We start from the raw sequence: 57,671 nt of genomic DNA on the forward strand, positions 1-57,671 counted from the left end.
AATAATTAATCGAACCCACGTCCAGAAACATCGCCACTTAAGCATCTACGAGTGTAGTCAATATATTAGTATTTCGCTGACCCTTCCGCCTATTGACTGGCATCCTGGCAGCTAGTCTGGTTGTGCTCTTCCTTTGACCTCAGACGGCGATCTCCGGCGTAGCCCACTTAGAGTGAGTCCCTGATCCTACCACATGGGCGATGGAGGGAGGAACCGCTATAGTCTGTTATTAAGCAGCTAAAGCGAAGTTGTTGTTTTCTTTGCCAGTTATATTGGCGTTGACGTTGATGACGAGGACGATCCCCCCGACTCGCAACCCAAGCTCGAACTATCCCTGTCGAATCCGTAACGTCCCCTCGATTAGAATGTCTCTGTTGAAATTTAAATCAACAAAGAGAAACACAACACGAGGTTCTACGGGAAAGATAATCAAGCCAATTAGTTGGCTATTCAATTATCAAAGCGCCGCTGTTATCTTAGCGACATCCTTATTATAGCACACTCACATAACTTTGCAATTGTAAGTTACTGTAAAAAGAACTATACTATTCCTTTTGACGTTCACGGAACGCTCTCTCAATATCGCGTTTCGCTTCTTTCTTTTTCAAGTCATCACGCTTGTCGTATTTCTTTTTCCCTTTACCCAGACCGATTAACAGCTTTGCATAGCCATTTTTCAGATAGATTTTCAAAGGTACTAATGCATACCCTTCTTCTTTTGTAAGACCTATCAGCTGATTGATCTGTTTCTTATGAAGAAGCAGCTTGCGTGTACGAAGCGGATCATGATTGTATCGGTTTCCTTGCTCATACGGACTGATGTGCAGGTTGTGCAAAAACACTTCACCGTTTTGCACTCGTGCAAAGGAATCCTTCAAGTTGACGCGACCTGCTCGCATGGATTTGATTTCCGTACCTTGTAGCACCATACCCGTTTCATATGTCTGTTCGATAAAATAATCGTGGTTGGCTTTTTTGTTGGTACTGATAACCTTTCCTGTCCCCTTCGGCATGGCTGTGTCCCCCTCTCTCTAATATTTCATAGCGGTAGTGAATATTTTACCAAATACACCACCCCTCTACAAGAAAGAAGAGCCTTCTCTTGCAAAAAGGCTCTTCCCACCCCGAATCTTATCACTTCTTCTTTTTACGCTTCTGTTTCGGCGCATTTTCAAAGAACTTCTTGTTTTTCTTTTTCTTTTTACCAGTGCCAGTCTTACCTGTACCTGGCCCCTTAGTCGTCCAGCCAATTTCAAATGTGTAGTCATCGATATTGCTTTCGTCTTTACGCTTTTGACTGCGGCCTTTGGCAGGTTTCTTGCGTTCGCTCTGGATGACACGTGGTGCACTCTTCGTATCCGGACGGCGAGTACCTTTCATGCCAACTACTTCAAAGTCAATGGATCGCTCATCTTTATTTACGTTAATCACACGAACAGTGATTTCGTCTCCGATACGATACACTTTTCCTGTGCGCTCTCCGATCATCGCATAATGACGCTCATCGTAGCGATAATAGTCATCCGTTAGGTAGCTCACATGGACAAGACCTTCAATCGTATTCGGCAGCTCGACGAACATTCCGAAGTTTGTAACAGAGCTGATGATCCCATCGTATTCTTCGCCAATTTTATCAAGCATGTACTCGGATTTTTTCAGTTCATCCGTTTCACGCTCAGCATCCACTGCCCGGCGTTCCATGTTAGAAGAATGCTCAGCGATTTCAGGGAGCTTGTCGCTCCATTTTTCCTGTGTCTTCGCATCCAGTTTCTTTTGTATCAGGTAGGTGCGAATCAGACGATGAACAATCAAGTCAGGATAACGACGAATTGGTGATGTGAAATGGGTATAGAACTCTGTGGACAAACCAAAGTGTCCTAAGCTTTCCTCATCATATTTCGCCTGTTTCATAGAACGAAGCATGACAGTAGAAACTACCATTTCTTCCGGTTTCCCTTGAACAGCTTCAATGACTTCTTGAAGTGCACGCGGATGAATTTCGTTTCCTTTTCCTTTCACCACATATCCGAAGTTTGTGATGAACTCGAAGAAACGTTGCAGTTTCTCCTCTTTTGGATCCTCATGGACACGATAGATGAACGGCACATTCATCCAGTGGAAATGCTCCGCTACCGTTTCGTTCGCAACAAGCATGAACTCTTCAATCAAACGCTCGGCTACTGAACGTTCCCGAAGAACGACATCCTTAGGTGCACCTTCTTCATCCACAATCACCTTGGATTCTTTGAAGTCAAAATCAATGGCTCCACGCGTCATCCGTTTTTTGCGAAGGACAGCAGCCAACTCTTCCATTAACTGAAACATCGGAACCAAGGCTTCATAACGAGACGTTACTTCTTCGTCCTTATCCACAAGAATTTTTTTGACATCTGAATAAGTCATACGTTCCGTTGTCTTGATGACACTGTGGAAAATCTCATGTTTCACCACTTCACCGGCATTATTAATCTCCATCTCACAAGAAATCGTAAGGCGGTTCACTTTCGGGTTCAACGAGCAAATACCGTTGGAAAGGCGATGCGGAATCATCGGAATCACACGGTCCACAAGGTAAATACTTGTCCCACGCTCCTGCGCTTCCAAATCAATTGGTGAACCTTCCGTTACATAATGCGTGACGTCTGCGATATGAACGCCAAGCTTATAATTGCCGTTGTCCAGTTTCGTCACGGTTACCGCGTCATCCAGGTCTTTTGCGTCCGCTCCGTCAATCGTAACAATGACCTGGTCGCGAAGGTCACGACGATCACCAAGATCTTTTTCGTCAATTTCATCCGGCGTTGCATTCGCCTGGTCGAGTACCTCTCTTGGGAACTCCTGCGGCAGGCCATGCTTATGAATGACAGACAAAATATCTACACCCGGGTCATTTTTGTGACCGAGAATGCGGATGACTTCCCCCTCGGCACTAAGGCGACCTTCCGGATAAGTAACTAGTTTTACAACTACCTTATGTCCTTCCACTGCACCATTGCTGGCACTTTTCGGAATGAAGATATCATTGGCAATTTTTTTGTCGTCTGCAATAACAAAACCAAAACTCTTGCTTTCGGTATATGTACCAACAATCTCCTTGACTCCACGCTCAACTATACGGATAACCGTTCCTTCTTGTCTGGAATCACCCGCAGCTTTTCTGCTTACGCGTACAAGAACGATATCTCCGTGCATGGCATTGTTCAGCTCGTTCGGTGGAATGAACACATCGTCCATATCCGCTTCTTCCGGCATGACAAATGCAAAGCCTTTGGAGTGACCGATTACTTTTCCTTTGATCAGGTTCATTTTTTCAGGAAGTCCATAGCGGTTGCTGCGAGTTCTCACAACGAGTCCTTGATCTTCCATAAACACTAGAGCTTTGACGAAATCTTTGAATTCCTCTGAGTCTTTAATTCCAAAGGCTTGTTCTAACTCTTGTGTAGTTAGTGGTTTGTAGGCTTCTTCTTTCATATAGGAAAGTAATTTATCTACGTGTTGTTGAATTATTTCTTCCATTATATATCCCTCCCCTTTTCGGGTTTGTAAAATTACTTTAGTACACCGCTGGTGATTTCCGCTTTAGGCTTCGCTTTCCGAGGGGCGATGCTTGAGCCTCCTCACTGCGTTGCGGGGTCTCAACCTATCGCTACCTCCCTCCGGAGTCTACGCCTAACGCTCCAATCACCAGCTAGGTTACTTTATTAATTAATATTCTTATATTTAGTATTACCAATCCAACGACTCTAAAAACTCGTATACGTCTTCGTGGAGTTGCTCGCGTTCTTTATCGAGCGTGATGACGTGGCCGGATTCTTCATACCATTTAATTTTCTTTTCGTCCGATTCCACTTCATTGTAAATAATATTGGCACTGTCTGTGTTAATCATATTGTCGTGTCGGGCTTGTACAACAAATGTTGGAGAATAGATCATGTCTACATTATTCCTCACGTCTGCAATCAATTCCTGCAACGCCTTCAATGTACCCATTGGTGTTTTCTCAAATTCCTTCATTTCTTGTTCAATCTGCTCCGCATTTTTCCCTTCACGACGTTTAAACTCGCGCGCGTATTCCAAGACACCTTGATACATGATTTCTTCACTCTTGATATACATCGGCGCACACATAGGCACAATACCCTTCACCGGAACTGTATAACCTAACTTTAAAGAGAAAACTCCGCCCAATGACAGTCCGACGACCGCAATGCTTTCAAAACCTTTATCTTTCAAAAACTGGTAGGCTTCCATCACGTCCTCCCACCAATCCTCAGGTCCAGTATGAACCAATTCTTCCGGTGGCACCCCATGTCCTTTATACTGAGGCGCATGGCAAGTATACCCTCTCTTCTCCAAAAACCGGCCCATCATCCGCACATCCGCCGAATTCCCTGTAAACCCATGTAACATCAATACCGCACGATCTCCGCCTTCAAACGTAAAAGGCTTTGGCAGCTTCACTTTCATCACGTAAGAACATCCTTTCTTTCACATGTATTTATAGTATGCTACTTTTAATTAAATATCAGATATGATTAGTCCGAAAAGAACATTTTACCATAATGGAGAAGGAATAGCTTTATGGGCGCCTGTTTCGAAGGGAGGTTTTCGTTTTAGGGGGTACTTTATAAAGCATTACGAAAAATGAATGTTTAGTAGGAGAAAATCGACAAAAATAATGTTTTTCTTTTTATTTAAAAAGAGTCGTAATAGGCCAATTTACTATTCAAAAACCACTTTTCAAGTCCTGAAATTAACTCCTAAGAACCTTTTATTCCTCAAAGCATTTTTGTAAAATAATTTGACCCATTCGACATTAATCAGCAACATTCCATATTTAGTTAATTTATAATGAATTCAGGTTAAGATAAGGACAATCGTATTAATACTAAAGTTTTATGAAGTAACAAATTAATACAACAGTCAAGGGCAAACTTGTTGAAAGGCAAGGACGCAAAGTCAACAGATCTAAGGTTGTAAAAGAAAAATCCTTTTACTAATTAAGATGGCTGGGCTGCCTGAAATACCAAGTATTTTAGGAGGGAAAAGGATGGAGAAAGTAACGGTTAAAATGACAGAAAATTTAGATAAGGAGTGGGTAGAACTAATTGGTAGCGCGCTTGAATTAGGTATATCTTCTGCTGAAATCCGAGATTTTTTACATAATAAGGGGCATGTTACATCCAACTAACTCTCATTCATTGATTATTCATGCAATTTTTGTTCTAAATATCTAACAATCCTTTCGTTATATGCTATAATAAGCATGATAGGAAGGTGAAAGCCATGATAGGAGAACGAATTAAAAAATATAGAGAACAGCGTAAAATGTCTATGTCGGAACTGGCAGAACGTGCTGGCGTTGCAAAATCGTATTTAAGTTCCATTGAGCGGAACCTACAATCCAATCCTTCTGTACAATTCTTGGAAAAAGTCTCTTCTGTCTTAGGCGTTTCCGTAAATACTTTGTTGCACGATGAAGAAAACAGCGAAAACGTAGACCAAGAATGGACAATGCTCGTACGCGAAGCAATGGACTCAGGTGTTACAAAAGAACAGTTCAAAGAATTTCTGGAATTTAATAAATGGAAAATAAATCAGGATACAAAAAAGTAAGTGCCACATTGTGCGGCACTTACTTTTTTGTTGTAAAGGTAATTACGTTTAATTCAGGTGTATTAAACAGCCTAAACTTCATGAACGGAAGAGTATCGCTGCTCCCTAAACCTGTACTTACATACTGTTTGATCCCCTTGTATTCCCAAAGCCCCTTCACCCTGTCCTGCGGAGGAAAGAGCCCGCCCCTATCGTAATAGGCTTCAGGTACAAAAACCGCCCCGTAAAACGGAATCCTAAACTGCCCACCGTGGTAATGCCCTGCCATCAGCAAATCAAATTCTCTCATATTATAGTAAGGATCACTGTGAAGCAAATCGATCCTGCGATCTACTACAGGATAATGATTGAGCGCAATTAAAAGATCCTCCTCTTCATTGTCCAACACCAGATTTTCTTTAAAATTTTCTATTTGCTTTCTTATATAAGGTGTATAACTACCGTCAACTGTGGAATCCCTATATGCCTCTATTCTATTCTCACTTATAATGGAACTTTCGAAATCCACAATACGAACTAACGATTCACCAATAGGGAGGGCATAATTAGTCTCAAGAAATCTAACGCCCCTCTCTTCCATTCCTTTGATAAAATCGTGTTTTTCTATCTTGCCCTGTTTTATCTGATATGGAGCCGGATCCGCATTACCAGGCACGAAAAAGGCATGTTTCTTATTGTTAATTCCTTCAATTAGTTTGTAATAAGGGGCATAATTGTTACTTCTTTTGCTATTAAGCATATCTCCAGTAAAAACAACTATGTCATACTCAATGGAATTTATTTTCTTAATCAATCGCTTTTGATTCTTTCCAAACTCCTTCTCATGAATATCTGTCACCTGAAGAATTGTAAAATCGTCCAGCACTGGTATAAGATTCTCCATTTCAATTTCTTCATGGACAATTTTAATCCGGTTATTATCAATGATTATATACACAATCCAAAATAATAGAAATAATAAAAGTACAATACGCCAATTCACCCTTTTCATTTGAACCTCTCCAATTTTCTTACTTGTTACGCGATTTTCTCTCCAAACCCGAACCCATATAATTCATAACCTCCATTACACTATGTTTGGCAGTATCAAAACTAAAAAATTGATAATCGAGGAAATCCAAATATTTTTTAAATATATTGGGTTGAGTATCCTTAACAATGGGGTGAGCTTCCCACCACATATTCGTTCGTTTCTTCGGAAGCGTCATAAGAAAATCAAGATGAGGGAAATGATAAGCAACGATTGATAATGTACGGATTATTCTCTTTAGAGTTTGATGTTGCTTTGCAATAGCATATAGTTTCTGATAGTCTATTTTGTTGCCCAATACTTCTGCGACCATGATAATATCCAAAAAGTATTTTGGTGAATCCATATTGTGTCTCCAACCGTGGAGGCACATGAAATAAAATGTATGAAAGACCGTTAATTCTTTCACATACCTATTTCCTCCAAATGGTAGCGCCTCATTCCAGAAGTCAGCGACATTTAAATTTGATGTATTTCCACAAACAAGATCCCAGTGCAGCTCAACTGTCAAAGGAATGAAAGAACCCAGTATGTTCTTACCTAGACTGATGTGGAAGTGATTTTTTATTTGTTCTTGTTCTATAGTAAAGCCTAAAGACTTCACTATACGGACCGCTTCCGACAGGTCTTTTATATTTACCAGCAAATCGATATCAGACGTTGATCTTGCGCCTATGTCCCCATAATATTTCTCTGCAAAGTGAGTCCCTTTTAATGGCATTACTTCTATACGATTCTCTTCAAAACTCTCTAGTATTCTAGTTTGCTGATTCTTGATATATAAGTTCAAAAAAAAGCTTTCCTGATAAAGTTTACTTAATTTTTCCTGGAAGAATAATGGGGTGTTTCCCAGCATACCTTTTTCTTTCAATAAATAATATACTTGAGGCGAGAACCCATCTGCTTCTATTACACTTAGAATACTTTCGTACTTACCCTCTTCAGTCAATGGCAGAATAGTTTCTTCATATATATTCTTTACAAAAGAAATGCTCAAGGTTCTTCCCCCTTCCTAAGCGAAATGCAGATCTTTTGATTCCTCTTTAAATGTTTGGTTAAGCTTTTTATACAACCCCGGTTGCTGCAATAGCTCCTCATGACGTCCATATTGAACAATTTCTCCCTGATCCAGTACTAGTATTAAATCTGCTTGCTGGATGGTAGATAACCGGTGGGCAATTACAATTGTTGTCCTACACTCCATCAGCTTATCCAATGCTGCTTTTACCTGATATTCGGTTTCATTATCAAGTGCCGAAGTTGCTTCATCCAACAAAAGAATTGGTGCATCTTTCAATACAGCCCTGGCAATAGCAATCCTCTGCTTCTGTCCACCAGATAATTTAATTCCTCGTTCCCCAATTTCTGTATCATATTCTGCTGATAAGGATTGGATAAATGAGTCAATATTAGCAATCCTAGCCGCCTCTTTCATTTCCTCTTCTGTCACATCAGGCCTGGCAAGCATTAAGTTTTCCCTAATTGTACCTTGAAAAAGAAAGGTATCCTGGGAGACATGAGCAATGTGACTTCGTAGCTCGGCAATCGTAAACTCCTCGATGCTTCGTCCGCCTAGAGTGATTTCTCCAGTTTGTGGCCTATAAAAGCACTGTAGGAGATTAAACAAAGTGGATTTACCCGCTCCAGAAGGTCCTACAATAGCGGTCACTTGCCCTGCCGGTATATGCAAATGGAATCCTTCAAACACTTTTATATGTTCATCATAGCTGAAATGGATATCCTTAAATGTGATAGCTTGCAAGCCCCTTTCGTTCGGCCTCTTATAATAAGGCAGCTCTTCACAATCAGTCTTTTCCTCCAAAATTGTCACTACTCGTTCCACCGCAGATACAGATCGTTGAAAACCAGCCCATTGCCCTGCAAGCTCTGTCAGCGGATAAACGAGATGATTCACAAGCGTCACAAAAATCAACAACGCACCTACCGTCATGACACCTGTTGATACAAAATAGGCACCCACACAAAGCGTAGCTATATATGTAAAAGAACTGACGAACTGTGAGCCTGAATGAAACCAGCCCCTCAGCTTCGCATTCTTCATTTCCAATGAATACAATTCTTGATTTAGCTTCTGATAATTTTGATCCAACAGCCTTTCTAAAGTAAATGCCCTTACAGTTAAAAATCCCTGGAAGGATTCATTTAAAAAGCCATTCATGCTGGCAACCAAACGATGAATCTCTCTGCCATTATTCCTTAATAAAATTCCAAAAAAGGCACCAGAAATAATTGCCGCCGGGCCAACTAGTAAACTAATAACAGACAGCTGCCAATTAATTTGAAACAGAAAAATAAACACTGTCACATAGATTAGGGGAAGATAGATGAAATTGATTAAATTGCTCCCAATTACGCCATCAATACTATTAATATCATTTGTAAAGTGAGAAACTAGTTCACCAGAAGAACGGTTTGATGCTGTCGAAGCTGGAATCCTTAAAACATGACGAAAAACATGATTCTTTAAGTCCTTCTTTACTTCATAAGTAGCAATCGCTTCATAATAAATATAAATAAATCCTGTAACTATACTAATTATCGTAATAGAAATACCTAGTGGAACCAACCAACTAATCTCTTCAAAATTACTCTGAACTGCCGCATCTGCAATATTACCGAAAAACCATGCAAAACCGATGGTCAGCCCTATATCTACCAAAAGTAGACCAAGTAAAATCATGTATGCTTTCTTATTCTTTTTAATAAAAGGAGATAATAGCGAAAATGTTTTTTGTATATCTCTCATGGTGAAATATTGTCTTTTTAGTTCCATTAACTTTGTTTTATAATGTGAGAGCATCTTATCACTCCATATCAGGCAGATGTTTTACGTTTCAAATACATTCTGATAAAGGTGGACATTACAGGGACTGCCTGAACAAAATGTCCCCATACTCTGAAAGATAGATTGTTAGAATCTATCTTCTTATCGTTTCTTTTTATAGATATCAACTTTCCTAAAATATGGCTCTGATCAATAGGAGGATCAAATCCAAGATTACCATCACCTTTACAAAAATAACGAGTTTTATCTATTTGAATTAATCGGTGTGCAACGAAACGATTAGAGGGGGTATAAAAAAGAATGATGTCCATGTTCTTCAGCTTGGAGGAATTACATGAAGAGAACCTGCATATGTCCCCTTCTCTAATAAGCGGATACATACTCGTACCGTACGAGGGAAGATCAATCCATCCTCTTTTAAGCAAAACTTCCCTTACGATAGCGACAGGACTATTATCTTTTTCAGCTAACATTCTTGATTACTCCACAACTCTCAAGCTGCATGATAAAGTCCTCTATCTCTTCTTTTTGCACAATACCTGAATGTTGATAGTGCCTTTCTAAAGATTCCACAATACTCTCCACAGTGTGCGCTTCACGAAGAATAGACCAACAGAATCCTCCTACATGGTTAATTTTCGTTACCGTGAAATTATCCGTATTTAAAATGATCCACTCGTCATCTAATACAGTAGCTTCACAACCACTCTGTTGAATATACTTATTGCTCAAGAGATCACCTCCCAGAATTTATCGTTCTTTTGAAAATATAATTGGTGAACAGGAGTCAGATTAACCAAATTCTTTAACAGTGATACGATCTTTTTCGTATCTTCTGCTTCCTTGGACCAATAAAACACCTTATCCATCAGTAGGAGAAAGGCATCTGATTTTTTTATGGAATGTTTGTGAATGTCTAAAGATTGTCGGAGCAAATAAATCCCCTCAACAGGTGAATATTCCGTAAGATTGGTAGGTTTAATCTCACTTCGGAAGGGAGAATGATAAACGGTCGCTTTCCCCTTATCAATTTTTACGATGGCAGCTTCATCCGAAAGAATTGTCCTTGGCATAGAAAGCTTAGCGGACGTCGATTTCCCAGCCCCAGACTGTCCGGCAAAGATAAAAGCCTTACTTTCATTAACGACGGCGGATGAATGTATCAATAATCCCCAATTATGATAGACAATAAAAGAACTGTATAAATTCATCATGGCGTGCTTCAAGGCAAGGTCATCATGAAAGTAAAGTTTAGCTACCTTATAATCCCGATCCACAACTATTTGATAATCAGCTCGCCTGAAAATGATGTTTCCATCCTCCCGAAAATGAGCCACCTCATAGTTCAAAAATGATGTTCCATAACCACTTTCAAGATAGATCAATAAATCCGGTTTGACTCGTTTATTTCCCTTTGGAATCTCATACTCTTCTCTAAACTTAGATAGAAGATGCATATAGGGACTGAGAAGTTTAATGTGGTGCTCGCCAATTTTCACCTGCAATGTTTTCATGGATAAGCCGCCTTTTAAAAGTTGATGACAGAGCCAAAAGACAGTTTGGCTCTGATTGTTTTACTCAACAATTACCTTTCTTTCTGTGTCCAGGAGGACATCCTCCGCTGCCTGGGGGAGCACCTCCACCTCCTGGCGGACCTCCATTCCCATCTCCTGGCGGGCCTGGAATTCGGCCATTTCCAACTCTCGCACCTGGATTCCAGCTTTGGGCAGTTTCAAAGCTAATTGGCTGATGCAACAATACTTTCGGGGCAACATACACTTCCGTTTTCATCTCTTCACCTCCTCTTTTAATTCTTTATTAAGAACAACAAGACCTCACGGAGGTCATTATATTCAATCCTTTAGTAACTTGCCTGCATCTGACTCTTCAACAATTTACCGAACACACTTTTTCTCTCTTCGGCAAGCTGGCCAAATTCGCCCTTTTGGATGATGAAGCCATTCTCCAATACAATCACCTGATCAGCATTTCTGATAGTAGATAATCGATGGGCAATAACGATAATCGTCATTTTCCCTTTCAACATCTCCAATGCATGCTGGATCTTGGACTCATTTTCGGTATCAAGAGCACTTGTCGCTTCATCCAGAACAAGGATGGATGGCTTTCGTAAAATAGCCCTAGCCAACACAAGTCGCTGACGTTCCCCCCCGGATAGTTTTATCCCCCGGTCTCCGATCACAGAATCAAGTCCATCCGGCAACTTTCTTACAAACTCTGCAGCAGAGGAAAATTCAAGTGCTTCCCATACCTCATCCTCTGTCGCCCCCGGCTTTACCAACATCAAATTTTCCCTGACCGTTGTATTGAAGAGAAATGGATCCTGTGGTACATAACTTATTGCTCTCCTAAGGGATACCAGCTTGTCACTTGTAAGTGGAGTCCCGTCTATCAAAATCTCGCCATACTCCGGCTGATTCAAACCCATCAACAAATCTATTAGTGTACTTTTACCTGCTCCGGATTTCCCCACAACCGCCGTCATTTGATTAGCTGGAATATGCAAATTTATATTATTAAGGGCAAATTCAGGTTGGTCCTTCCGGTAGCGGAAAAACACCTCTTTACACTCCATGCTTGAATGAACTTCCACCGGTTTGATCTCATTAGCCGTTGCAGTAAATTCCCTCGCATTTCTCGACTCATTCTGGATGGCAATTACCGCTTTAAATGCAGGGATGGTCGTTGCCAATTGTTCCAGGGAGCCCTGAATCCCAGCCACCCTTGGCCATAGTCTGGAGAATATGACAATAATGAGCATCAACTGCGTGAACTGCGCATTAAAAAGCACCACACCGAGATAGATAAAAACGGCAATTAAGACAGCAGAAGCTATCTTATAATACAATTGAGACTTCGTTTTCAATCTCGTATATTCAATCTGTTCATTTTGCATTCGTTCCGTAATGTTCTGATACCAGTCCATTCTCGAGTCTTCCAATGTATTACTCTTAATATCTTTGATTCCATTAATCTGATCGGTGATTCCAGACAAATAACTCCGCCCCAAATCATAGTTACGCTTCCCTAGCTCCATGGACCATTTCAAGAATTTTCGGTTCAACAGAACGAGAAATACTCCACTAAGTAGAATAAAACCTGTAATAGTCGGTGATAACATCAAAGCCAACCCAATCTGAATGACTGTAAAAATCAAAGAGGATGCAAACTGCAAAAAGGAGCTTGTGCCTGCACTTGCTCTGGCAACCTCGGTCGTCATAAAATTGATAAGGTCCGATTTACGGTTTTTGATGAAAAAATTCCAATTCGCATGCAAGAAAGCGTCATAGGTCTGCACCCTTAAATGACGGAAAAAACCTTGCTGAATAATAGCATTGCGAATCGTAATCTGGCGATGGACAATATTATGAGCCACCACAATCAGCACATAGATTGCCAGTATTCCAGGCAACCCTAAAAACGCTGCAACACTTTCTAAATATTGCAGGATTCCACCTATTGGGGTCCCTGCAGCTTGAAAATTAATGATCCCAGTCATGTTAATCATCGGAATTAGAAGCAGAATCCCAATTCCATCCAACAATCCAATGATCACCATTGAAACCATATTAATATATAGGACTTTCCCTGCGTAATGATGGATCTTTGTTAGGAAATAGCGAAACTCCTTCATGTAATTCCTCCTAATCTTATAGGACCTGCCTATTACAATCAGCTTTAACAAAAAATATTTTGAGGCTCTGTTGAGAGAGGGGTTAGGCAATGTGTATAGGTTTTATGTACATTTAATACTTCCAAAATCGGTTTTTCCCACGTTTTCATCAGATGTTCCTCCTCAGGTCTTCGCGAGTTTTTTTAACGCGTCTACTTTTTTTCTATCATCCATTAATTTCTCCACATCAAAGATGACGGCTATCAATGAATTGTTATGACCACTGAACTCTTTCTTTCCCTCAATCGCCAATCCGAACATTATTCTCATCATCCGATAAAACTTTTTCTCCATCAAAGCAATATAAAACTTGGGTTGGTAAGTATTGATATGGTCGTCAAACACACGAAAAAAACTCTCAAAGTAACCTTTTCGCTGGTACTCGGAAGCTAAACAAAGTTTATCAATCTCCCAAACTCTACCTTGATTCTCCTGTATGGCAGGCAGAGTAGAAAATGAATACCTGTTGGGACCTTCTACGGAACTATAGTTGTTCCCTGGCGAGTATGGAATAAATTCAATGGTGCCGAATATTGTTTCCCTATTCTTAAAAGGAAATATACTGGAATGAGATTGCTTAAGATTATACTTTATTCCATCTGGTGAATAAGGGTCATTGTGCCATTTCTGCTTTCTGCAGACTTTTCCCCACGTCTTTTTAAAGGTTTTAAAGTCTTTCTTGCTTTCGACCTTTTGGAACATTTAACTTCCCCCTGTTCCTGTTCCAATCTCCTCGCAGTATTCCTCCCACCAATCCTTGATTTTATCCCATTTACCTGGATCCTTAACGAATTTATACGTATTCTTCACTTCTAGTATTTCCAAGGCCGGAGTACTCCATTCCTTCTTCACTTTCTTTCATCTCCTTCGCAATTAGGTTTTTACAACTGTTTGCCCTTTTGTCTTCCTCCACGCCCACAAAAATGGCCGTAATGGAACGTATAAAAAATGTAGAAATTTTGGCAATGGCAATGTTTCGGCATCTTCTGGGAACGGAAATAAACAGCTTAACAAATATAGTGCTTTTTGTTGATACGACATAAGTGAAAACAAATGCTTCCCATGGTAATCTGAAACATTCTGCGGAACTGGATCTGTATGTAAATTAACCATAGACTGCAAATAAAAGATGGCCTGTTGCGCGAGCTGGCGGGATTTTTTATCTAATAAAACCTTAACTTCCATAGGAGTTTCAGAGTTTACCAGATTTTCCGATAAAAGTAGGGCCTGGCCACCAATTCTTTGAAAGTGATACTTGTTAAACAGGTGGACAGCCTGATGCCAGTTTACTTCCTGTCCTAAAAGACGTTGGATATCTACCAGCCATCTCAGCCTTGACCAACCATGTCGGGCTCCATGTGTCGCAAGAAAGAAAAACAGATCCTCTTTTCCCAGCATATATACCGTTTCATTTAAAAGAGAGCTCTTCTTTTTACGGTTCCAAAGGTCGTCAAAACCAGGTTCAAAACTTGGACCAGGGTTCAAGCGCCAGTGCAGCTCACACTTCACCCCTTTTTCTCGATGAAAATAAGTGACGTGATGATGCCGCCATGTCCAGTCCCCGAGTATGGTCTCAATATAATCATCCTTCTCATACCCCAGTTGTATAAGCAGCGCTTCCGCATCACCTAAGTTTTCTAAAGGAATTAAAACATCCAAATCACACGATGTTCTTAAAGAAATATCGCCATATAGCTCTTGCGCAAGTACCGGGCCCTTTAAAAAAATCGTTCGAATATCTTTTGTTAGGAATTGCTGGTTAAGATGGTTCATTTCTGCAGTAAGGTGCATCATCTGAAAAGTATTTTGCTGATACATTGCCTTCAGATAACGTAAAACATAATCGGGCACAGAGGGATTATCTATTCGTTTCAGTTGTTGATATAGTAGAGGAAAGAGACGATGATGTTTGGCAAGTTTAAGGAATGCCTCCCAGTTTACCTTATCAAGGAATTGCTCATATTGAGCTAACCAAGCTGTTGTATTTTCTTCCTTTAATACATGAAGGATGAACAGCAGCTCATGAGGAACTTTCGCTAAATTTAGACTCGTTTTTTTCACTTCGCTGCTCCCTTCCCAATGTTTTGGCGAATTTACCCACCACTGTAAACTGATTCATCACCTCAGCACCGGTAATGTAAAACGGACCTGATCTCAACCACGCATGCGCAATGAGCTTACCGTTTTCGTCTTTGCCCGTACCGAGATACAAGGTACTTTCAATATTTCTCTTTTCAAGCATTTTCATGGCCGCCATCGCCTTTACCAGACACTGACTTTCCCAGAAAGTGTACTTACTCGTAATATGAACAGCCTGGGAAACAGCGGCAAGTACCTTCTGATCTCTTATTGAAGGTCGTTCAAAAGTCGTCTCCGTCATATTTGTCCCTAAAGATGGCGCAACGGTAGAAAAAGGAACGCTTTTTAAGTAACGGGCCCAGGCTAAATGGAAGTAGGATTCTACTAATAGTCTCCTAGTGTTCCAGTCCGCTTCCAGTAACAATTTCAATTTTCTCATGTTTTGGTCCCTTTCGCCTTGGAAGATTAATTTTGTTTAATAAGCCCTTCTTTATGGAGCATTCCAATGAACTCCATCACCTGCATTTCACAAGTCTTCTCATCCACCTCATATTCTTCTTGCAATTGACTAACCATGCCCTTAACGCTGTTAGGTTCCTGAAGCAGATCCCAAATTGCTCCTCCAACCTCCCCCAGATTGTAATACTTTCCGTTCGCAATACTAAACATCACCTTTTCTCCATCCATATCACTAATGATGTTTCCTTCCACCTGAGAATATGCACAATCATTTGTCAGAACTAACCCTTTAGCCATTAACCACTTCACCCTTTCTCTCCATACTAGTCAAAATAAAGTTCGTTATTTCATTTGCCGTAAAAATAGAGGTCGGCCGCTGTATTCTATAAAAACTCATCTTGTTCACCATCTTAGCGGATGTCTGGAAATGCCAATCCATTAACCCAGCTCTTGGTATAAAGAAATTTCGGTATGTATGCTGGAACAACAGATGGAACCTTTCTAATCCAGTAACAGAAGAAAATTGAAGGGCTTCATCCTCTGTTTTCATCAATTCAAAAACTCCAGCTAATGGGAGTGCCTTGTCGCAAAACTGGGAGTCTACTGGTATCGCAAACTTTGTTTCACGATCAATGATCGGACGGAAGTTACTAGACTCCATCCCAAACTCATCTATACTCTCCTGCCACAACTTCTGCTGCGGATAAGCCGGGGTCACCATCGGGATATTATGTTCGTTGAAAGAAACGGGAATAACATCATCGCTAATTAATTGATATCCCTGCCTTAATAAAGCAGAAGCTGTCGTAGATTTACCCGCTCCAGAATCCCCGACTATTGCGTAGGCTTTTCCGTTTATGGCAATGGCACTGCCGTGAAGTGGAAGGATTCTGCGCTGCATAAGAATGGCGCCCATGCATGTGCCAAGCAGGTAGAGCCTGATGTGGTCTTCGGCAGCTCCTTCATGGGGGCTGACGATGATTTCGTTGCCGTTTTGGATGAGGAAAATGGCTGTGTTATGAACATGGAACATACAGAGGTTTTCCTCAACGTGGAAGTATTGGTTAGGTTGTTTTGAGAGGGATTTCCATTTGGGTTGGAGGTTACCTAATTGGATGGAGATGTCCAATGATTTAGAACCTATATTAGCCCCACTTAGCTCGGGAAGCGCATATTCGCTTTTAATAGTAAATCCGAATGCTTTGTATAAAATATTTAAAGAAGTGGTCATTGAGATCTCTCCCGTAAAATAATTTCACCAGCTATTAGTTCATTATAAAGAACAAAGAATGTAAAAAAAAACACTAATGACTCAATTTCTTTATTAAGAACTAAAATATGTACTAAATTTAACATTATATATTATGATTGTCAATTATTTTTCTTGTTCAATGGCGAAGCAAAAATAATAAGATACCATTAAGAATGGTTATAAGAATAAATAATTACAACCTACTATTTTATAAATTATGTTAGACCATTATTTATTACGTAAAATAACCTCTATACATGAAAAAGTATAAAAGTTATTTTACGATGTTATGTTATTAAACAATATGAAGTTCACATCACACCTAAGAACAGAAGAGTTACTAACTAAATGTTAGCTCGCTCTTTGGTGTATCTTGTGGGAAATCGTTGTCTGTAAAATCTCCATCACCTTGTAGCATTGTGGACTTCACGTCAAGCACCTCCAAAAGAGGAATGCTCCAATTCTTTTTCATATAATCACCTCCCCTCAATAAAAATTTTTAAGATATCGATAAACAATCAGACTACGCATTAATACCTTATAATCTGGATTTATCGCATATTGCTCATTTGGACCATTATTCGCCACTGCTAATGCTGCCTTTAGGGTATCTATATTAAAGAATTCCATTACAGCCTTATTATTCAGCATTTCAACTACTTCACTAATGAATTCACCCCATATAGGCTTCATTCTATGGACCCAATCTACCCCTTGCACCCCTTTGATTCTATTATTTAATCTCACTTCGTTAGGTAAGTAGTTTTGAGTTGACCTTCTAATTAAGTATCTATCTATTCCATGTTTCACGTATTGTTCTTCAGGTATAGATAAACAAAATTGATAAACGCGCAAATCGTTAGTTGGATCCCTCTTCCACATTACGTGTTTTAATGAAAGTTTGGAAGTTAAAGTATTTCCGGCATTCCAAGGAAAAATCCTTTCAAATAATCTTTTTCGCTCTTCTTGTATGCTCGTTGTATCAAACCACCCTGTTTCTCCTATACCTACCGATTTCAATTTTTCATATATATTTGTCTGCTTTGCAAATTTCGGATTAATAATTTTCTGTAAGCTGGTTGATTGAGCTTTACTTCCTTGATTAAAAATTTGTTCTAATAAAGGAAAGCTTATTCTTGCGAGAATTGGTATATTTCTGAGCCTTTTCCCGCCGCTAACTTTACTGTACGAATTTAGTTCATTAACTAGTTTGAACCACTTTAACTTTTTAAGTAATTCAGCATAATAAACTAATGCATTACCCCAAGAAATAGTGTAGTTTCCTCTATCTCCATTCAGCAAAATTCCTATATCATGTTCTTGAGCACTTTCAAACATACCTTTCAACCAAAATGAATTCTCAAAAAATTTGTATGGCATTTCCATTATTTCTAACATAGTATCTATTTCTGAATAGGAATTCTTTTCATCAAAACTTAAAAAATTTGGTTTAATACCTCCAACGTGTTTGATAGTTAAATTAACATACTCACTTTCATTAGCCCGTAAGTAGTGTGGTGTAAAATCTACAAAATCCGTAGTCGGAACGTAACTAAACGTATGGAGTGCTTTTTTTTCTTCTTGCATATTCCTTACTGCAAAACTGACAACCGATCCTGAATCCAGTCCGCCACTCAATTGGGCTCCAACAGACCTGTGTGTTCTTAACCTTGATTGGACAGCTTTATTGAAAACATCCTGAAAGGCCTCTACATATTCGTTGTCATTTTTCAGTTTGATTTTTTTGTCAAATGATAACATGCAATACCTTTCAACTTTAACTGCTCTATTTGAAACAGTAATAAAATGACCAGGAGGTAACTGAACTATATTCTTTATAGGTGTACTAGAAGCTCCAATTGTATCAATCATTCCAGAGATCGCCAAATACTCTGCCAACCACTCTTCATCTAATCTTTTACTTACTTCATTTAATGTTAATAACGGTTCTATTACAGAACAAAAAGCGTATTGATGTTTATTGATAGTATAATAAAGGGACCTAGTACCAGTGAAATCTCTAGCAGCAAATAACATCTGCTTTCTTTCGTCCCAAATTACAAACGCAAAGTCACCTACCAAGTGCTTAACTGAGTCTTCTCCCCACTTATGATAAGCAGTTAATATTATTTGACTATCTGGAACTTTTTTTCTTAACTCATTTTTAATTTGCAACTTTTCAAACAGTTCTTCTCTATTATCTATTATTGCATCAGCAGTTATTGCCAGCTTTTTCTCTTGATCGTAAAATGGAAGTTTTTCGCCAACAGACTCTGGTGTAATCCACTGTGCATGAGAACCCATAAAAAGATTGTGTTCAAAAATAGTTCCCACGTCATCTGCATAGTATTTTTTAAGAACCCCCATCATTCTTTGGGCATGTTCAATAGGAATGGTCCCATTATTTAGGTCATAAATACCAGCAATTGCGCTCATACAAAATTCCCACTTTCGTAATTTATAACGCCTTTATGGTTCTTTATAAAGAACATCTTGTTTTTATAATACTTGTTATTATTCAGTTCGTCAATATGATCTGAACTATATTCTTTTTATAATATCCGTCTGCCAGTGTTGTTGGATGAACTGACAGTGGCTAAATTTAAAGCAGACGGCAGTTTTCGAAAGTTAATTCACAAATATCGAAGAATGGATATTAACCGAGCTACCAGAAAACCACGTGATACTTGTCTTAAAGATTATTGAATCAAGGCTCAAAAGAGCTTTTACCATTTTTTGTTCACAGTTTCCCCCGCGCTAAATTAGGCCAAGCTCAGGTAGCAGATACCATTTTTAATCGAATTATTCATGTTTCATATCACATTATGGTCGTTGGAGAGATTTCTATTCGGGATCCCTATGGATTGGTAGGATCACCATGATTCCTATAGAAGTAGAGATTCGTATTGCCAAGCATTTCTTTCATCATTTTCTTCCTAAAGAAGTGATGGAGCAAATCAAAGAACTCCTTCTGCCCCTATGTTTAGAAGTCAATGAAGATTGAAGATGAGGAGTTAGATTGGGATGAACTTGTCAGGCAAGCTGTTTTAATTATAGAATCGCGGTTAGAAGGAAAGAGTTTTAAATAACTAAGCGGCCATCAAAGCAAATTAAATCGATGGCTTTTTTTACATAATTGTAAGTACTGGCTCCCTTTCATACATTAAGTGGCCCTATCCTCCGTAATTGGTGGCTCCGAAATCCGCACTGCTGGCTTTTTCCTACCGCAATACTCATCCGTTACCCGTATGAATCAAAATAGCTCTTCTGATTATTCCTAGTAATGCTAAAAATATTTACCTGATTGTCCAATCATTCTTTTTATTTCTGCATTTAATATTTTAATGAAGCTATGGAGGGATATTCCTTGAGTTATAAAATTCAAATTAGAAGTAGTTTAAAGGGTGATTTACCTTTTTTGGATATTGGCGAATTTTGCTTATGTACAGACACAAAGGAATTATTTATTGGTATAGACAATGGGAATTTAAAGGTTGCGAATATAGAAGATATTGGTTCTTTAAATGATTTACCCACACTAGATAAGTCTAGTTTAGTCAGTGCTTTTCAGGAGATTTTTGAAAAAATCCATCTTATTGAGAATCTAGAGATAACATCTAGTAATATTAATGGAAATGTTAGAGTGAATGGAAAAGAAATACCTATTTATGATGATAGTTATTTATTACAAGCTCTAATTAAGAAAGCAACCAAAGAACACACCCATAATATACAGGAAATTACAGGAATTTCAATTTCTAACCCAATTGATGGTGAGGTTTTAATGTATGATTCTACTGAAAATAGTTTTAAGTCTAAAACTCTGCCGAATTTTCAAGCTGGTTCATTAGAAGACTTAACAAATGTAAACACTATAACTAGTAAACCCAAAACGGGTGATGTTCTATCTTTTAACGGGAATGAATGGTTCCCTACTGCAATAAAATCATATTATATCGATTTAGATTTATGGACTATTAATAACAAAGGAGATGATCCATTAAGAACCACAATTGGAATTAATAATGCGTTACAATGGGCAAATGCAAATGGATATAGTAGATGCAAACTCCCACCTGGTCTATATCTTATTGATAGAGATAGCACAATACAACTGGTTAATGATATGACTCTAGATTTGTATGGCTGCATATTGAAAAAGGAAACAAACTCTTATCAAAAGTACACGATAGTGAACATAGAGAACAAAAAAAATGTAACTATTGTTGGAGGTGTAATCGAAGGAGATAAAAATACTCACGACTATATTTCTATACCTGGAACACATGAATGGGGAACCGGTATTAATGTCAGTTATAGTAAAAATATTAAAATTGAAAATGTTGAGATTAAGGAAACTACAGGTTACGGAATATCAGTGGGCTCTAAGTATCTCCATAATTACTGGGTTTATTTATCTGAATTAGAATCTGGTACTTTTGATTTATTAGGAAACCCTGTTTCTAATGAATTTTGGGTGAGAAGCAATAAATACTATTCACTATCTCATGAAACAATACAAAAACAAGGATATTTTATGATCTGCGGAAATGGCTATGGTGCCTATGGAGAAGGTCAGGACTTAACAAAAGATATGGTGACAGTATTTCTATACGATAAAGAGAATAACTTTTTGGGTAAACAAACAAGAAGAACTTTTGAATGCTTTTATTTAAAAAACTTTCCATCTGGCGCAATCAAATTTAAGATATCCTACAGGAAAGTATTCACTAATATAATTGACAGTACAATAACAATACGTTCAGATGCATTTAGTCAGGGCGTAAACATCACAAATTGTTTTATTCACAACTGTAGGACTTTAGGGATTGTTGGTGGTGGTCAATTCATTAACATAGAACACTGTGAAATAGCAAATATTGGTGGGGCATCTCCAGGCTATGGTATTGATATAGAAGATGGTTATAATCTTAATCAAAATATCGTTATAAGAAGCAACTATTTTCATGACAATAAAAATGGGGATATTGTAGTAATAAGTGCAAGAAATGTGTTGGTAGAAATGAATAAATTCAATGGTACAGTTAGTTTTGGGGGGAGTAGAGGGGAAAGCTATGTTTCCCAATATAATTCATATAATGGAGCACAGGGTACTGGAAGCTCGTTAGCAGGCGGAGGTGGTTCTCACATAGTATTTAATTATGATCATTTTACAGAGACAACTATTTATATATTAGGCAACCCTTTATATACCCATTGTACATTTGATAATGTAAGTTTCATTTTACAATCGGATTTATATCTATTATCAACTTTCACTTATTGTAAGTTCAATTTTAACAAACGCGACGAGGGTTGGTCTTGGAACTTAAGAAAGGGTTCATTGGTATTTGATTCCTGTGAGTTCCATATTTATTGCAAGTGGTATTATTTTAGGAGTGAAGCACATTTAGGAGATTGGGTAAAAAACAAACTTATTTTTCGAAACAACTTTTTTTATACACGAGTAAATCTTGGGGAATCTGTATATGAAGTTAATGAATTAATATTAGAAAACAACACTTTTTTAGGGACACAAGATAAATTAAATTATTTTGGTTTTTGGGCAAAGGCAAACTTATTTAAGTTTGTTAATAATACTGTTAAAGACGTTTATTTTAAGATAGATGGAAAAGGAGATGACTCCAAAGCAATAATAAGTAATAATTCAGTTGTAATTGATAAAGATATTTCCGTTCAAGGACCTGACCGGTCAGAATTTCTTCGAATCAGTAATTTTAAACTGAGTTTGATTAAGGATAATGATATTAGTATTCTAAAAGCAAATGCTCAAATCAGATGTATATCTGTTTATGCTGAAAATGAACTAGTAATGTTAAGAAATAATTTTAATTGCAATTTAGGTTCTAATGCCAAAGTAGAATTATTTGGAACTTCAGACTCATCTTTATCAAATAACCTTCCAGAACTTATAGCTATAATAAAAGATAATATCTTAAAAAATGTATCTATAACTGCCTATAACTCTTTCAATACTCAATTAACACAGCCAATTATTGGTACAAACTTAACTGTAAATAATAACTTGTGACATATTTAAAACAAGTATACAAACTCATTAGACATTAAACGTCATTTTTTCGAGCGGGTGAAGAGAAATTCTTCACCCTAGACATTTGTAAATCTGCTTTTTTTAAACTATTGAAGAGATGGAAGGTCTATCTATTACACTAACTTTCATTTGGATAGCAGAATAGCTTGAGTTACTTTAGATAAGTTACCCACTTAAATACTGATCTAAGATTAAAAAATGACTTCGTGAATTTACAACCTGTTTTTTAATTTCCATAACTTCTTGGCTCTTTAGAGAAAAAAGTACTTCCTCAGGGTCAAGATTATCCATCTCAGTAATATTAAATGTGAGACCTTTAAATCCAACATCATCTATTATATTTTGCATTTTCTGACTATATACCAGTGGTAATACTGGTTTTTTATATAACCAGGCTAGAATCATAGCATGAAATCTCGTTGCTATTACGTACTTAGATCGAGACATTAACTCCAATATTTCATCAATATTCCCAGTATACTGATGAGCATTAACATGTCTTTGATATTCTTGAGGAATGATATCTATAATAGTTGAGATTCCTTCATTATCTCCTTCATTTTGGCAAAATCCAACTAAATTTACTTTAATGCTATTTTGTATGAATTTTATTATAAGTTTACTTAATGTTTCAAAATATTGTTTTTCAGTATGTTTTATTTGATTTCTATAGGATGGCTTAATTACAGAAATAAAAACCTCATTCTTAACATGTCCATTTAACTTGGTTTTTAAATTAAATACGATATCATCTGCTACTCTTACATTAGGTAATTGTTTAAAAAGGGCATATGATAAGGATTCTCTAAAGCATATATCAGTGTATTCCTTAAATACCCTTTGATGTAATCCATAATACTCTTCCTCATCATACGGTCCAAAATTTGCACCTAATAAAAAATATGGGTTGTCAGGTGTATTCTTCCCAAATTCGTCCAAGTGCTTTCTCCAATTTACACTTTGAATAAACATTGAACCACCTATTTTAACAGTTGCTATGCAGGATTTTTTTATTTTTGTTTGAAAATAGTTTTTCCTGTTGAACATAGCAAATAATTTATCTATTAGCCTTATTTTATAAGAAGAGTTTGAGAAACATTTAATATTTTTATTTTTTTTAAATATTCTTTTATACTCTTTTGGTGCAAACAAAATAAAATTAACCTGAGGGTATCTCTCACAAAGAATTTTAATAAACAAATCGTCGCCTAAATTGACATTAGTGTAGGCTTCTAGAAATACATTTTTCAATAATGTTCCCCCCACTTTCTATTAATTATCTAGCGAAACCTTTTCTTGACTACGTAATCTAAATTTAGAAATCGAGGTTTTAAAAAGGGTTTTCTCATAATCATTAAAAACAAATAACCATGATAATATAAGATAAAGAACTAAAAATACCATTGATGTTGTAATGATGCTCCAGTATTCATTATTGAAATCAAAATTTTTAACTTGTACTGAAACAATTACGCTTAATAATAAGGGTATTAATAGTAATGACATATTCTTAAAGAAAACTGGAATGTCTAATTTTATTTTCTTATAATAGTATATATTCATTATTATTATATGACCTATAAGGATTGAAACTGATGTGGCTAAAGCACAACCAAAATATCCATATTTTTGAGCTAAAGGAACACTTAGCAATAAGTTTAGTATTGCAATTGCTAAATAAATAACAGAGCGAAACCTATGCATATTTTTGGCTTGCAAAATGGCTATTCCGATTGTTTGTGTTAATGGTACACATAAAGGTATCATCACAATTAAAGCTAGATAGTATGCATGTATGTATTCTTTACCTGCCCAAGTTATAATGAATTCCTTGCCGACAACTATAAATCCTCCAATTATTATTGATAAGATAATAAATTGTAATCTCCCTGTTCTAATAAAAAGTGCTGACAATTCTTTATTTTCAACTTTATTAGTTACCATTTGTGTGATTTTAGGAAAGTATACTCCTGAAAAAGCAGTTGAAAAAGCCATAAAATAATTTGTAAAAGTTGCACCAATTGAATATACCGCTACAGAAGATGTACCAGAAATAATTCCTAAAATAAACTGATCTGTACTCCAAAATAACTTATCTACTATTAAAATTAAAAATATATAAAAACAATAATTTAAAATTTCTTTAATTAACTTGATATCAACTCTATTGAATGTTATCTTTACTTTTAATATTTTCAAACAATAGATACAGTTGATTATTAATATTATTAAATTTATCGATGTAGTTAATAAAACCATTCCAATAGATGTATAACCTAACACCAGTATCAAGATTATGAGCATAGGGGTAATTATTGCTTGTAATAATGCAACAAGTTTTAAGAATATAAACCGTTCATACGCTGTTATTATTAAACTAAAAAATCCAAAAATAATAGATGCAGCGGTGTTGAAAACTAATATTGATATTAGGGTTTTCATTTTAGATAATTCAGTTATACTCATTGAATTTCCGAATAACAAATCTATATTCGAAATTAGAAAATGACCCACCACAATGACCATTGTTCCAATTAATGTGAAAATTAATAAAAACATACCATTTAGACTATACTCTAAACTTTTTTCCCCCATAGCTCTATACTTAGATGTATATCTAATCACAGCGCTCCCAAAACCGAAATTTAATATACCAATTAAACTAATTATCGAAAGACTAAGACTATATAGGCCATATTCAGATTGGCCTAAGTAACGTAACATTAATGGTGTATAAATTAAAGATATACTGTTTCCCAAGATTAAAGTTAAATACGATAAAATTATTCCTGATTTCAGTTGATTATTTTTCATTCTAACCTCAGTTCACTTTAAATAGCCTTTTAAAAATATTCATCTTAAACTTTATTATTTCTTTAAAAATATATACACGAGAGTACTTCTCAGATTTTAACAACATCAAATAAAATTTGTTAAAGTCTTCCACTCTGGCATATTCTAAACAAAGTCTAAATTCAGGACTTTTCAGAATCTGATTATTTTTTTGTATTTTATTAGCTAAAGAGCAATCAGATTTATCTGACAAGTTATTATTTAAAGCTTTATCTAGCATTATAAGAAATGAATTATAATAATATATATTGTATTTTTCTAAATCACTATTAAACAATAGCATTTTCATATATATTTCTTTATAAATTGACTTATAAATATTAAATAAGTCTGGATAATATTTATTATCCAGACTTTCCGTATTTCGTAGTATATAATTATAGCTAGGCTTGTTTATAATCATTATATTATTGTTAGAGTATACTAAATAATCTAGTGTGAATAGGAGATCTTCACCTAAGTTTAGACTATCTCTAAATCTTATGTTATTTTCTTTAATTATTTCGGAAGAAAATATTTTATTACAAGGTGAATTTAATAACTGACTTTTATATACCAATAAGAAATCCGCTTTTTTTATTTTTTCTATATTTTTTTGCATACTATTAAATGATCTAATAATTATTTGCTCTTTATCGTTACGAAAATTCTTAATAATATAACTGTTTATAATTAATGCATTTTTATTTTTCTCTGCCATATTAATCAAGTCTTCACACCAGTTTCTTTCTACATAATCATCTGCATCTGCAAACATTATATATTTACCTTCGCTCTTTTCAATTCCTGTATTTCTTGCAATACTTACCCCTTCATTATTTTTGTGTATCACTTTAATTCTTACATCCTTTTCAGAGAAAAAATCACAAATTTCTCCTGATTTATCTTGTGAACCGTCGTTAACCAAAATTAATTCAAAATTTTTATAATTTTGATTGATTATTGATATTATACATTTATGCAAATACTTTTCAGCATTAAATACAGGTATTATAATACTAACAACAACATTATACATATTTCACCCCCTCATATCTTTCAAGAGAAAAATCCTCATTTTAAACCGTTTTATTAAATTGTATTTTAGTTCTTTATCCATCAGTTGTATTGGTATAACTAAAACCCTGCAAAAAGTTCTTAATAACCAGTTTTGGCTTTCACTTTGCACTTTTAGAATATATTTATAATAACGAAAATTATTAGAATCAATAGGAATAATAGTATTCAATAAATAAGAAGTATTAGATTCATAGTTATACCTTTTCGTTTTAGTAGCTTGATAATAACTTTTGGATATTTTGTTAACCATAACAAGCTGACTATAAGCATTCGATTGACAAACTCCATTTGTTCTAATTCTATATTTCAATAATTTTGTATCCAGATTTTCAATAGTACCACCTTTAAGCACCAATCTAAATAAAAAATCGTAATCCTCGCAGTACTTTACTTCTCTATACCCCCAAAGTTGATAATCAACTAAAATTCTCTTTCTAAAAACCCAGCTAGGATGTGCGACACATTGCTTCAAAATTAAATTCTTTTTAATGTTTTCATATCCTTTTATTAGCTTTCTATTAGAGTTTATTTTATTTCCTAAATTATCAATTAGAGTCAAATCACAACCTATTAAGTCTATATTTTTGTGTATTTCAAGATACTCAACTTGATTTAATATCCTATTAGGTAGTGATATATCATCAGCATCCATTCTCGCAATGTATTCACCTTTACAAACTGATAAAGCTTTATTCAGACTAGCAACTAACCCAATATTCTTATTATTCATAATTATTGTAATTCTTTTGTCCGTTTCTTTGTACTGATTGAGTATTTTTACTAATTCTTTATTTTCAGGATTATCAATTACAATAATAATCTCTAAATTATTATATTTCTGAGTAATAATGGAATCTATTGCTTGCCTTAAATGAATTTCATTTTCGTTATAGGTACTCATGATTACTGAAACTAACTTATTTTTCAAATCTCTCATCCCACATTCATTAATTTAATTAATGTATTATTGAATAGAATTTATTTATTTCATTTTCTGTACCTAAGTTGTTAACATCGTGAGAGCTAGTTATCTTTCGAATTAGATCTGAGTTTGAAAGTATTTCGTTAATTCCCTCTACAACTGATTCAGGTGTCATTTTTACTATTAAACCATTCTCTCTATGTCTAATTTGGTTATGCGCAGTTGAAAAATCTGTTGTTACAATAGGTTTTTTTAATATTCTAGCTTCTGCAATTGCCAATCCATACCCTTCATATTTAGAAGGTTGTACGTATAGATCACATTGCTTTAATAGTGGATATGGGTTACTAAATGTACCAAGTAAAACAAAATAATCCTTTAATCCTTTTTGTTTAATGCTTCTTTCCAGTTTACATTTAAGAGGTCCTTCTCCAATTGCGTACCATCTAAAATTCACTCCCTGTTTTTTTAAAATCTGACATGCTTCTAATGCTAGATCATACCCTTTTGCCTCAACTAACCTTCCTATAGTTAGTATTTTTGTTCCGGTAAAATTATCCGGAAACTCATTAATACTTAAAGATAAACTTTCTATAAGTTGAGGGGAGTTTATATCATAAATCAATTTAGTTTTTTTTCTGAATTGAGGAAACTCATTTTCAAATATTTTTTTGTTTGCATCTGAAACAGTAACAATTCGTTCATACATATTGTAGTATTCTTCATCAAATGATTTATTGTATGCAGCCATTTTATAGTCTGTATTCACCCAACAAATTTTCCTTTTTGCATTCACATTTTTAATTGCAAAATAGGTTGGAAAGCCCTGACTATATGCGATTGCAATATCATAATTAGTTTGTAAAGTGGGGAGATCTTCTTTTAAATTACTCCATATAATTTGTGCTGAATGATAGCTTCTCATTATATAAGGATTTCTAAGCATAAGTGAAATTTTGATTCGTTTGTATAATTTTTTAATACTAAAACTGCTTTTTTCCTCTTTAATCGTTATAATTTTTACATTACTTGGAATTAGCGGAAGGAATAAACCATTTTCTGAAAACAATAATAATTCTACTGAAAATCTTTTGTAGTCTAAGACAGATAATAATGATATTAAACTCCTTTCAGCTCCTCCACTGTTGAGAGAGTCTATAATAAACAGAATTTTTTTTTTCATATTTACTCCTTTTTAAGAACTAAATTTTCTCTTAGAAATTTTTTTGAAAGTGTTATCTTCTTATTTAAAATAACTCTAGTTTCGTCATAATCTATTTTGTTTAACAATTGTTCTCGATTTAAGTTTTCTTCTCTAATTAATCTACTCTCTAATTTTAAGTCGTACAACAAATCTCTCATTCGGGTATTAATGCTTTCACTCCTATTAACAATATAAAAATCTATCTCGAAAATGATTGAAAACACCGCCGCATGATAAGAATTAGATATGACAACTTCAGCATTTTTTATTAGATTTACAAATGAATCCGGTCCGACTAAAGCATATGACTTATCATAATATCTTTGTTTACTTTGGTTGATAATGTATATTTTCAGTCCAGTTTTTTTCTTAATATCTAATGCAATTTCCTTAATTAGATTACTATTATCAAAATCATAAATTAGGATGTATTTTTCCTTAGGTTTTTTTTTTGAAAACTTAAACCATTCTTGTTTGTTTAGTAAAAATACTGGATCTACGACATTTACAGCACTAATTCCCAAAGCTTTCAATAAATCCACTCCACTACTTTCTCTAACACTAACTCCATCTAACTTCTTAACATTAGTCTCAACAAATTCTCTGTATTTTTCTGGTATAACTTCAGTCGCAAAACTTGCTGCATACGAAAATTTCACTTTATTTTCAGGGGCAAATTCCAAGTAAAATGAAGGGTCTTTCCCATTATTATGTAAGCAATTCCAAATTTGATCACTTCCACAAATATAAAAATCTGCATCAGGACAATCCGTTTTCAATTCTTGTATCGAAGTAAACTTTTTTTCGGATATTTTCAAATTCTTACTTGTGAATTTGTCAAAGTTTTTTTTTCTTCTTAAGCTAATTATTCTAAAAGGAAAATGACACACTAAATAAAATGTTTTTGTAACTAAATTTTTCTTCCATTTGGGGTTGTTTATACTTAACATTTTATACTGGTTACTAAGGTATGGAGGTTTATAATTTATTATCTGTGAATCTAGTCCTATATTAGTTAGATATTGCTGTAATGCGTAAGCCTGTAAAGATGCTCCATGGTTATATACATCATGACAAGTTATGGTACTTACTTTCATTTTTATACCTCCCTAAATTAATTGATAAAGCTTATCTAACTCTGAAAGATTATCATAGTCAGTAACTTGACAATTTTGAGATAGACGATTTCTAAGTTGTGGATTATGGTAAAGTAACTCTATTGAGTCAGCTAATCCTTCTATCGATAAATCACAGATTAGACCATCCACTGCATCCTGTATTTGACTACGTGCGGTTGGATAATTAGTTATTAAAACCGGTTTCCCTAGTATTTGTGCTTCTCCGACCGTGACTGCCTTACCTTCATATCGTGATGGTTGCACATATAAATCGGCTTCTTTAATAAAAGGGTATGGGTTTATTTTCTTTCCTAAGAGAATAAAGTGATCTTCCAAGCCATGAGATTTTATTAGATTTCTAAGTTTAGCTTCATCTCCTCCGTATCCTACAATATACCAAGCAATATCCTCATAGCCTTTGGCTTTAAGTATTTTTAATGCCTTTATAGCATTATCAATTCCTTTTGCATGAGAGAGCCTGGCTACTGTAACTATTTTAAAACGATTGTCATCCACCAAAGGATTTTCTACCTTTTCTTTTGATAACTCTTTTACTAACCCAGGAGATGTAATGTTTTCTAAAACGATTACTTTTTTACAAAGGGTTGGGTACTTGACTAGAAATGCATTTCTGCATTCCTCAGAAACAGCTACAATATAATGAAAGCTGTTCCACATCTGTAGATCCAATGCTATATCCGTCTCTACTGTTGAATAATCCGTGTGAATCCAAGCAATCTTTTTCTTTGCTTGAACCTTGCTGGCAACAAAATAATGTGGCCATAAATAGCTGATTGCTACATCGTACTCTTTGTCATGTTTGGGTAAAAATTGTAAAGAGTATTTCCACATATACTGCATCTGTTTGTAACCACTTTCCATAGATCTATCCCGGGTTGCTTTTAATTTGGAAAATAGTCGTGACAAGCCAATGAGTAAATTCCCCTTTTTAATCGTTTCTCCTATGCTTAAACGGAAAGTCTTGTAAGCTGGTAGTTCTTTAAGTAACTTAGGTTGGGGTGGAAGAAGTTTCATGAAATCACCAGTATGGCTATATAACATAAGATCTACTTCATGATTTTCGTAGTCAAAGTTACTCAACATACTTAGTAGGCTTCGTTCCACTCCCCCTACCTCCATATCAAAGGACGAAATAAGGATCCTTTTCATACTTCCCTCCAGTGTAGTTTCCATTGTATATTTCAACTAATTTAGAAATACCTTTAGATAGGGAATATCCACTATTTTCAAAGGTGCTTCTGATGATCATAGGTTTTTCCATATGATTTCGATTGGTGATATTGATTATTTTTTCTGCCCACAAGTTAGGATCATCGTTCAAGAAAAGTTTAGTGAATAAACCTAATTGTAAATCTGCTTCAGGTTGGATAGCTTCTGACACTATACAAGGCAATCCGCTTGCCTGGGCCTCAAGAAGAACAAGACCGAGACCTTCGTATATTGAAGGGAACACGAAAACATCCATACTCTGCAGCATTGTAGCAATATCGTCTCTTATCCCTACAAACTTAATATATTCAAATATTCCCTCTTTTTTTGCGTATTTTTGAATGTCCTCTCTCAAATCCCCGTCCCCTACTAATAATAGCCTGTATGTGTCATCTTTTTTAATTATTGATTTTAGGATCTTCAGTAAAAATTGATGATTTTTAGCCTCAATGAATCTTCCAATATGTCCTATTACTTTCTTATCTTCCAGCCCAACTTCCTTTTTAAATACTGCCACTTCATCTACCTTCATAGATTCAAACTGCGAATAATCTATTAAGTTGGGAAAGTACATATACTTTTGGTTTTCTTCCGTAGCGTTTCCAAATAAATAGGCTCCTGCTTGTTTACTACAGGCCAGGTAATGTGTAGACGTTAATTTAGTTGCGGCTCTCATAGAAAATATATATATCGATCTTAAAATGGTGTCGTTTTTATCAAGTGTCGTATGTGCATGAGCGATTCGGATTTTCACACCAGCAATCCTGGCTGCGAGGTTAGCTATACCACAGTGAAAAAGTGTATGAGAATGCACGGCGTCGTACGGGCCATACTTTCTAATTGCTTTAACTATCCCTAGAATGGACTGTGTGTTAGTTATTCTTATTACCCGGCCACCTAAGCTGTGGATTTCTTCATCATAATGTGCTACCAGTTTACTAAAGGATAAAAAGTCAAAGTGAATTTTTGATCTATCTATGTTTCTAAAAATATTCATCAACATGGTTTCTGTCCCTGCTCGATTCATTGCACCTACAATGTGAAGAACCCTAAGCTTCTTTTTCATCCCTAAAGGATTTTCATTGCTTTTAAGCAAGCTTTTCCACCACTGCTTTCATGGATTCTTTTATAATGTTTATAATTCTGTATTGTTCTTCTTCCGTTAGATTTGATCCTGAAGGAAGGCATATTCCTTTTCTAAACAGAAGATCAGAGATACTTTCTTCATTACTGTGAGGGTAATAAGCCGCCGATTGAAATAATGGCTGCAAATGTAGCGGCTTCCATACGGGACGTGCTTCTATATTGTTCTCAGACAGATGACCAAGTAACTCTTGAACAGTCACTCCAGCCTCTTCTTCCTTTATTGTCAGTGCCGTCAGCCACCTGTTTGTTCTCGTACCTTCTAGCTCTGGCATAAAGTAAACGCCAGGTAAATGGGCAAGTTCTTCATAATACCTGTTGAAGATAGCCCGCCTTGCTTCCACTCTTTCTTCCAATACTTCCAGTTGCCCTCTCCCTATACCCGCTAAGATATTACTGAGACGATAGTTATACCCCATTCTGCTATGTTGATAATGAACGGCTTGATCTCTTGCCTGTGTGGCTAAAAAGCGCGCTTCGTCTGTTTTGTTCTTGTCGTTAGAAACTAGCATTCCACCACTGGAAGTAGTAATTATTTTATTTCCGTTAAACGAAAAAATCCCGAATTCACCAAAGGTACCACTTGGCTTTCCTTTATATAAAGAACCCAGTGACTCTGCCGCATCCTCAACTAGCGGAACTCCATAATGATTACATAGCTCCGTAATTTCATCCATTTTTGCACTTTGACCGTAGAGATTAACTACAATAACCGCTTTGGGTAGTTTCCCCCGAACTAAAGCATCAATAAAAGCATTCTGCAGTGCTTCAGGCGACATATTCCAAGTATCCGGCTCTGAATCAATAAAGACTGGCTCCGCTCCTTGATAAAGAATGGGATTTGCACTAGCTACAAACGTCAAGGTTGAACAAAAAATCTTATCACCTTTTTCCACTCCTAATAAAGAAAGAGCCAAATGAATAGCTGCAGTTCCTGAACTAACTGCTACAGCATCATTGACTCCTACATAACTTGCTATTTCTTTTTCGAAAGCATCGACATTCGGGCCAAGTGGGGCTATCCAATTGGTCTGGAAGGCTTCTTGTACATATTTCATTTCATTTCCACTCATGTGAGGGGGAGATAGAAAGATTCTTTTATTGGATATTGATTGCGACAACCTCATCACCTTCTTTCGCGTTAATTCTTGCAGGGACACCTACTGCTGTAGAGAATGCAGGTATATGATTTATTACTGTTGCACCTGCTCCAATCGTCGACCATTTTCCAATGCTTATGTTCGGAATGATATTGGCACCAGCACCAACATGTACCCCTTCTTCAATATGCACAGTGCCTGTTAAGGTTGCATTTGGGGATATGTGGGCAAAATCTTCAATGACATTATCATGTTCTATAATTCCACTTGTGTTTATAATGGTATGTGCTCCTATTGTTGCATCCGTGTTAACAACTGCATTTGCAAGTATTACTGATCCCACTCCGATTATTGCGGAGGTACTTATTATTGCTTTAGGGTGAATCACTGTGATGAACTGTGTTTCTTTCAAACCCAATTTTTCCACAATCATCTTTCTCACTTTGTTATTACCAATTGCAATAATAAATTTAATATTGGGTTCTATTAGCAATAGTTCTTTGTTAGACCGAATCGGACCATAATATAATTCATTTTCGAAAACAAGTTCTTGATAGTTATCATCTAAATAACCAATGATCTTCATGTTGCCATGAAATGCAATGGCTTCTTTAACGACTTTGCTGTGTCCTCCCTGCCCGACAATAACGACCTTGATCATCCATGACCACCACCTGCTCTTGATTCTTCTTTCGAGAAAGGTTGAATCGTTGCATAACCTGGTTGTGATATACCTTCCTTTTTAATTACCTTTATCACCGTTAACAAAAGGATCTTTAAATCAAGAAAAAAGGAATAGTTGTAGACATACCAAACATCTAAATCAAACTTTTCCTCCCACGAAATAGCATTTCTTCCATTCACTTGGGCCCACCCTGTTATTCCTGGCTTAACTAGATGCCGCTTAAATTGCTCTTTACTATAGAGCGGTAAATACTCCATCAAAAGTGGCCTTGGTCCAACAAGACTAAGTTCCCCTGTTAATACGTTGATGAATTGAGGGATTTCATCCAGACTATACCTTCTTAGAAATGATCCGAATGAAGTTAATCTCGTTTCATCCGAAAGGTACCTTCCATGCTTATCTGTAAAATTTGTCATAGTTCTAAATTTATAAAGGATAAAAGGTTTTCCATTCAGGCCTGGTCTTTTCTGTTTATAGAGGATTGGGGAGCCCATGTTAAACCAAATTAAAATAGAAACAACTATAAATAATGGGGAAAATAAGGATAATACGAGTATTGAGAGTATGATATCTAAAGTTCTTTTCATTTGCTTGCCCCCTTTTTATAGTTGCCTATTCTCTACTATTAGTAATATTTATAAATTCAAGCTTTATATCTTCAATCATCTCAAGAACACTGATGTCTTTCGACTCCTGCCCTTTTTTATAGATGGATAGTAGAATGTTTTGTAATTTCTCTTGTGTACATTTTTCTGCAATTGACATAGTGTATCTCCTTATAAATAATTGCTTTTGTACAAAATACCTAATGAGATGACATGTTCATAGTAAAAGTAAGCTAAGTAGAAAATGAATATTCCATAATAGAGGAATTTTTGATCTCTTTCTTTCACCAACTTTACTATCCAAGCAATTAAGATTAAATTGTATAATCCAAAATAGATGGTAAACCTTGCAAAAATCCAATTCTGGGAAGCAATAATCATGAAAATCAGATTCAAGATACATAGATTTACAATATAATCACTATTAGGGAAGATCTTTCTTAGTTTCTCTCTTCCTAAATACGCGATAAATAATGGTGCAGCATACACTACCACTCTTAGGATACTGGCGCCGCCTTCAACAAACTCACTATAATGTCCATATTGAGTATCTTCCAAAGCACTAAATAGTAAGGTTGAAAATTGGTTATAACCAACCACTACAATCATAGCAAGGACTAGCAATGCAAATGTGGATCTAGTCCATGCTTCCCTTCTAACCAAAAAATAGATAGGAATAAGTATGAGTGCACTTTGATGAAAGGTGAAGGCAACTAAGACCACTACAATGAATTTCTTCCAACTTCCATCCATAATGTATTTTGTTGATGCAAAAATAATAGCTGCAGCAAGGAATTGTCTTATTCCATTCATAGAGACTAAAAACAAGCCGCTTGTGATGTAAACAAACAGACTAAGTTCTATCAATCTAGAGTACTTGTAAATGACAATGACAATTAGCAGATTTGTTATCAATGCTGTTGCTAATATTAAAATCTGCGGATCTTCTGACAAGTATTTTAATAGCATTTGCAGAAAACCAAACCCTATATCCTTTTCACTTAAAACAAACTCCAAAGTGAAATCCTGTACTTCAAAAGCATGTCGATAAAAAAAGGTATCCCCTATATTTGTTCGTAGTCCCGATACTAAGACAAGTGTTATCATCGCCAACATTGTTAAATATCTATTCGGTTTAATTTCTGTTGGCGAATCCAGGGAAGCGGCCATAGCAGGTGTGGAGAAGTACCTAGCAATCCCAGCCAATGAAAAAACAGTAACAAGGTTAAGGTAAAGTACAGTCATCTTCTCTTTAATCCTTTCATGAACAACACACTAAGCAACCTTTGTTTTTGTTATGATGTATAAATAGAGCAAATATCCAAATGGGAGAACCAATGTTGTAATCCTCTTGTTTGGAGCTTCGGAAATGAACTTCCTGTTATTCATCATTAAACTGCTGGATACATAATGCACAGCTTGCCTAACTTTGAACATAAAACTTACGAATGGGAGCTTCATCAGTTCTTTTCGATAAAATGCAAACCCCTTGGGATTCATTCGATATTGGTTTAACATATTGACGGAAGAACCATCTGGGAGATATTCTACGACACATAATGCCTCATTCATGATTAGTAGTTCGTAGTCTTGATCCAGCTTAAAATACTTATAAGCCAACCCTACATATTTTTCTCCGGTAAAAATGGGATAGGGGTATCTTTTGGTTAATTCAGTCCTGTATACGAGTTTTTTATCTCCTTTTACCCCGTGCTTGTTATACAAGTTAAAAAGTGTGGATGTTTTGTATTCTTTAGGAAGGAGGGTCCCAATAACCTGACCATTTGTAAAAAGATCCAATCCTACAATTCCACTTACTTTCTCGCTGCCATGCTCTTTCCAAAAAGTCACTATTTTTTCTACAGCATCTATTGGCATGTAGTCATCCGAATCTATGCAAACATTTAATTCGGTGGTGATATGCTCATAGGCAGTGTTGTGAGCACCGTGCATTCCTTGATTTTCCTGCCAGATATACTCAATATCAATTTTATTTTCATTTTTCCATCTATCAACTAATTCTTTTGTTCCATCAGTTGATCCGTCATCGATAATTAACCATGTGAAAATATTGCTGGTCTGATTTTTGAGACTCTCATAACATCTTCCAAGACAATAGCTTCTATTATATGTTGGTGTAAATACTGTTAATAACTTCATTACTTGACCACCTTTATATTGCCGAGTAAAAACCTTCTGTCCAAGATGCTGTATTTTTTATATTGTAGCCCTTGTCACTTAATACCTTTGAAGAGTCCATGACCCTGTTGGTTGAAGTGCTCATTTTAGTGATTATGGCATCCACCCATGGATGATGTTTTTTTATAGGAAAATATTCTACCAACCCTAACCCCAAATCAACTTCTTCTGTAATGACATCAGAGATTAAACATGGGACACCTGCACTCTGGGCTTCAATTAATGTAACAGGCAATCCCTCATGTAAAGACGGAAATGCAAACAAATCCATTCCCTGAAGCAGGTTTGGTATATCACTTCTAATACCCGTAAAAATCACTTTGTTCTCCAACTTTAGACTGATCGCCTTTTTCTTCAGCTGTTCTCGTAAGATCCCGTCCCCCACCAGTAGAAGGTAAGCGTTCTTATCGACTTTTGCTATTTTTGCGAAAACATCTAATAAAAAGTTATGATTTTTTTGTTCGTTGAATCTTCCTATATGACCTATCACATAATCCGAATTCTTAATTCCGAATTCCCCCCTTATGCGTTCTCTATTCAATGATGAAAACTTAAAGCCCTCTGGTTCAATCCCGTTTTTAAGGATTTGTGCTTGATGAATCTTATCTTTAAAAAGCCATTTTGCAGCCATTTCGGAACACGCCATATAGTGGGTGGCACTTGTTAATATGGCTTTCCCTATATACCATTTGTAAAGTTTAGCTATTGAGTTCCCCTCACTACTAGTGTTGTGACTATGCGCTATCCTAGTAGGTACATTATGTTCTTTAGCTACTTTCAACACCAAACCACTCATTTTATCCATGTGAGAGTGGACAATTGTATATTCTTTGTTGGAGGAAAAAAAATGGTTGAGTGCTTTGGTGTATCCCAAATGTCCAACGTCTGTAATATAAGGGATCCGGTGGACTTTTCCTCCTAGGCTTTGAATTTCATTATCAAAAACCCCTTCCTTACAGGTAAGAAAATCAAACTGTATTTTTGTTCGATCAATATTTCTGTAAAGGTTCATCAAAAGAGTCTCCGCCCCGCCCCGATTCATATTCACTACGGCGTGAAGTACTCTTATCGGGCTTCCCATAGAACCCCCTCCTGTTCTGGCATATTCTTTTTGTAGATTTCTGTAAGTTGGTGATGTACCGCTTCTTCATTAAATTTGCTTAGAATTAGCTTTCTTCCGTTCCGGCCTAAAAGTTCCCTCTGTTCGGTGTTTGTATAGAGGTACTTCCATGCTACTGAAAACTCGTTACTGCAGTTTTCTTTAAGCAAAAATCCATTATACTCCTCAAAAACCAGCTCCCTGTGACCCCGATTGTCACTTGCAACTACTGGTAAGCCGCAGGCCATGGCTTCCATGATGTTGACGGGGAGGCCTTCGCGGAAACTGGATCCCACTGCTACGTCACAGGCGGGAAGGATTTGGTCGATGTCTTTTCTGAAACCGAGGAATTCTACTTGAGAAGAAACTCCAAGTCTTTTGGCTAGTTTCTTACATTCCTCCTGTTGGATCCCTTCTCCGGCAAGCAAAAGACGAGCTTGGGGAAGTTCGTCTTTTATGGATGTTAATGCGTTAATAAGTACTTTTTGATTTTTGTTTTTATTGAATTCGGCGGCATAGAAAAGGATAAAGTCATCTTGTTTGAATCCCAGTTTTAAGCGAAGTTCTTTTTTCTGTTTATCCGTTACAGGTTGAAAGCGGGTTGTGTCTACTCCCACCCCGTTCACCATTTCTATATTAGGTGCCGGGAAGCGGTGATCAACTGCCAGTGTGTAATCTTCACGATTTATAGTAATCAGACAGTCCGTATAGGAAGCCAGTTGCTTTTCAATCGGATAGTATAATAGCCAGTTTATGTATGGTGCACCTTTGCAAAAGTGAAAACCGTGTGCGGTGTAGATAACTTTTGTGCCACTTTTTCTGGCTTCTTTGGCCGCAAGCCGTGTCAACACGCCGCCGAGTGGAGTGTGACAGTGAATGATTTTAAACTGGTTCTGATTGATAATGGCTTTTAATTCCTGATAGGCTTTCTTGTTGTCCTTACGGAACGGTGAGCGGTGGATGGGAATGACATGTTTCTTATCTGTAAAAGGTAATTCTATATTTCCTGCTGCAGCAACATGGACTTCCCAACCTTGTTCTTTGAACCATTTCATTGTAGGCAAGTGGAACGCTTTAAAATGGTAGTCCACTGTTGCACAAAATAGAATTTTTTTTGACAATGTTATCCCCCTATCAGGATATTATTTAATGGTTTCCCGGTTCATCACCTTTGATAGAAAATCCAATAGTGGATATTTCAAGTCATCATGTTGTAGGGCAAATTCGATGGTTGTTTCAATGAATCCGAGTTTTTCACCGACGTCATAGCGTTTTCCCTCAAACTCATAGGCATATACTGCCTCGAATTGATTAAGAGTAGCGATAGCATCTGTAAGCTGAATTTCCCCTCCGGCTCCTGGAGTCTGGTTTTGGAGGATGTCAAATATCCTCGGTGTTAAAATATAGCGTCCCATAATCGCTAAGTTAGAAGGAGCTTCATCCATTGAAGGTTTTTCAACAAGGGCATTAATGGTATAAAGTTGATTACTTATTTCTTTTCCATCAACAATTCCATATCTGGAAACTTCGTCAGGTTTCACACTTTGTACACCTAACATGCTAGAACTGAAGCGATCAAATTGGTCGATCATCTGCTTAAGACACGGTGTCTCCGACTGAACAATGTCATCACCTAGCAGTACGGCAAATGGCTCATTCCCAATAAATTTTCTAGCGCACCAGATGGCATGCCCCAGTCCTTTGGGTTCTTTTTGACGGATATAATGAATATCCACATTGGATGGTTTCTGCACTTCATTCAGGAGTTCCACTTTTCCTTTGCTTAGTAAGTTCTGCTCCAATTCAAATGAGTTATCAAAATGATCCTCAATTGCGCGTTTTCCTTTACCTGTCACAATCAGGATATCTTCTATACCTGCATTGATAGCTTCTTCCACAATGTATTGAATGGTAGGTTTGTCGACAATCGGAAGCATTTCCTTTGGCATCGCTTTTGTAGCCGGGAGAAATCTTGTTCCGAGACCCGCAGCTGGAATAATTGCCTTTCTTACTTTCATGTGTTTCACTCCTTCTTATCCTGTAACGGTGAGCATCACTTTTGGCTTTTCTGCGTGCTCTTCCATCGCTTTTCTGTTGGCTAGTTGTAGTAAAGTTTCTCTTAGATCTTCGTTACCATAAACTTCTAGATTCTGCAGTAATTCATCTATCTCATTCATATACAATTGTGATGTCTTTCCGATGTGTATTTTGGGATAGATCTGTTTTTCCTGAATTTCGTTATCGTTAAGCAGTTCTTCAAACAACTTTTCGCCGGGTCGTACCCCTGAATATTCAATGCCGATGTCTTCTACCGAATAGCCGGATAGTTTTATCAGGTTTTTTGCTAGGTCCAGTATTTTAACTGGTTCACCCATATCGAGCACAAAAATTTCTCCGCCGCGCGCGAGACTTCCTGCCTGGATCACAAGTCGTGACGCCTCCGGAATAGTCATAAAATATCTAATCATGTCTGGATGGGTTACGGTGACCGGTCCACCAACCATTATTTGCTTTTTAAATCGCGGAATGACGCTTCCCCTACTACCTAAGACATTGCCAAAACGAACAGCAATGAATTTGGTGGTACTCTTTTTATCCAAATCTTGAATGATCATTTCCGCTAATCTTTTAGTAGATCCCATTACGCTTGTTGGATTTACGGCTTTGTCGGAGGATATCATGACAAAGGTATGAACGTTATTCCAGTTAGCGGCAAGTGCGACATTCTTAGTGCCGATGATATTGTTTTTTACTGCCTCTTCAGGATTTCGTTCCATCAATGGCACATGTTTGTGGGCAGCTGCATGGTAAACAATGTATGGCTGGTGCTTTTCCATGATTGTGCCCATTTTCTTGCCGTCCTGGATGTCCGCTATTTCCGTCACAAATTCAATGTTGGTATCCTTAAACGTTTCTTTCAATTCCATCTCTATCGAGTAAATGCTATTTTCCCCATGGCCAAGTAATACTAATTTAGATGGAAAAAATGAGGATACTTGTCTGCATATTTCCGAGCCGATAGAGCCGCCAGCTCCTGTTACCAAAACAACTCTATTTGTGATGGTTTCTGAAATACTATCAATGTCCAATTCTACCGGCGCTCTTCCAAGTAAGTCTTCCACCTGTACGTCTCGGAAATGATTGACGGAAACTTTACCAGTCATTAAATCCTCCAGCATCGGAAGGGTCTGCGTTTTCACCTTTGTTTTCCCGCATTCCAAGAAGATTTGGTTCAGTTCTTTTTGGTGTAAGGATGGAATGGCAATGACGATATGCTCAATTTCCAGCTCTTTAACCGCTCTGACGATACTCTCACGTCCCCCTACAACGGGAATACCCAGAATGTCCAATTTATTCTTTTTATTATCATCATCAATGAAAGCGATGGGATGTAAATCTGACCTCGGGTTGTTCAAGAGCTGCCTTGCTACCATTCTTCCCGCTGCACCTGCGCCAATAATTAATGTTCGTTTGACTACTCCTTTTTTATGTAATACATTATCCCTCCACAGTCTCCAGCCGAACCTCGATCCTCCTATGCAAACCAGGTAGATAAACCAGGTTGTAAGTAGCATGCGGATTTGCAAACCATTGCCTAAGAAAAACTGGATAGGTATTGCAAGGAGTATGTTGATACTAACTATTTTAATAATTATGTATAATTCCCCTACACTCGCATACTCCCATGCTTTTCTATACAATTTGTACTTATGAGAAACTAGAACATGGATAAGCACTAGACTCATGATGGCTGAAGTCAAGATATGAGTATTTTCCCCTAGTAAAGTTCCTGTGGCTAAAAAGCTACTTAAAAACAACGCTGCTACCAATAAAGAGATGTCTGCTGCCAATAAGGTGAACACTCTAAACAAACCTGCCAATATTCGTCCTCCTCTCTCTCATTTTTTGAATTGCTTAAGGATGGAGTGAGAAGATGTTCACTTCATTCCTAAATAATTCAAATTTAATTTGGGCATTCAACCCACCCTCACACCACACTACCGACAACTTGTGTCTAAGGTTCTCACCCACAGCATGATCGAGTGCCTCCATTGATAACGGCAAGGAGACATCGCCGGTATAAAGAATATTTTATTCTCAATAAAGAACGTTATGATTAAAAAAATTTGTTCAACAGTCCTTTTGGTTTTGCGTTCAATACCACTCCCAATAAGTTGGCCTTTGCAATTTCCAGAGCTTTCTTTGCCTCAATTGCTCTGGCATTTTCCGTCTTTCCATCTTTCACTACCATGATGACCCCGTCGCACTTGCTCGCAAATATCCGTGTATCATTTCCTTGAAGTGCGGGGGCCGAGTCGACCAGGATATAATCAAAGCTTTTTGAAAGCTTTTCAAGCATTTCGTCAAGAGTAGTTGATTTAAAGACTTTTTCTGTACTATATGGTATTGGCCCTGCGGTCAAAACTTTCAATCTACCAATATTCGTTTGGTTGATGGATTCATCTGCCGTCTTTTGCCCTGTCAGGACATTGGTCAGGCCAACGGTGTTTTTTATTTTAAACACTTTATGCAAGGTGGGCTTTTTTATGTCCGTATCAATAAGAAGGACATTCTGGCCGTTTTCAGCCAATGCTGCTCCTAGATGAGTGACAATGGTCGTTTTTCCTTCTTTATAGCTCGGAGATGTGAAGATGATTATTTTACTTTTATTCTCATAGGAAGAAAATTCGACGTTCAATCTAATTCTCTCGATCTCTTCAATCAATGATTGAGGTGTCTGCTTGTTCCTGCGGAAGATACTTTTTTCAGCCAATTTTAGATTCACTTACGTCACCTCTCACATATGCTTCCATCTTTTTCTCTTTATTGGCAGTCAATGTTTTCTTCTTATATTTGGAGACAGTACCCAAAACAGGTATTTCAAGAAGGTTCTCTATATCTCTTTCGGATCTGATTTTGTTATCTAGACTGTCCATCAAGAAAACAAATCCAATTCCAATGATGCCACCCAATACCATTCCGAACATTATCAGCCTATTGGATTCAGGATTGATAGGTGGTTGATTTTCCTTGACCACTGCAGGGTACAAGATTTCAATGGAATTGAAATTCAACGTACTTGCCACCTGCTCCTTGAAGACTTTTGCGGTGGTGTTTGCTATTTCAGCAGATCGATATGGGTTTGGGTCGACTACATAGATTTTCACTATTTGTGAGTCTTGCACCTTTTGAACACTGATCTGGTTGGCCAGCCCCTCTATTGACCTTTTGAGTTCCAATTCTTTTATTACTCCTTCCATGACAAGTGGTTCTTTTATAAATACCTGCAATGTGTTGATTATGTTTCCGCTATCTTGAATAAGCAAGCTTGCAGAAGTCTGATAGAGTGGCGTAGCCTTTGTAAAATTACTATATATGGCAGAAGCTCCTGTTGAAATAATGACAAACAATATTATTATCCAAAATTTCTTAATAAGTAGTTTAATTATCTTTCCGATTTCAATTTCCTTATTACCATGTGAATCCATATCCACCCCTACTTTCTTGTTTGAACAGAAGTGCTATATTGAGAACGATTGTTGTAAATTTTATTGCGGTATATTACGAATTATAGTTCATTATATAGAACATGTCAACGAACAAGTTCAATTTTATGGGATTTTTATATCATCGTATCGTAAGTACTTTTTACCAGTCTTATTTTCAATTGTTTCTTTCCCATCATATTAATTTGTCTGTCTATATTCGGTGCTGCCACATATCGTTTCTTATCTATCAGATCCTCTGCACAATTCGGGCACCTCGATTGATCTTTTTCATAGCTGCTATATGATTTGTTATTGCACCGGTTGCAAAACTTCATATACATAATAGAGATTTCCCCTTTTAATATGAATTTTGATTAAAAGTATACAACAATTCGTTCTTTATAAAAAACATCAAAATAGTTCAATACTTCTTAATAAAGAACTAATTTCGTCATATTCCTTTCATTTTCTCTTACTTACTAAATATTTCGTTTTTTCCAAAGAACTTTTTGTACTATATAATGAACAACATACATAAAAATAAGGAGATTACTGATGATCGGAGAACGAATTAGGAAACTAAGGAAGAGCAAAGGCTATTCACTCAGTGAGCTGGCTGAGAAAGCAGGAGTTTCAAAATCGTATTTAAGTTATTTGGAGCGTGACCTGCAGACCAATCCCTCACTACAATTTCTTCAAAAGATATCTATTAGTTTAGGGACAAACATAGAATACTTACTAGATGGTCGCTCGACGGACAAGAAGCTGGAACAGAGTAGGCTTGTTGTGGACGAGGAATGGAAAAAGCTAATTCAAAAAGCCATTAGGGAAGGCATGACAAAAGAGGACTTTGTTAACTATCGCAATTATCTTCAGTTCCAAAAGTGGCAATCATTTAATCGAAAAGATAGCAAGGAGGAAGGCACAAGTGGTTGAGTATTTGGATTTAGATTTGGAATGGGTGGAATTAATTTTGGAAGCTAAGGACCTTGGAATATCGGACGAAGAGATTCGGAGGTTTTTTGAAGAGGCTAAGCAGAGAGAAGTTTTGGTCGGTAGGTGAATGGATTATTAACATAGAGAAGATGATCTTTGTAATTTAAAAGATCATCTTTTTTACTTTCTATAATGCTTCATAGTAATTAACATGCCTCTCTAACTTTTTGAAAACTATAAAGACACCCTATGAATCGCATAGGGTGTCTAAAAAACTAAATAATGTTATTATGCTCCAGCCTTAACTGTCTGTTTCCATACACCATTTTCATCTTGCCATTTAATAATCATAGTTCCGCCACTTTCAGTCATATAGAAAGTTTGGCTTGGGTTAGCAACTAACTCTCCGTTTTCAGAACCCTTAACATATTCAACATACACTGCAAATGCGTTTTTGTTTGTTACTCGCCACACTCTGTCTCCTTCTTGGATATCAAGATCAGGGTGAGCTGCTTTAAATGCTTCAGATTGTCCGTCTTGAATGTAAGTTAATTGAAGGTTTTGGACTACTAATTCGGCATCATAAACGTCTGGTGTAACATCTGTTCCGATTGCATCTAGCTCTGCATCAGTCATAGGTGCATTATTTTTTGTAGCTTGATCGACTTCTAAATACTTGCCCTCTAATTCTGCTACCTTTGCATTTGCAGCTTGAACCTCTGCATTCGCACGCTCAGCTTCAGATTTATTGGTGTTATTTTCTTCAACTAATGCATTGTAATCAGCTAAGAGAGTATCGTATTGAGCTTGCAATACTTCCAATTCACCAGACACTCTTGATAACTCACTTTCCAAAGTCACGATTTCTTTTTCTTTCTCTGCAATAGTTTCATTAGCAGCACCAAGATCAGCTTTTAATCCAGTAACTTCTGCATTCAGATTCTGAATTTGTTTTTCTAAGAAACTCTTGCTAGCCTTTAAGTTGTTTATTTCTGTCTTTGCACTTACAATTTTATCGTTTGCATCTGTAAGACTTGCAGTTGCATTATTTTTAATTAATTCAATTTTGCTAAACAGTGAATTTTCAACAACTTCATACTGGACTACCTTATTCTTTAACTCCTCCAGTTGAGCCTTCACCTTGTCAACTGTTTCTCCACCCGTAAATGTAAATCCAACAGTTCCTAATGCAAGCGTTCCAGTTAGTGCTACAGCTGCTACTTTACCTGAAATTAATCCCATTAATAATTCCTCCGTTTTATGTATGATTTTGTTCTTTTTTAAGAACAACCTTAGTATAGTTCTTTATTAAGAACATAACAATATAGAGAATCGGCCGAAATCGACTATTTTATGCAAAATTATACCCTTTTTCCTATGAATGCTCCATTTTTCTTACAATTTCATACTTTTTTATCATTAATTATGTTCGTTATATAGTTACAATGTACTAAAAAACCACTTTCCCATTAAAGAAAGTGGTTTTATTTATTATGCGAAGTATGCAATTGACAGTGTAAGGATAAAGAATAATACAGAAAGAACAACTGTCGCACGGTGTAGAACAAGGTCTAGGCCGCGTGCTTTTTGTTTTCCGAAAAGTGTTTCTGCTCCACCGGAGATCGCTCCTGAAAGACCTGCACTTTTACCTGATTGAAGTAGTACTACTGTGATCAAAGAGATTGCTACGATAATAAGTAAAATAGTAAGAAATAACGTCATGTAAACTACACCTCCTGCGGAACGTACATATGTGATTATATTAAATGTACCACATTATGACAAGGTGGACAAGAGGAAATGAGAGGTAGGTTGTCCTGTAAATAAAGCTAAACGCTCCCAATTATTCAATAAAACTGTCCAAATTGATCAAAATCCATATTTAGTAAGTCCTGACTAAGGATTATTGGGTCTTAACTATTAGCTCACAGTTAAAAAATAAAAAAAGAACCCAACCGGAGTCGGGTCCTTGCAAGAAGAAATTACTTCTTCAAGTTGTAGAAAGAACGTAAGCCGTCGTAGCGAGCTGTGTCACCAAGTTGATCTTCGATGCGAAGAAGTTGGTTGTATTTAGCTACGCGGTCTGTACGGGATGGTGCACCTGTTTTGATTTGGCCAGCGTTTGTTGCTACTGCGATGTCAGCGATTGTGCTGTCTTCTGTTTCACCAGAACGGTGAGAGATTACTGCAGTGTAGCCTGCGCGTTTTGCCATTTCGATTGCTTCGAAAGTTTCAGTAAGTGTACCGATTTGGTTCACTTTGATTAGGATGGAGTTACCGATTTTGCGCTCGATTCCTTCAGCCAATTTCTTTGTGTTTGTTACGAAAAGATCGTCTCCTACTAATTGAACTTTGTTTCCGATACGCTCAGTTAATAGTTTGAATCCTTCCCAGTCGTTCTCGTCTAGGCCGTCTTCGATAGAGATGATTGGGTACTTGTCCGCCATCTTCTCGTAGAAGTCCACCATTTCAGCAGAAGTGTAAACAACGCCTTCTCCTTTAAGGTGGTATTTGCCGTCTTCTTTGTTGTAGAACTCAGAAGCTGCAGCATCCATAGCTAGCATAACTTGCTCGCCTGGTTTGTAACCAGCTTTTTCGATTGCTTCAATGATTGTTTGAAGAGCTTCTTCGTTAGATCCTAGGTTTGGAGCAAATCCGCCTTCATCACCTACAGCAGTGTTTAAGCCTTTTGCGCTTAATACTGATTTAAGAGCGTGGAAGATTTCAGCGCCCATACGTAGAGCTTCTTTGAAGTTTTCAGCTCCAACAGGCATTACCATGAATTCTTGGATGTCAACGTTGTTGTCCGCGTGCTCTCCACCGTTGATGATGTTCATCATTGGTACTGGAAGAGTTTTGGAGTTGAATCCACCAAGGTGTTGGTATAAAGGAATTTGAAGGAAGTCAGCTGCTGCACGCGCTACTGCCATGGAAACACCAAGGATTGCGTTTGCACCTAATTTTCCTTTGTTTTCTGTACCGTCAAGGTCGATTAACGCTTCGTCGATTGCTACTTGCTCAAGTACGTCGAAAAGACCTACTAGTTCAGGAGCGATGATTTCGTTCACGTTTTCTACTGCTTGTTGAACACCTTTTCCAAGGTAGCGGGACTTGTCGCCGTCGCGTAGTTCTACTGCTTCGTATTCACCTGTTGATGCTCCACTTGGTACTAGTGCGCGTCCAAAAGCTCCGGATTCTGTGTATACTTCTACTTCGATTGTTGGGTTACCACGGGAGTCTAGGACTTCGCGTGCGTAAACGTCAGAGATAATTGGCATGTTTGTAACTCTCCTTTTGGATGGTTTTTATTTTTATTGCGTTTACTCCGCTTTTGATTTGCGTTTCAGGTGTTCGCTTTCCGCAGGACGGTGCTTGAGCCTCCTCGGCTGCGCCTGTGGGGTCTCAAGCTACCGTTATCCCCCCGCTGGAGTCTCACACCTTGCACTTCAATCAAAAGCTAGAAATCAGCTATTACTTTTTAATCAATGAACTACCTGTCATTTCGGATGGTTTGTCCACCCCTAGTAAGTCTAGCACAGTTGGGGCTAGGTCACCAAGGATTCCGCCGTCGCGGAGTTGTACGCCGTTTTTCGTGACGATGACTGGTACCGGGTTGGTTGTGTGGGCAGTCATTGGGTTACCTTCTGTCGTGACGACTTCGTCAGCGTTCCCGTGGTCTGCTGTGATGATGGCAACACCGTCTTTTTCTAAGATGGCGTTGACTACCTTCCCTAGGCACTCATCTGTCACTTCCACTGCCTTGATTGTTGGCTCAAGCATTCCGGAATGCCCGACCATATCAGGGTTTGCGAAGTTCAGGATGATAGCGTCATGTTTATCGGCTTCTATTTCAGCTAAAAGTGCATCCGTTACTTCGTAAGCACTCATTTCTGGTTGTAAGTCATAAGTTGCCACCTTTGGAGAATCAATCAGGATTCGTTCTTCTCCAGGGTAAGCATCCTCACGTCCGCCGCTCATAAAGAACGTAACATGCGGGTATTTTTCCGTTTCTGCGATACGAAGCTGGTTCAAGCCATTTTGGGATAACACTTCGCCCAAAGTATTGTCCATTCCAACTGGTTTGAATGCTACATATCCATCGACCGTTTCACTGAAGTGAGTTAAACATACGAACTGAAGGTTGTTCGGGTGCTTTGGCCCACGTTCAAATGCGCGGAAGTCAGAATTGGTGAATGTATTAGATATTTGGATGGCACGGTCCGGACGGAAGTTATAGAAAATAACTGCGTCTTCGTCCTGAATGGTTGCAACAGGGCTGCCATCTTCTTTTGTCATAACAGATGGAATGACGAACTCGTCAAAGATTCCGTTGTTATAGGAGTCGTTGATACATTCCATCGCGTCGTTGTAAGTAGGGCCTTCGCCGTACACCATTGCACGGTAAGACTTCTCTACACGATCCCAACGCTTGTCACGGTCCATGGAATAATAGCGGCCAGAAATAGTTGCAATCTCGCCTACTCCAAGGTCTAGAAGCTGCTCGTTCAATTGCTCAATGAACTCTGGAGCAGATTTAGGTGCAACATCGCGACCATCAAGGAATCCATGAATATAAACGCGATCCAAGCCTTCTCTTTTCGCAAGCTTTAGGAGAGCGAATAGATGCTGGATGTGACTATGAACGCCTCCATTTGAAAGCAAGCCGAACAGATGAAGGTTGGTTCCTTTTTCTTTTGCATGTTTGATGGCATTCAGGAACGTTTCATTTTCATAAAAGTCCCCTTCGCGGATAGCCACATTCACACGTGTCAAACTTTGATACACAATACGACCGGCTCCAATGTTTAAATGGCCAACTTCAGAGTTACCCATTTGCCCTTCCGGAAGTCCTACCGCTTCCCCGCTTGCAGTCAACTGCGCGTGCGGGTATGTGCTCCAAAATTTATCAAAATTAGGTTTGTTTGCTTGCGCCACCGCGTTTCCGGTTGTTTCACCGCGCATCGCAAAACCATCTAAGATGATTAAAGCTACTGGTTTCTTAGTCATTCTTACCTGCCTCCAAAAGCTGTAAGAAAGATTGGTGCTCAAGGCTTGCTCCGCCTACAAGTGCTCCATCGATATCAGATTGAGCCATGTAGTCTGCAATGTTTCCAGGTTTTACAGATCCGCCGTACTGGATGCGTACTGCATCAGCTGCCGCTTGATCGAACTCAGAAGCGATAACGCTGCGGATGTGTGCACATACTTCGTTTGCATCTTCTGCTGTGGAAGATTTGCCAGTTCCGATTGCCCAGATTGGCTCGTAAGCAACAACAGTAGTTTTTACTTGATCAGCAGTTAAGCCTGTTAGAGCTTTCTTCACTTGGTTGCCAACGATGTCGTTTGTTTTACCTGACTCGCGCTCTTCAAGTGTTTCACCGCAGCATACGATTGGAGTTAATCCGTGTTTGAATGCTGCAAGAGTTTTCTTGTTTACTGTTTCGTCTGTTTCTGCAAACATTTCACGACGCTCGGAGTGACCAAGAACAACGTAAGATACACCGATGTCTTTTAGTGCAACAGGGCTGACTTCGCCTGTGAATGCTCCGCTGTCTTCGAAGTGCATGTTTTGGGCACCGATTTTAAGGTCGCGGCCTTCTACGTTAGAAACAAGTCGCTCTAGGAAAAGAGCTGGTGCACATACTACTGCGTCGATTTTGTCAGCAGTAGGGACTAGTCCTTTTACTTCTTCTACGAAGCTTGTTGCTTCGGAGAGTGTTTTGTGCATTTTCCAGTTACCAGCAATAATTGGTTTACGCATGGTATCCATCCTTTCGGGGTTGGGGTTATAAAGTTTCTGTTACACCGCTGTTGATTTCCGCAAATGACTTCGCTTTCCTATGGGTGCTGCTGGAGCCTCCTCGGCTTCGCCTGTGGGGTCTCCACCTAGCGCTATCTCCCTCAGGAGTCTCCGCCTTTTGCTCCAATCACCAGCTAGAAACTTTATGTTACAAAAAATTACTTATCGTTCAGCGCTACTACTCCTGGAAGTTCTTTGCCTTCCATGAATTCTAGGGATGCGCCTCCACCAGTTGAGATATGGCTCATTTTGTCTGCGAGGTTGAATTTTTCAACAGCAGCCGCAGAGTCTCCTCCACCAATGACAGAGTATGTATCGGTAGCTTCTGCTAGGGCTTCACCTACTGCTTTCGTTCCGCCAGCAAATGCATCAAGTTCAAATACTCCCATTGGTCCATTCCAGATGACAAGTTTGGAGTTTTTGATTACATCCGCGTAGATTTCACGGGATTTAGGTCCGCAATCAAGGCCTTCCCAATCGCTTGGAATTTCTTCAATAGGTACGATTTTTGTGTTTGCGTCGTTAGAGAAATCATCTGCAACAACAACATCCACAGGCATGTACATGTTCACGCCTTTTTCTTTTGCTTGCTCCATGAAGGATTTAGCAAGGTCGATTTTGTCTTCTTCCAATAAGGATTTTCCAACATCGTAGCCTTTTGCTTTGATGAACGTGTAAGCGAGTCCACCGCCGATGATCAGGTTGTCCACTTTATTTAGAAGATTTTCGATTACACCGATTTTATCTTTAACCTTTGCTCCACCAATGATCGCCGTGAAAGGACGCTCAGGGTTGGAAAGGGCTTTTCCTAATACTTCTAATTCTTTTTCCATTAAGAGGCCTGCAACTGCCGGTAAGTGCTGGGCAATACCTTCTGTGGAAGCATGTGCACGGTGAGCAGCGCCGAATGCGTCATTTACATACACATCTGCAAGCTCAGCAAACGCCTTTGCAAGTTCTGGATCGTTTTTCTCTTCACCAGGGTAGAAACGAACGTTTTCTAATAATAGAACGTCTCCCTCGCTCATGTCGTTTACGATGGCTTTAACGGAATCTCCGTAAGCTTCATCCGCTTTTTTTACATCTTTTCCAAGAAGCTCTTGTAGACGGGCTGCAACCGCGTTTAAGCGAAGCTCTTCGACTACTTGCCCTTTTGGACGTCCTAAGTGGCTTGCAAGCAAGACTTTCGCGCCGTTATCCACTAGGTGCTTGATTGTTGGCAATGCTGCACGGATACGCGTTTCGTCTGTTACTTGTCCGTCCTTCATCGGTACGTTAAAGTCCACACGGCAAAATACGCGTTTGCCTTTGACGTCGATGTCACGAATACTTTTCTTGTTCATCTTGAACGGCCTCCCTTTAAAGGAAATTTGTTTTTGACAACATGAAAAGAGGGAGGGGTGTGTTCCCCAATCCCCCTCTACTTCACATGTCTTATTATAGAATGCTGATAAGGTTTATCCAAGCAATATCTATTGCTATGAAAAATTATAGTCCTTTAGCAGCGATGTATTTCGCTAGGTCTACTACACGGTGAGAGTATCCGCTCTCGTTGTCGTACCAAGAGATTACTTTAACCATGTTGCCTTCCATTACCATTGTAGATAATGCGTCGATTGTAGAAGACTCAGGGTTACCGTTGTAGTCACCAGATACTAGTGGCTCTTCAGAATAACCAAGGATTCCTTTTAATTCACCTTCAGCTGCTGCTTTGAACGCTGCGTTTACTTCTTCAGCTGTTACGTCCTTGTCAAGTTCAGCTACAAGGTCAACTAGAGAAACGTTTGGAGTTGGAACACGCATAGCTCCACCGTTCAATTTACCTTTTAGTTCAGGTAATACTAGAGATACTGCTTTTGCAGCTCCAGTAGTTGTAGGAATGATGTTCTCAGCTGCAGCACGCGCACGACGGTAGTCTTTGTGTGGCAAGTCTAAGATTTGTTGGTCATTTGTGTAAGAGTGAACAGTTGTCATCATTCCGCGTTTGATACCGAACTTGTCGTTCAATACTTTCGCGAATGGCGCCAAGCAGTTAGTCGTACAAGATGCGTTAGAGATAACGTTGTGGTTAGCTGCATCGTACTTGTCTTCGTTAACACCCATTACGATTGTGATATCTTCATCAGATGCAGGTGCGGAGATGATTACTTTCTTCGCTCCAGCTTCTAAGTGTTTCGCAGCGTCTGCACGCTTTGTGAAGAAACCAGTAGATTCGACTACTACTTCTACTCCAAGCTCACCCCAAGATAATTTCGCTGGGTCGCGCTCAGCTGTAACTTTGATTGTTTTGCCGTCAACAACCAGGTTGTCTCCGTCAACTTTCACGTCAGCAGCTAATTTGCCGTGTACGCTGTCATATTTTAAAAGGTGTGCAAGCATGTTAGCGTCTGTTAAGTCGTTAACTGCTACTACTTCTACCTCAGAGTTATTTAATGCTGCGCGGAATACGTTACGTCCAATACGTCCAAATCCGTTAATACCAATCTTTACTGCCATGTTAATTTCCTCCTTAGTTTTTCTAAGAAATTTTTATTAGAAGGGATGTTACTCCCTAATTAACTTTTTTGCTGCTCCTTCATCCGTTATAAGAATCGTTTGGGGAGCTTTTTTTAGATACGCTTGAATCGCTTTTGCCTTTGAGGCGCCGCCGGCTACTGCAATCACACATTCTATCTTTTCCAAATCTGCGAGTTGCATTCCAACTGTCTGAACTTTATGCACCACTTCTCCGGCTTCGTTGAAATAGTACCCGAAAGCTTCAGCTACCGCATGGCTTTGTTCGATCTTGCGCATATTTTCCGGCGCTGTTTTACGGCGCTCTGCCATTGTTTTAGCGTCTCCAATTCCATGAATAACCATACTAGAATTTTTGATGAGGGAAATTACTTCTTTTATAGAAGGTTCCTCAATCATGGACTGGTAGGATTCATGACTCAGCGAATCCGGGATATGCAAGAGCCTGTAGTCGCCAGATGCCTTTTCTGCCATGGTGGCACAAATGGTGTTCGACTGGTTTTGCACCTTTTCCCCAAGTCCGCCTCGAGCAGGGACAAACAGCAGATTACGGTTTTTCGTGTCGGGTGTCATCATTTCCGCTACGGAGGAAACAGTCGTTCCGCCAGCTACGGCAATGACATTTTCGTCATGGAATCGTTCTCGCATTGCGGATGCACATGCACGACCGAGTTCTTTTTTCACCCAAGGGGATTGGTCACTGTCACCCGGAACCACGACAACTTTTGTAATCCCTAACTTTTCTTCTATTCCCGCTTCTAGTTGCTTTAAACCGGAAACTTCTTTCATAACCTCTTCCAGGTCCTTAATGAGGTATTCCCCTTCTTTCGTCAATGTCATGCCGGCAACACTGACATGAATCAGGTTCTGCGCTTTAAGGAAATCAACTTCCCCTCTCAGCACCCGCTCACTCAAACCTAGACTGCCTGACAAGCTTCTTCTTCCAATCGGCTGCATCAACCTTATGTATCTCAAGATCTCGTATCGCTTCTGCATAATGGAAAGAAGATCAGGCAACAATTTCTTTTGTACTTCAATAATTTGATTCATTATAGCTTCCCCTTCAGAGTGTGTATTTTACCTGATGGACAAATGCACGTCTGTTGCTGGACCTTAAATGTCCCACTGTGACATATTATGTCCCAGTAGCGGTAAAAAAAATCACCCTTGCTACAAGTTGATTGTAACAAAGGTGAAACCCTTATGCAACTAGGGTTTAGCGGATTTTTTTAAGTAAACGCTTTCTTACCTCTTCTTTGTTCACTTGACCATAAGCAAGCATTTCTCCCTCATGCTCCACTACCGGAATCATCAACTGATATTTTTCTAACAGCGTGTCATCTTTATAAATATCAAATTCCTCTATGGTAAAAGTCAGTTCGGATTGCAGCTCTTTCAGTTTTGCTTTTGCTTTGTCACAAAGTGGACAATCGACTTTTGTGTAAAATTGTATGTTCATTTTGCATCTGCCTTTCTAATCATACCTTTTTCTCATCGAAGACCCCGGGATGTTCAATAGATCTCTGTATTTTGCAACGGTTCTTCTGGAGATGGTTATATGATACTGCTTTTGCAGGATGTTTGTCAGCTGTTGATCTGATAAAGGCTTCTGTTTGTCTTCTTTTTTAATGAGTTCTTCCACCAGCTGCTGCACCTGCTTGGTTGATTTCTCTTCATCATGGCTGCCAGAGAGGCCTTGACTGAAGAAATATTTCAGTTCAAAAAGTCCATACGGCGTCTGAACATATTTCTCTTTTGTGGCACGGCTAACCGTGGATTCATGAATTTCAAGCATGGTGGAGATATCCTTTAATGTTAACGGTTTCAAAAATGAAGGTCCGTTGAGAAAGAAAGATTGCTGGGCACGGAGAATTTCCTCCATCACTTTAACAAGCGTGTGTTTGCGATGCTCCATTGATTTCACAATCCACTGACATTGCTGAAGCTTTTCCTGCAAGTAGGATTCCAGTTCGTTTTTACTTTTAAGTGCTGACTCATACTGCTTATTTATCTTAATTTGCGGGATGATTTCTTCGTTTAATGACACGATAAAATGGTTTTGGTGTCTTTGGACGATTAAGTCCGGGGTGATATATTTCGGTTTTTCTATTGTTTCATATCTGTTTCCCGGTCGAGGGTTCAGTTTGACAATTTCGTCGTGAATCGTCTGAATCTCTTTTAGGTTGATCTCATATTTCTTTGCGAGTAATTTCCACGCTCTTTCTGCAAAGAGGATGAAATCATTTTCTAGAATAGCTTCTGCCACTTCGTTTCGGGGTGATTTTCTTTTTAGTTGAAGCAGAAGGCATTCTTGGAGGTTGCATGCTCCTATTCCTGCAGGTTCCAACTGTTTAATGGTATTTAGGACTTTTGTGACGGTATCTGGTGTTGTTTTGAGCTGTTCAGCCATCGCAATTGGCTCTTCTTGTATATAGCCATTTTCGTCCATATGCTCGATGATGCGCTTTGCTAGTTGTTTTTCTTCGTTTGTCATGTTCGTGTCGAGCAATTGTTGTTCGATATATTGATGTAACGTTTCTCCATGTTTACTGAAATTTTCAATGGAAAAGGTCTGTGTAGTGGTCGTTCCAATTTTCTTAGGTTTCAAGCGTTGCACACGAGAAGAAGCAAGTTCCCTATGGATGGTAGGTTCTTTCAAATCCATAAGCGGGTTCTCGAGCGATTGCTCCTTCAGGAAATCCACAAGCTCCAATGTCGAATACTGCAAAAGTGTAATAGCCTGCTTCAACTCCTGCGTCATCGCAAGCCTCAACGACTGCTCCTGATACAAACCAACTGACTGCTTCATACATCCAACCCTCCTCCGGCGACTCTCAAATCCGGTCTCTACCCCTATTTTACATGACTTTCGGGAACTTGTAAGCTTTAAAAATCTTCCTGAAGGGGGCATATATTCTATGTATATGAGAAAAAAGGCAAAATAAAAACCCAGTGTGCCGACACTGGGTGAGTAGATAATATGAGATAACGGCGCTTGTCCGTTACAAGAAATACTATAGCATGGTTGCTGTTTATGTATCAAACGTAAGTTTTTCCAAATTAGTAATGGCGCGCTCGGAGGGATTCGAACCCCCGCATGACGCGGTACCGGAAACCACCGCTCTATCCCCTGAGCTACGAGCGCACGCTGCAAATGGAACTTTACTAATATATCAAATTATACACTAATTGTCGAGACTCGGGCAATAAGAAGTCGCTTCGGTAGGGAAATTAAATTTCAATAAATTTGTTCTATCAAGCGTTCTGTATCCCCCTTTGAAGTTTAATCCCACCCCATACTGGATATGATTATTACATGGGGAAAAATGGGGGTATTTGCGATGGTTTTTATTTGACCATTCTTGACCTTGTATGTATGATAAAAGTACATAAAGATTTAGTAATACTTACTAATTGGTATAGGCTCGCTGAAGGTTTTCCCATTTTTACATAGGAGCCTATGTCGATAGAAACTTAAATTTTAAGGAGGAAAAGTGAGATGAACTTAATTCCTACAGTTATTGAACAAACAAGCCGTGGGGAGCGCGCGTACGATATTTACTCCCGTTTATTAAAAGACCGTATCATCATGCTTGGAAGTGCGATTGATGACAATGTGGCCAACTCCATCGTGTCTCAGCTTTTATTCTTGGCAGCGGAAGATCCTGATAAAGATATCTCTCTTTACATCAACAGCCCAGGTGGATCCATCACAGCTGGTATGGCAATCTACGATACAATGAACTTCATTAAGCCGAATGTTAGCACAATGTGCGTTGGTATGGCGGCTTCCATGGGAGCGTTCTTGCTTGCAGCTGGTGCGAAAGGCAAGCGTTTCGCGCTACCTAACAGTGAAGTCATGATTCACCAACCACTTGGTGGAGCACAAGGTCAAGCAACGGAAATCGAGATTGCTGCAAAACGCATCTTGTTCCTACGCGAAAAACTTAACACAATCTTATCCGAGCAAACTGGCCAGCCAATCGAAGTGATTTCCCGCGACACAGACCGCGACAACTTCATGACAGCTGACCGCGCACTTGAATACGGACTTATCGACAAAGTAATAAGAAACAACAATAACTAAAAACAAAACCGGGCTTCCCATTAAGGGGAGACCCGGTTTTTTAGTTCTCTTGTTGTACGTACTCTGCTAACGCAGCGATTGCATCCTCTTCATCATGACCGTCAGCAATCAATGTGATCGTCGCTCCAGTGCTGATGGCTAAGCTCATCAAGCCCATGATACTTTTCGCATTTACCTTTTTCCCGTCCTTTTCTAAGAAAACCTCACTTGAGAAGCGGTTGGCTTCCTGTACGAAAAGTGCTGCCGGGCGAGCTTGCAAGCCAGTTTTTAAACGAACATCTACTTGTTTTTGTACCATTTCTATTCCTCCTCTATATTAATGTATTGTTGCTGGGCGGAGTCAGCTCAAATGGAGGTGACCCGCTCCAGTTTTATTTAACAGATTCCCCTGCACGTAGTTTATCGGCAATTTCATCTATTTTTCGTAGTCGGTGATTGATTCCGGATTTGCTGATTGTCCCGCTCGACACCATTTCACCAAGTTCTTTCAACGTTACATCTTGGTAGGTGACGCGCAGTTCTGCGATTTCACGCAGTTTGTCAGGCAAAATACCAAGCCCGACCGTACTATCGATAAAGCGAATATTTTCCACCTGGCGAATCGCAGCACCAATCGTTT

At 38.0% G+C, this 57,671-nt stretch carries 59 protein-coding genes, 1 tRNA gene, 1 other RNA gene and 1 riboswitch (1 of these 62 cut by a window edge); of the genes, 7 read left to right on the forward strand and 54 right to left on the reverse strand.

The window, feature by feature from the left end; all coding sequences use genetic code 11:
• Positions 1-6: 6 nt before the first annotated feature.
• From ssrA to K7887_RS18985, 4 genes are all read right to left on the reverse strand, one after another.
• Positions 7-348, reverse strand: a transfer-messenger RNA (tmRNA) gene (gene ssrA / locus K7887_RS18970).
• 197 nt (positions 349-545) lie between these two features.
• Positions 546-1,013 (reverse strand): SsrA-binding protein SmpB, encoded by a 468-nt coding sequence (gene smpB, locus K7887_RS18975; RefSeq protein WP_148965553.1) that lies wholly within the window; start codon positions 1,011-1,013, stop codon positions 546-548.
• A gap of 121 nt (positions 1,014-1,134) precedes the next feature.
• On the reverse strand, positions 1,135-3,516 hold the full coding sequence (rnr, locus tag K7887_RS18980; protein WP_223491181.1) for a ribonuclease R: 2,382 nt from the start codon (positions 3,514-3,516) through the stop codon (positions 1,135-1,137).
• 210 nt (positions 3,517-3,726) lie between these two features.
• A complete protein-coding gene (locus K7887_RS18985; protein ID WP_223493703.1) occupies positions 3,727-4,467 on the reverse strand; it encodes an alpha/beta hydrolase in 741 nt (246 codons plus the stop codon).
• A 451-nt stretch (positions 4,468-4,918) separates the two neighbouring features.
• Positions 4,919-5,022: riboswitch (cyclic di-GMP riboswitch) on the forward strand.
• 28 nt (positions 5,023-5,050) lie between these two features.
• Between K7887_RS18985 and K7887_RS18990 the strand changes: the two genes are divergently transcribed.
• Positions 5,051-5,191, forward strand: a complete 141-nt coding sequence (locus tag K7887_RS18990; RefSeq protein WP_148965551.1) for an anti-repressor SinI family protein — start codon at positions 5,051-5,053, stop codon at positions 5,189-5,191.
• Positions 5,192-5,286: 95 nt separating this feature from the next.
• A complete protein-coding gene (locus K7887_RS18995; protein ID WP_148965550.1) occupies positions 5,287-5,616 on the forward strand; it encodes a helix-turn-helix domain-containing protein in 330 nt (109 codons plus the stop codon).
• Between the two features lie 19 nt (positions 5,617-5,635).
• Here K7887_RS18995 and K7887_RS19000 read toward each other — a convergent pair whose 3' ends face one another.
• The 16 genes from K7887_RS19000 to K7887_RS19075 form a co-directional block, all read right to left on the reverse strand.
• Positions 5,636-6,499 (reverse strand): metallophosphoesterase, encoded by an 864-nt coding sequence (locus tag K7887_RS19000; RefSeq protein ID WP_223491182.1) that lies wholly within the window; start codon positions 6,497-6,499, stop codon positions 5,636-5,638.
• 127 nt (positions 6,500-6,626) lie between these two features.
• Entirely contained in the window at positions 6,627-7,643 is a 1,017-nt protein-coding gene (locus K7887_RS19005) for a nucleotidyltransferase domain-containing protein (protein ID WP_223491183.1), read from the reverse strand.
• A 15-nt stretch (positions 7,644-7,658) separates the two neighbouring features.
• A complete protein-coding gene (locus K7887_RS19010; RefSeq protein WP_223491184.1) occupies positions 7,659-9,467 on the reverse strand; it encodes an ABC transporter ATP-binding protein in 1,809 nt (602 codons plus the stop codon).
• 14 nt (positions 9,468-9,481) lie between these two features.
• Entirely contained in the window at positions 9,482-9,925 is a 444-nt protein-coding gene (locus K7887_RS19015; protein ID WP_223491185.1) for a S24/S26 family peptidase, read from the reverse strand.
• Positions 9,915-10,184 (reverse strand): PqqD family protein, encoded by a 270-nt coding sequence (locus K7887_RS19020; protein WP_223491186.1) that lies wholly within the window; start codon positions 10,182-10,184, stop codon positions 9,915-9,917. The genes K7887_RS19015 and K7887_RS19020 overlap by 11 nt, the downstream gene beginning before the upstream one ends.
• Positions 10,181-10,966, reverse strand: a complete 786-nt coding sequence (locus K7887_RS19025; RefSeq protein WP_223491187.1) for a hypothetical protein — start codon at positions 10,964-10,966, stop codon at positions 10,181-10,183. The genes K7887_RS19020 and K7887_RS19025 overlap by 4 nt, the downstream gene beginning before the upstream one ends.
• A gap of 64 nt (positions 10,967-11,030) precedes the next feature.
• Positions 11,031-11,243: a hypothetical protein gene (locus tag K7887_RS19030; protein WP_223491188.1), complete on the reverse strand. Its 213-nt coding sequence runs from the start codon at positions 11,241-11,243 to the stop codon at positions 11,031-11,033.
• A 70-nt stretch (positions 11,244-11,313) separates the two neighbouring features.
• A complete protein-coding gene (locus tag K7887_RS19035; protein WP_223491189.1) occupies positions 11,314-13,107 on the reverse strand; it encodes an ABC transporter ATP-binding protein in 1,794 nt (597 codons plus the stop codon).
• Between the two features lie 162 nt (positions 13,108-13,269).
• Positions 13,270-13,848: a hypothetical protein gene (locus K7887_RS19040; RefSeq protein ID WP_223491190.1), complete on the reverse strand. Its 579-nt coding sequence runs from the start codon at positions 13,846-13,848 to the stop codon at positions 13,270-13,272.
• Positions 13,849-13,998, reverse strand: coding sequence for a paeninodin family lasso peptide (locus K7887_RS19045; RefSeq protein ID WP_223491191.1), 150 nt, complete (start codon positions 13,996-13,998; stop codon positions 13,849-13,851).
• 21 nt (positions 13,999-14,019) lie between these two features.
• Complete coding sequence (locus tag K7887_RS19050; RefSeq protein WP_223491192.1) at positions 14,020-15,207, reverse strand: nucleotidyltransferase domain-containing protein; 1,188 nt, start codon at positions 15,205-15,207, stop codon at positions 14,020-14,022.
• Positions 15,167-15,664, reverse strand: coding sequence for a lasso peptide biosynthesis B2 protein (locus tag K7887_RS19055; RefSeq protein WP_223491193.1), 498 nt, complete (start codon positions 15,662-15,664; stop codon positions 15,167-15,169). Before K7887_RS19055 ends, K7887_RS19050 begins: the two co-directional genes overlap by 41 nt.
• Before the next feature lie 26 nt (positions 15,665-15,690).
• A complete protein-coding gene (locus K7887_RS19060) occupies positions 15,691-15,981 on the reverse strand; it encodes a lasso peptide biosynthesis PqqD family chaperone (RefSeq protein ID WP_223491194.1) in 291 nt (96 codons plus the stop codon).
• Positions 15,974-16,915, reverse strand: coding sequence for a phosphoenolpyruvate carboxykinase (ATP) (locus K7887_RS19065; protein WP_223491195.1), 942 nt, complete (start codon positions 16,913-16,915; stop codon positions 15,974-15,976). The genes K7887_RS19060 and K7887_RS19065 overlap by 8 nt, the downstream gene beginning before the upstream one ends.
• 361 nt (positions 16,916-17,276) lie before the next feature.
• Positions 17,277-17,408, reverse strand: coding sequence for a paeninodin family lasso peptide (locus tag K7887_RS19070; RefSeq protein WP_223491196.1), 132 nt, complete (start codon positions 17,406-17,408; stop codon positions 17,277-17,279).
• 14 nt (positions 17,409-17,422) lie between these two features.
• Positions 17,423-19,372 carry an asparagine synthase-related protein gene (locus tag K7887_RS19075; RefSeq protein ID WP_223491197.1) on the reverse strand — a complete coding sequence of 650 codons (1,950 nt, stop codon included), beginning with the start codon at positions 19,370-19,372 and terminating at the stop codon, positions 17,423-17,425.
• Positions 19,373-19,814: 442 nt separating this feature from the next.
• On the opposite strand from K7887_RS19075, the gene K7887_RS22995 reads away from it, so the two are divergent.
• Entirely contained in the window at positions 19,815-19,940 is a 126-nt protein-coding gene (locus K7887_RS22995) for a hypothetical protein (protein WP_263290310.1), read from the forward strand.
• A gap of 363 nt (positions 19,941-20,303) precedes the next feature.
• Positions 20,304-22,988, forward strand: coding sequence for a right-handed parallel beta-helix repeat-containing protein (locus K7887_RS19080; RefSeq protein ID WP_223491198.1), 2,685 nt, complete (start codon positions 20,304-20,306; stop codon positions 22,986-22,988).
• Positions 22,989-23,174: 186 nt separating this feature from the next.
• Here the strand turns inward: K7887_RS19080 and K7887_RS19085 are convergent, their stop codons facing one another.
• From K7887_RS19085 to K7887_RS19185, 21 genes are all read right to left on the reverse strand, one after another.
• Positions 23,175-24,260 carry a polysaccharide pyruvyl transferase family protein gene (locus K7887_RS19085; RefSeq protein WP_223491199.1) on the reverse strand — a complete coding sequence of 362 codons (1,086 nt, stop codon included), beginning with the start codon at positions 24,258-24,260 and terminating at the stop codon, positions 23,175-23,177.
• A gap of 21 nt (positions 24,261-24,281) precedes the next feature.
• Positions 24,282-25,823 (reverse strand): lipopolysaccharide biosynthesis protein, encoded by a 1,542-nt coding sequence (locus K7887_RS19090; protein ID WP_223491200.1) that lies wholly within the window; start codon positions 25,821-25,823, stop codon positions 24,282-24,284.
• Between the two features lie 7 nt (positions 25,824-25,830).
• Positions 25,831-26,880 (reverse strand): glycosyltransferase family 2 protein, encoded by a 1,050-nt coding sequence (locus K7887_RS19095; RefSeq protein ID WP_223491201.1) that lies wholly within the window; start codon positions 26,878-26,880, stop codon positions 25,831-25,833.
• Positions 26,881-26,883: 3 nt separating this feature from the next.
• The gene (locus K7887_RS19100; protein WP_223491202.1) at positions 26,884-27,849 is read right to left on the reverse strand and encodes a glycosyltransferase; all 966 of its coding nucleotides are present in this window, start codon (positions 27,847-27,849) and stop codon (positions 26,884-26,886) included.
• A gap of 28 nt (positions 27,850-27,877) precedes the next feature.
• Positions 27,878-29,026 (reverse strand): glycosyltransferase, encoded by a 1,149-nt coding sequence (locus tag K7887_RS19105; RefSeq protein ID WP_223491203.1) that lies wholly within the window; start codon positions 29,024-29,026, stop codon positions 27,878-27,880.
• 2 nt (positions 29,027-29,028) lie between these two features.
• Complete coding sequence (locus K7887_RS19110; RefSeq protein WP_223491204.1) at positions 29,029-30,144, reverse strand: polysaccharide pyruvyl transferase family protein; 1,116 nt, start codon at positions 30,142-30,144, stop codon at positions 29,029-29,031.
• A 12-nt stretch (positions 30,145-30,156) separates the two neighbouring features.
• Positions 30,157-31,335 (reverse strand): glycosyltransferase, encoded by a 1,179-nt coding sequence (locus tag K7887_RS19115; protein WP_223491205.1) that lies wholly within the window; start codon positions 31,333-31,335, stop codon positions 30,157-30,159.
• Positions 31,307-32,491 (reverse strand): glycosyltransferase family 1 protein, encoded by a 1,185-nt coding sequence (locus K7887_RS19120; RefSeq protein ID WP_223491206.1) that lies wholly within the window; start codon positions 32,489-32,491, stop codon positions 31,307-31,309. The genes K7887_RS19115 and K7887_RS19120 overlap by 29 nt, the downstream gene beginning before the upstream one ends.
• Complete coding sequence (locus K7887_RS19125; protein WP_399208741.1) at positions 32,484-33,596, reverse strand: DegT/DnrJ/EryC1/StrS family aminotransferase; 1,113 nt, start codon at positions 33,594-33,596, stop codon at positions 32,484-32,486. The genes K7887_RS19120 and K7887_RS19125 overlap by 8 nt, the downstream gene beginning before the upstream one ends.
• 40 nt (positions 33,597-33,636) lie before the next feature.
• Complete coding sequence (locus K7887_RS19130; protein WP_223493705.1) at positions 33,637-34,296, reverse strand: acetyltransferase; 660 nt, start codon at positions 34,294-34,296, stop codon at positions 33,637-33,639.
• Complete coding sequence (locus tag K7887_RS19135; RefSeq protein ID WP_223491207.1) at positions 34,296-34,910, reverse strand: sugar transferase; 615 nt, start codon at positions 34,908-34,910, stop codon at positions 34,296-34,298. The genes K7887_RS19130 and K7887_RS19135 overlap by 1 nt, the downstream gene beginning before the upstream one ends.
• Before the next feature lie 25 nt (positions 34,911-34,935).
• Positions 34,936-35,088, reverse strand: coding sequence for a YwzD family small protein (locus K7887_RS19140; RefSeq protein ID WP_223491208.1), 153 nt, complete (start codon positions 35,086-35,088; stop codon positions 34,936-34,938).
• A gap of 11 nt (positions 35,089-35,099) precedes the next feature.
• Positions 35,100-36,173 carry an EpsG family protein gene (locus tag K7887_RS19145; protein ID WP_223491209.1) on the reverse strand — a complete coding sequence of 358 codons (1,074 nt, stop codon included), beginning with the start codon at positions 36,171-36,173 and terminating at the stop codon, positions 35,100-35,102.
• A 30-nt stretch (positions 36,174-36,203) separates the two neighbouring features.
• Positions 36,204-37,088 carry a glycosyltransferase family 2 protein gene (locus tag K7887_RS19150; protein WP_223491210.1) on the reverse strand — a complete coding sequence of 295 codons (885 nt, stop codon included), beginning with the start codon at positions 37,086-37,088 and terminating at the stop codon, positions 36,204-36,206.
• A gap of 13 nt (positions 37,089-37,101) precedes the next feature.
• Positions 37,102-38,208, reverse strand: coding sequence for a glycosyltransferase family 1 protein (locus tag K7887_RS19155; protein WP_223491211.1), 1,107 nt, complete (start codon positions 38,206-38,208; stop codon positions 37,102-37,104).
• On the reverse strand, positions 38,193-39,347 hold the full coding sequence (locus tag K7887_RS19160) for a glycosyltransferase family 4 protein (RefSeq protein ID WP_223491212.1): 1,155 nt from the start codon (positions 39,345-39,347) through the stop codon (positions 38,193-38,195). Before K7887_RS19160 ends, K7887_RS19155 begins: the two co-directional genes overlap by 16 nt.
• A 21-nt stretch (positions 39,348-39,368) precedes the next feature.
• Entirely contained in the window at positions 39,369-40,244 is an 876-nt protein-coding gene (gene galU, locus K7887_RS19165; RefSeq protein WP_223491213.1) for a UTP--glucose-1-phosphate uridylyltransferase GalU, read from the reverse strand.
• 15 nt (positions 40,245-40,259) lie between these two features.
• Positions 40,260-42,107: a polysaccharide biosynthesis protein gene (locus tag K7887_RS19170; protein ID WP_399208745.1), complete on the reverse strand. Its 1,848-nt coding sequence runs from the start codon at positions 42,105-42,107 to the stop codon at positions 40,260-40,262.
• 236 nt (positions 42,108-42,343) lie between these two features.
• A complete protein-coding gene (locus K7887_RS19175) occupies positions 42,344-43,012 on the reverse strand; it encodes a CpsD/CapB family tyrosine-protein kinase (RefSeq protein ID WP_223491214.1) in 669 nt (222 codons plus the stop codon).
• Positions 42,993-43,715: a YveK family protein gene (locus K7887_RS19180; protein WP_223491215.1), complete on the reverse strand. Its 723-nt coding sequence runs from the start codon at positions 43,713-43,715 to the stop codon at positions 42,993-42,995. The genes K7887_RS19175 and K7887_RS19180 overlap by 20 nt, the downstream gene beginning before the upstream one ends.
• A gap of 134 nt (positions 43,716-43,849) precedes the next feature.
• Positions 43,850-44,056 (reverse strand): hypothetical protein, encoded by a 207-nt coding sequence (locus K7887_RS19185; protein ID WP_223491216.1) that lies wholly within the window; start codon positions 44,054-44,056, stop codon positions 43,850-43,852.
• A 214-nt stretch (positions 44,057-44,270) separates the two neighbouring features.
• Between K7887_RS19185 and K7887_RS19190 the strand changes: the two genes are divergently transcribed.
• Positions 44,271-44,651 carry a helix-turn-helix domain-containing protein gene (locus K7887_RS19190; RefSeq protein WP_223491217.1) on the forward strand — a complete coding sequence of 127 codons (381 nt, stop codon included), beginning with the start codon at positions 44,271-44,273 and terminating at the stop codon, positions 44,649-44,651.
• Positions 44,644-44,778 carry an anti-repressor SinI family protein gene (locus K7887_RS19195; RefSeq protein WP_223491218.1) on the forward strand — a complete coding sequence of 45 codons (135 nt, stop codon included), beginning with the start codon at positions 44,644-44,646 and terminating at the stop codon, positions 44,776-44,778. Before K7887_RS19190 ends, K7887_RS19195 begins: the two co-directional genes overlap by 8 nt.
• A gap of 161 nt (positions 44,779-44,939) precedes the next feature.
• Here the strand turns inward: K7887_RS19195 and K7887_RS19200 are convergent, their stop codons facing one another.
• The 11 genes from K7887_RS19200 to K7887_RS19250 form a co-directional block, all read right to left on the reverse strand.
• Positions 44,940-45,893 carry a hypothetical protein gene (locus K7887_RS19200; RefSeq protein WP_223491219.1) on the reverse strand — a complete coding sequence of 318 codons (954 nt, stop codon included), beginning with the start codon at positions 45,891-45,893 and terminating at the stop codon, positions 44,940-44,942.
• Between the two features lie 249 nt (positions 45,894-46,142).
• Positions 46,143-46,373 carry a preprotein translocase subunit SecG gene (secG, locus tag K7887_RS19205; RefSeq protein WP_060665413.1) on the reverse strand — a complete coding sequence of 77 codons (231 nt, stop codon included), beginning with the start codon at positions 46,371-46,373 and terminating at the stop codon, positions 46,143-46,145.
• 260 nt (positions 46,374-46,633) lie between these two features.
• Positions 46,634-47,929 carry a phosphopyruvate hydratase gene (gene eno, locus K7887_RS19210; RefSeq protein WP_010196826.1) on the reverse strand — a complete coding sequence of 432 codons (1,296 nt, stop codon included), beginning with the start codon at positions 47,927-47,929 and terminating at the stop codon, positions 46,634-46,636.
• Between the two features lie 193 nt (positions 47,930-48,122).
• Complete coding sequence (gene gpmI / locus K7887_RS19215; protein ID WP_223491220.1) at positions 48,123-49,658, reverse strand: 2,3-bisphosphoglycerate-independent phosphoglycerate mutase; 1,536 nt, start codon at positions 49,656-49,658, stop codon at positions 48,123-48,125.
• Positions 49,651-50,412 carry a triose-phosphate isomerase gene (gene tpiA, locus K7887_RS19220; protein ID WP_223491221.1) on the reverse strand — a complete coding sequence of 254 codons (762 nt, stop codon included), beginning with the start codon at positions 50,410-50,412 and terminating at the stop codon, positions 49,651-49,653. Before tpiA ends, gpmI begins: the two co-directional genes overlap by 8 nt.
• 197 nt (positions 50,413-50,609) lie before the next feature.
• The gene (locus K7887_RS19225) at positions 50,610-51,794 is read right to left on the reverse strand and encodes a phosphoglycerate kinase (RefSeq protein ID WP_223491222.1); all 1,185 of its coding nucleotides are present in this window, start codon (positions 51,792-51,794) and stop codon (positions 50,610-50,612) included.
• A 145-nt stretch (positions 51,795-51,939) separates the two neighbouring features.
• Positions 51,940-52,947 (reverse strand): type I glyceraldehyde-3-phosphate dehydrogenase, encoded by a 1,008-nt coding sequence (gene gap, locus K7887_RS19230; RefSeq protein ID WP_223491223.1) that lies wholly within the window; start codon positions 52,945-52,947, stop codon positions 51,940-51,942.
• A 48-nt stretch (positions 52,948-52,995) separates the two neighbouring features.
• Positions 52,996-54,015, reverse strand: a complete 1,020-nt coding sequence (locus K7887_RS19235; protein WP_223491224.1) for a sugar-binding transcriptional regulator — start codon at positions 54,013-54,015, stop codon at positions 52,996-52,998.
• Positions 54,016-54,181: 166 nt separating this feature from the next.
• A complete protein-coding gene (locus tag K7887_RS19240; protein WP_223491225.1) occupies positions 54,182-54,424 on the reverse strand; it encodes a glutaredoxin family protein in 243 nt (80 codons plus the stop codon).
• Between the two features lie 15 nt (positions 54,425-54,439).
• Positions 54,440-55,774: an RNA polymerase factor sigma-54 gene (gene rpoN, locus K7887_RS19245; protein WP_223491226.1), complete on the reverse strand. Its 1,335-nt coding sequence runs from the start codon at positions 55,772-55,774 to the stop codon at positions 54,440-54,442.
• A 258-nt stretch (positions 55,775-56,032) separates the two neighbouring features.
• A tRNA-Arg gene (locus tag K7887_RS19250) sits at positions 56,033-56,110 on the reverse strand.
• Positions 56,111-56,464: 354 nt separating this feature from the next.
• On the opposite strand from K7887_RS19250, the gene clpP reads away from it, so the two are divergent.
• Positions 56,465-57,052 (forward strand): ATP-dependent Clp endopeptidase proteolytic subunit ClpP, encoded by a 588-nt coding sequence (clpP, locus tag K7887_RS19255; protein ID WP_223491227.1) that lies wholly within the window; start codon positions 56,465-56,467, stop codon positions 57,050-57,052.
• Positions 57,053-57,092: 40 nt separating this feature from the next.
• On the opposite strand, the gene K7887_RS19260 is transcribed toward clpP, so the two are convergent.
• Complete coding sequence (locus tag K7887_RS19260; RefSeq protein ID WP_168862689.1) at positions 57,093-57,350, reverse strand: HPr family phosphocarrier protein; 258 nt, start codon at positions 57,348-57,350, stop codon at positions 57,093-57,095.
• Positions 57,351-57,423: 73 nt separating this feature from the next.
• Positions 57,424-57,671, reverse strand: the final stretch of a protein-coding gene (gene whiA, locus K7887_RS19265; RefSeq protein ID WP_223491228.1) for a DNA-binding protein WhiA. The gene runs 697 nt beyond the window's last position; only the last 248 of its 945 coding nucleotides appear in the window; its start codon lies beyond the right edge, outside the window; it ends in the stop codon at positions 57,424-57,426.

This window comes from Sutcliffiella horikoshii (genome assembly GCF_019931755.1).
Lineage (GTDB): Bacteria > Bacillota > Bacilli > Bacillales > Bacillaceae_I > Sutcliffiella_A > Sutcliffiella_A horikoshii_E.

What these genes read in the sequence shown, in the direction of transcription:
- K7887_RS19010 (WP_223491184.1), bottom strand. Translation starts at nt 9,467, where the DNA reads ATGCTCTCACATTATAAAACAAAGTTAATGGAACTAAAAAGACAATAT.
- eno (WP_010196826.1), bottom strand. Translation starts at nt 47,929, where the DNA reads ATGCCAATTATCTCTGACGTTTACGCACGCGAAGTCCTAGACTCCCGT.
- K7887_RS19115 (WP_223491205.1), bottom strand. Translation starts at nt 31,335, where the DNA reads ATGAAAAGGATCCTTATTTCGTCCTTTGATATGGAGGTAGGGGGAGTG.
- K7887_RS19145 (WP_223491209.1), bottom strand. Translation starts at nt 36,173, where the DNA reads ATGACTGTACTTTACCTTAACCTTGTTACTGTTTTTTCATTGGCTGGG.
- K7887_RS19060 (WP_223491194.1), bottom strand. Translation starts at nt 15,981, where the DNA reads ATGGCTAAAGGGTTAGTTCTGACAAATGATTGTGCATATTCTCAGGTG.
- K7887_RS19110 (WP_223491204.1), bottom strand. Translation starts at nt 30,144, where the DNA reads ATGAAAGTAAGTACCATAACTTGTCATGATGTATATAACCATGGAGCA.
- K7887_RS19030 (WP_223491188.1), bottom strand. Translation starts at nt 11,243, where the DNA reads ATGAAAACGGAAGTGTATGTTGCCCCGAAAGTATTGTTGCATCAGCCA.
- gpmI (WP_223491220.1), bottom strand. Translation starts at nt 49,658, where the DNA reads ATGACTAAGAAACCAGTAGCTTTAATCATCTTAGATGGTTTTGCGATG.
- smpB (WP_148965553.1), bottom strand. Translation starts at nt 1,013, where the DNA reads ATGCCGAAGGGGACAGGAAAGGTTATCAGTACCAACAAAAAAGCCAAC.
- rpoN (WP_223491226.1), bottom strand. Translation starts at nt 55,774, where the DNA reads ATGAAGCAGTCAGTTGGTTTGTATCAGGAGCAGTCGTTGAGGCTTGCG.
- K7887_RS18995 (WP_148965550.1), top strand. Translation starts at nt 5,287, where the DNA reads ATGATAGGAGAACGAATTAAAAAATATAGAGAACAGCGTAAAATGTCT.
- K7887_RS19090 (WP_223491200.1), bottom strand. Translation starts at nt 25,823, where the DNA reads ATGAAAAATAATCAACTGAAATCAGGAATAATTTTATCGTATTTAACT.
- K7887_RS19000 (WP_223491182.1), bottom strand. Translation starts at nt 6,499, where the DNA reads ATGGAGAATCTTATACCAGTGCTGGACGATTTTACAATTCTTCAGGTG.
- K7887_RS19040 (WP_223491190.1), bottom strand. Translation starts at nt 13,848, where the DNA reads ATGTTCCAAAAGGTCGAAAGCAAGAAAGACTTTAAAACCTTTAAAAAG.
- K7887_RS19075 (WP_223491197.1), bottom strand. Translation starts at nt 19,372, where the DNA reads ATGAGCGCAATTGCTGGTATTTATGACCTAAATAATGGGACCATTCCT.
- K7887_RS19015 (WP_223491185.1), bottom strand. Translation starts at nt 9,925, where the DNA reads ATGTTAGCTGAAAAAGATAATAGTCCTGTCGCTATCGTAAGGGAAGTT.
- rnr (WP_223491181.1), bottom strand. Translation starts at nt 3,516, where the DNA reads ATGGAAGAAATAATTCAACAACACGTAGATAAATTACTTTCCTATATG.
- K7887_RS19095 (WP_223491201.1), bottom strand. Translation starts at nt 26,880, where the DNA reads ATGTATAATGTTGTTGTTAGTATTATAATACCTGTATTTAATGCTGAA.
- K7887_RS19155 (WP_223491211.1), bottom strand. Translation starts at nt 38,208, where the DNA reads ATGGGAAGCCCGATAAGAGTACTTCACGCCGTAGTGAATATGAATCGG.
- K7887_RS19055 (WP_223491193.1), bottom strand. Translation starts at nt 15,664, where the DNA reads ATGAGAAAATTGAAATTGTTACTGGAAGCGGACTGGAACACTAGGAGA.
- K7887_RS19150 (WP_223491210.1), bottom strand. Translation starts at nt 37,088, where the DNA reads ATGAAGTTATTAACAGTATTTACACCAACATATAATAGAAGCTATTGT.
- K7887_RS19140 (WP_223491208.1), bottom strand. Translation starts at nt 35,088, where the DNA reads ATGTCAATTGCAGAAAAATGTACACAAGAGAAATTACAAAACATTCTA.
- K7887_RS19190 (WP_223491217.1), top strand. Translation starts at nt 44,271, where the DNA reads ATGATCGGAGAACGAATTAGGAAACTAAGGAAGAGCAAAGGCTATTCA.
- K7887_RS19240 (WP_223491225.1), bottom strand. Translation starts at nt 54,424, where the DNA reads ATGAACATACAATTTTACACAAAAGTCGATTGTCCACTTTGTGACAAA.
- K7887_RS19105 (WP_223491203.1), bottom strand. Translation starts at nt 29,026, where the DNA reads ATGAAAAAAAAAATTCTGTTTATTATAGACTCTCTCAACAGTGGAGGA.
- K7887_RS19125 (WP_399208741.1), bottom strand. Translation starts at nt 33,596, where the DNA reads ATGAAATATGTACAAGAAGCCTTCCAGACCAATTGGATAGCCCCACTT.
- K7887_RS22995 (WP_263290310.1), top strand. Translation starts at nt 19,815, where the DNA reads ATGATTCCTATAGAAGTAGAGATTCGTATTGCCAAGCATTTCTTTCAT.
- K7887_RS18985 (WP_223493703.1), bottom strand. Translation starts at nt 4,467, where the DNA reads ATGAAAGTGAAGCTGCCAAAGCCTTTTACGTTTGAAGGCGGAGATCGT.
- K7887_RS19180 (WP_223491215.1), bottom strand. Translation starts at nt 43,715, where the DNA reads ATGGATTCACATGGTAATAAGGAAATTGAAATCGGAAAGATAATTAAA.
- K7887_RS19200 (WP_223491219.1), bottom strand. Translation starts at nt 45,893, where the DNA reads ATGGGATTAATTTCAGGTAAAGTAGCAGCTGTAGCACTAACTGGAACG.
- K7887_RS19025 (WP_223491187.1), bottom strand. Translation starts at nt 10,966, where the DNA reads ATGAAAACATTGCAGGTGAAAATTGGCGAGCACCACATTAAACTTCTC.
- K7887_RS18990 (WP_148965551.1), top strand. Translation starts at nt 5,051, where the DNA reads ATGGAGAAAGTAACGGTTAAAATGACAGAAAATTTAGATAAGGAGTGG.
- tpiA (WP_223491221.1), bottom strand. Translation starts at nt 50,412, where the DNA reads ATGCGTAAACCAATTATTGCTGGTAACTGGAAAATGCACAAAACACTC.
- K7887_RS19065 (WP_223491195.1), bottom strand. Translation starts at nt 16,915, where the DNA reads ATGACCACTTCTTTAAATATTTTATACAAAGCATTCGGATTTACTATT.
- K7887_RS19185 (WP_223491216.1), bottom strand. Translation starts at nt 44,056, where the DNA reads ATGTATATGAAGTTTTGCAACCGGTGCAATAACAAATCATATAGCAGC.
- secG (WP_060665413.1), bottom strand. Translation starts at nt 46,373, where the DNA reads ATGACGTTATTTCTTACTATTTTACTTATTATCGTAGCAATCTCTTTG.
- gap (WP_223491223.1), bottom strand. Translation starts at nt 52,947, where the DNA reads ATGGCAGTAAAGATTGGTATTAACGGATTTGGACGTATTGGACGTAAC.
- K7887_RS19260 (WP_168862689.1), bottom strand. Translation starts at nt 57,350, where the DNA reads ATGGTACAAAAACAAGTAGATGTTCGTTTAAAAACTGGCTTGCAAGCT.
- clpP (WP_223491227.1), top strand. Translation starts at nt 56,465, where the DNA reads ATGAACTTAATTCCTACAGTTATTGAACAAACAAGCCGTGGGGAGCGC.
- K7887_RS19035 (WP_223491189.1), bottom strand. Translation starts at nt 13,107, where the DNA reads ATGAAGGAGTTTCGCTATTTCCTAACAAAGATCCATCATTACGCAGGG.
- K7887_RS19235 (WP_223491224.1), bottom strand. Translation starts at nt 54,015, where the DNA reads ATGAATCAAATTATTGAAGTACAAAAGAAATTGTTGCCTGATCTTCTT.
- K7887_RS19135 (WP_223491207.1), bottom strand. Translation starts at nt 34,910, where the DNA reads ATGAAAAGAACTTTAGATATCATACTCTCAATACTCGTATTATCCTTA.
- K7887_RS19225 (WP_223491222.1), bottom strand. Translation starts at nt 51,794, where the DNA reads ATGAACAAGAAAAGTATTCGTGACATCGACGTCAAAGGCAAACGCGTA.
- galU (WP_223491213.1), bottom strand. Translation starts at nt 40,244, where the DNA reads ATGAAAGTAAGAAAGGCAATTATTCCAGCTGCGGGTCTCGGAACAAGA.
- K7887_RS19070 (WP_223491196.1), bottom strand. Translation starts at nt 17,408, where the DNA reads ATGAAAAAGAATTGGAGCATTCCTCTTTTGGAGGTGCTTGACGTGAAG.